We start from the raw sequence: 56,915 nt of genomic DNA on the forward strand, positions 1-56,915 counted from the left end.
CGACGTCAACGCCGCGGTGTCCGCGTTCTGGGCGGCGGAGCGGACGTGTGCGAACAAGATCCGTGCGTTGTACTGTGCGGCGCCGTTGACGGCGGATGACGGTTCGCACGGGGCGAACATGTACGGGTACAAGGGCGAGGACCTGAACAAGGCGCAGGATCTGCCGTGGGGTTCGCAGCTGGAGGAGACGCACCGGGCCTGGGAGATCGGGTACTGGGCGAAGTCGTTCGTGTGGGACGGTCTGATCGTCGACGGGATCTGGGGCACGATCCGTGGCCTGGGCACCCTCGTCGGTGTGGACGGGTGGGACAAGGCGGGTCAGGCGTGGACGGGGCTGGCGAAGCTGGCGACGGGTCTGGTGATCGCGTCGATGCCGGGGATCGGTACGGCGTTCTGGCTGGCCGATGACAAGGACCTGCCGCCGTGGATCCGTGATTCGCGCACCGCGATGAAGGAGACGGGCAAGGCGCTGGTCGCGTGGGACGAGTGGGGCAAGAACCCGGCCCGCGCTGCCGGCGCGGTCACCTTCAACGTGCTGACCACCGTGTTCACCGGTGGTGCGGGTTCGGCGGCGAAGGCGGGCACGGTCGGGAAGGTCCTGAGCGTGGCGGGCAAGGCGGGCCGCCTGATCGACCCGATCACCTACATCGGCAAGGCCGGTTCCTTCGCCAAGCTCAAGATCGGTGACCTCTTCGCGAACCTCGGCAAGGCCGACGGCGCGTTCCCCAAGATCAACGACGTGATCTGGAAGGACCTCCCGAAGGCCGATGCCCCCGGGATCACCTTCCCGCACCCCGAGGACACCGTCCGCCTCCCCGACGACGCCCTGGGCCGTCCCCAGTTCTACGACAAGACCACCAACCAGCTCCTGGACCACAACGGCCTGCCCAAACAGGACCTCACCGCCGTCCCCAAGGGCGCCGACCACCCCCTGGCCGAAGTCCCCAAGCACGAGAACGTCCCGGCCACCGTCGGCGCCCACACCGCCGACGCCACCGCCCACACCCCGGGCGGCACGGCCGGCCACACCCCGGGCGGCGCGGCCGACCACACCCCCGGCGGGGTCGCGGACAACGGCGCCCACAACAGCCACACCGAACCGGGCGGCACCACCCCCGGCCACGGCGGCACCGACACCACCCCGACGGGCGGCGGCCACGGCGACGGCCCTTCGACGGGCGGTCACGGCGACGGCCCCGGCACGGGTGGCGGCGGCCACGACGGCCCCGGCATCCCGCACCAGGGTGACGGCGCGGGCGGCAGCGGCGGTGGCCACGACGGGCCGGGCGGTGGCCACGACGGGCCCAACCCCGACAACCCGCCTGTCCACTTGGAGGGCGACAAGATCGCGCAGCAGCCCTCGGGCAAGATGGCGCCCGAACGGGAAGCCGACGTCGTGGAGTCCCTCACCAAGTCGAAGGTCCAGCCGGGCGATCAGGCACGCATGCTCACGCAGCTGAAGAAGTCGGAATACGGTGCTGCCGTCGCCGACTACATCGCCAGCGGGAAGTTCTCTGATATTCCCAACTACGGTGAGCTGATTTCCCAGGTGAAGCAGCCGGGAATGATGCCCGCTGTGCACCAGGCGCTGGAACACGCGGCGGAGCTCCAGGCCAGGAACATAGGTCACATCGAATTCGAACTGAAGCTACCGGAAAAGGGCCTCGACCTCGACGTCCTGACCCGGGTCGACGGCCGGATCGAATACGGTGCTCAGCTCAAGGACGTCCAGAGCGTCAAGGGCATCAAGTCGGCGGTCAAGGGCATCGTTGAAAAGCAGCTGAAGGGCTCCGGCGTGGACGTCAAGGCCGCCATTCTCGACGTCCATGATCTGAAGGGTGCATTGACGGAACGGGACCTGAGCGCGGTGCAGCGGGCTGCGGACCGTACGAATGCCTCATTCGAGCTACGCTTCGACGACGGCTCCATCACCATCTATCCGACCAACGCCACCAAGCCGTAAGGAAATTCCATGTCGCTTCTGATGCGCTCGCCGAGGGAGAGCGGCTCCTGGTTCTGGGACCTCGACGACGTGACCGAGCCTGGACTGGAGCCGGCGCTCGCGACGGCCGCACGGATGTCTGCTGTGCTCTCCGCGCACGGCCTGCTCGAACCGCAGGGCCTGGAGTGGAGCTGGTTTGAGGTCGGGAAGGGCGGGCTGGGCATTGACAGCGGGCTGAGCCTCATCAGCAGATCTCTGGGCGATGAGAAGCTAGCGGATGAGATCCGCAGCTGTCGGCCCGTGGGCCACCCCGGTGCCGAGATGACGGGATTCGTCGTCGTCGGGTCGGGGACGTGGTTCGATGCCGAGGGCACCGCTCGCAAGGAGGGGCGCCTGGTCGAGCTCTTGGTGTCGCCGGACTCCATCGGACCGTCGGCGGAGCTGTCCGTGCACCACGATGTCTGGGCTACCTGCGACTTCCGCGGCAACCCGCATCCTGCTGTGTACGCTCGTAATGCACCCCGCCTTGCCGCTGTATTGCGTGAACTCGACGCGTTGCTGGGGGTCGAGGCCGAGCCCGGGGAGCCCACGTATTTCGGCATGTCGAAGGCTTACGGGCTTGAGGACGCGGAACTCGTCGACGGCCGCGGCCCCGATCTCACCGACTTGATGTAGCTGGGCTTCGCTGGATGCACCGGACCTAGCGGGGCAGAGGGCTCGTTGCCGTTCTGCGACTTCACGCCGAATATCGCCACGGAGTTCGAGCTCGGCCCGGGGCACGCGGACGGGCCGGCGGAGGTCGGGCCTTCGGCCCACCGGGGGAGTGCGAGCGTGAGTCCGGGTGGATATCGGCGCAGGAGGAGAAGCCGGTGATCACGTCCGAGCCCGTCGGTGAGTGGTTCTGGGAGCCGGCTCCCCTGGTGGATCCCGCCGACGGTGGTGTCTTGAGGGCGGTGGGGCTGCTCTCGGGCCTCGCGGACGTCCTCGTGGCGTGCGGACTCGTCACCGGGGAGGGCTCCGGCTCGGTCGTGCTCAGCGACCGGCGTGCCATGGCCAGTCCTCTGTTCTCGCTTCACAATGTCCGCGTCGAGCCCGGCGCCGGTTTCGGCGCAGGCGTTGCGGCAGCGGCCGAGCAGGCCGCCGCCGTGCAACTGCTGCCGGACCGTCTGCTGACGCTGTCCCTGAAACTGCCTGGCGAGTGGACGGAATACGGCATCGGGCGCCGCGCGGAGAAGTTGTTCACCGCACGGGTCGAGGTGTGGGGTGAGGGCGCGGTGCTGCTGGTGCTGTCGACCTACGCCGACATCTGGCTGACCCAGGACCTCAGAGAGCGTCCACAGCCGGAGGTGGCAGCGGACAACGCGCCGCGGATCGCCGCAGCGTTGAATCAGATCTCCAAGCTGACGGAGTCGGAGATCGACCCAGGAGACGCCACTAAGCACGCCCGCCCCACCCCGGACGGGTTCGCGGACTTGCTGGTGGAAGGGGCGGAGTACGACGACTCTTGGGGCACCTTCGAAGTTCCCGTTCGCTGGAAGCGGCTCATGAGGCTGGTTCCCGGAGGGTCCGCAGCCGAGGACTACGAGAGCAGTACAGAGCATCCCGTCCGCTATGCACGCGTCCGGCTGGGAGAGCAGGTGGTCGGCTATCTCTGGGCCGCCATCGGTGACGAGGCGGCCGGGTACGAGCCGCGTACCGCGGCGGGTGACGCGGCGTTCGAGGCTGGTGTGCCGTGGGTCCTTAGCCTTCGTTCCCTGCGCCTGCGAGGGTTCGATCCGTTGGCGGCGTTGTCCGAGCTGCTCGGCACCCCGGACAGCGGCGGGAGCGGCTCCGCCGTCGAGCGCACGGTGTACGAGGCTGCTTCCCTGGACGCGCTGGAGGAACTGTCGGGGAGGTACTGAGGATGCCGCGACATTGATGGCCGGTTCCGCGCTCCGGACCCTGGACCCGCGCGGAGGGCAGCCTTGCTCGGCTCACGCGGAGCCGCCCAACGATTGGCAGGGGAAACGATGACCGACTTCGTGGCCGGCCACTCGGAGCCGAGGCCCGCCAGCACGGACTGGGTCAAGGGGCTCGGCGATGAGCTCACCGAGGACATCGGCGTTCTCGGATCGTCTTCCCGGAAGCTCGGGTTCGTGTGGAAGGACGCCGCGCTTTACGTCGACGCCCGGTTCAGGGTGGACTCGCAGGGTGCCGAGCTGGGGACCTGGGAGGCCGTGGTCGCGGCCGCGCAGTCGGATTCCGCGCTGTTCCGTACGGCGGGGATGGCCGAGGGGTCGACCGAGGTGCGCATTCACCATGAGATGCGGACGCTGTCGGCCACGGGGCCCACACGGTACGCGCACGCGCAGGCCTGGACCGAGGCGTTCTGGTTCGCGATCATCACGCGTGACCAGCCGCGGATGACGGAGCTGTGTGAGCTTCCGCTCGACGTGCTGCGGGCTTCGGGCGCGGATCACGACGACTACCTGTACCACTGGGTGGCGACGCTGCAGGCGTACTGGCTGAAGCGGCCCGAATCGGTCCGGGAATTGACGCTGACGTTCCAGCGGTCGCATCCGGACGTGGCAGTGATCGCCGGGCGGGAGTACATCCAGCAGGTGGCCTATCCGCCGATCAACCTCTTCTACAAGTTCCTGCGCAAGGACGAGGAGGGCTTCCACGCGACCCTGCTGGAGGCCCTGGAACTCCACAGGCGGTACTGGACGGCCACCCCCGAGCGGGCCGACGACTTCGAGGGTCTCGTGCCGATCGGTATCCTCGCGGTGACCTGCCTCGCCTACGATGGCGGGATTCCTGTCCGGGTGGAGTCCCCGTACGTGCCCGAATACCTGCTGAAGCGCTCCTGGGCCGACGAGTTCGAGGTCTGATGCGCACGCCGAGGCCCTCCGGGCGGCGAGGAATGGATTCCATGACGAGCCCGGTGCGGCGTATCGACACTGACGACCGCGATGTCGATGTGGATATGGGGGGTCGAGTCCTCTACCTGGGCGAGTTGTTCACGGGGGAGGTGGCCGAGTATCAGGATGGGCAAATCGTCTGCCTTGACGTCTATCTTGACGGAGTCCCGAATGGCTTGTCTCAGGCGTGGTACCCGGGTGGTGCACTGAAGCTTCAGGGGACCGTTGTCAACGGGTCCGCGTCGGGTGAATACCTGGAATGGCATCCCGATGGCGTTCTCAAGTCGCGAAAATTCTTCGACGACGACATTTACTCCCTCAAGGAGGAGAGCGTCTGGGACGAGCAGGGCAACCTCGTCCGCGAATGGCGTCGCGAAGACGGGTGAGGGCCTGTGATCACGACCGAACCGGTGGGTGAGGTCCGGCACACCCTGGCTTCCCTCGGGTTTCTCTGGCCATAGGCCGACGGCGCGGCCGGCTACGAGCCCCTCAGCGTGACGGGGACTACGAGAGCACCACCGGGCAACCGGTGCGCTACGCCCGCGTACGGTGCGGGGAGCGGGTCCTGGGCTTCCTCTGGGCGTCCGCCGACGGAGCGGCGGGCTACGAACCCCGCAACGCGGCCGGTGCCGCGGCCTTCGAGGCCGGGGTGCCGTGGCTGTCGCGGCTGCGTTCCGCCCGCCTGCGGGGCGTCCGGGCGCCGGAGGCCCTGGAGGAACTGCTGGGCGCTGCGGCGGAGGGCCGCGGGGGCGGCTCCGTCGTGGAGCCCGTCGTGTACGGGGCGGTGTCGCTGGACGCCCTGGAGGATCTGTCGGGGCGGTCGTGACCGGGGGAAGGGAGACGAAGTGGCCGGTGGGGCGGGGTCGTGCGTGCTGGAGCGGCTGCGGGCGGTGGAGTGGTGCGGGGACTGGGACTTCGCGTTCGGGCACGTGAAGTCCCGGCGGGTCCTGCTGCGCGAGTACATGCGCCGGGCGGCCCTGTGGGCCCGTGCGTACTCGGCAGCGGAGGCGTGGCCCTTCTTCGACGTCACCCCGTACGCCGCCCCGGAGTTCGTGCCCGCGCCGGAGCTCGCCGACGCGCTGAGGGAGTTCCTGGGCGGGATCGGATACGTCGAGGTCGGGAACACGTGCGCAGGAGCGGTGCGGCTGGCGGAACTCCGCTCGCGGGAACCGGGCGTCGGGGCCGGGCTGCCCGACCTCTACGAACCGCTGCTCCTCTTCTACGAGCGGGGCGGCGAGTTCTACCGGGACAACGCGGGGTTCCTCGAACTGACGGGGGTCCGGTACAAGCACGGCCCGCCGGCGGGCTTTCTCGGCGGCGTACCCCTCACCCGGCTCGACGGCCGCGTGCTCGACGCCCTCGACGCCGAGGGGCGCGTCACGTACCACCGGGCTGCCGAGGGCCGTGGCCCGCTGCTGAGACGGCGCGTACTGCGGGACGTACGGACGGACGAGCTGTTCGGCCCCGACCTGCGCTGGCACCCGGCGCGGGGGGAGCCGGGGCCGGTCGTGGTCGACGAGTTGGAGGCGGCCCGGTTCATCGGGGAGGCCGTGGCGGAGGCGGAGGGTCCCGTGTGGAACCTTGGAGCGGGGTATTAGCGTCGGGGCGGAGAGGAAGGGGGGCCGGGATGGCAGCCGAGGATTACGACAGCCAGTTGCTGGAGTCCGTCGCGGTACGGCGGCGCAGGATGCGTGACGCCGTGCTGTTCGGGGCGCAGCGCGGGCGGCGCGTGGCCGACGAGCGGATCGGGAAGGCCGTCGCCGGACTGGTCATCGCGGCCGTGCTGTGCGCGGGATGCGTGGGATGGTCGTTCATCTCGCACCGGCTCATCGGCAAGGTCGGCACCCCGGGACAGGTCAGTACTCGGTGATAGGTTCGGGCGCGTGGTGAGCATGGGGGCGGGAATCGGTACGGCACTGAGCCGGGTCACCCTGGTGGGTGAGCGGCGGAGGATGGACCTCGTACTGCCCTCCCAGGAGCCCGTCGGGCGGCTTTTGCCCGACGTCATACGGATGTTGGACGACCGGGTCGCCGCGCAGCCGACGCTGCGCCACCTGGTGACCGCCGACGGGTCGGTGCTCGAACACGACGTCTGCCTCGAGGACGCCGGGATCGGCGACGGCGCCGTGCTGCGGCTCGTGCGGGTGCAGGACGTGCCGTCCGCGCCCGTCGTGCACGACGTCACGGACGAGGCCGCCGAGGACCTGGACGTCCGCGCCTGGCGCTGGCGGCCGGGCGCGCGGAGGGTCACCGCCGGGGCCGGGCTGATCGGATGGGCGCTGCTCGCCGGGTGGTTCGCCCGGCGGGAGTTCGCGCCGGGCGCGGTGGCCGGGGCGCTGCTCGCGGTGGCCGCGGTCGCCGCGGTGGTCGGGGCGCTCGCCGGGCGGCTGAAGCGGTCCGGGCTCGCGGCGGCGCTGCTGGCGACCGCCGGGGCCGTCGGCGTGCTCGGGGCGTGGACCCTGGGCGACGCGCAGCACTGGGGTCCGATGGGACGGCTCGCCGCGGTGGCGGGCGCGCTCGCGGTGGGGCTCGCGCTGCTGGGGTGGTTCACGCCGCTCGGGCGGGGCGGGTTCGTCGGGGCGGCCGCCGTGGTGGCGCTGACCGGTGGCTGGGAGGCCGTCGCCGTCGCCCAGGGCGGCGCGGGGGCCCGTACCGGAGCGGTGCTGGCCGTGGTCTCGGTGGTCCTGCTGGGGCTGCTGCCGCGGCTCGCCCTGGCGGCGGCCGGCCTGACCGGGCTCGACGACCGCCGTGCGCGGGGGGCTTCGGTCAGCCGGTACAAGGTCGCGACCGCCCTCGGCGCCACCCACCGGGGCATGGCGCTGGCCACCCTCGCCACCGCCGTCTCGGCGGGTGCGGCCGGGGTGCTCGCGCTGCGGGAACCCGATGTCTGGACGGTGTCGCTGGCCGTGGCCGTGGCCGGTGTGCTGTGGCTGCGCGCGCGGGCGTTCCCGCTCGTCGCGGAGGTGGTCGCGCTGCTGCTGGCCGGGGCCGCCGTCACCGTGGCCGCGCTGCTGGTGTGGGCGGAGCGGGCCGGCGCGGCCGGGCCGCTGGCGACGCTGCTGGTGCTGGCGCTGGCGGCGCTCGGGGTACTGGCCGTACAGCCGCCCGAGCACGTACGGGTCCGGCTGCGGCGATTCGGGGACACCGCCGAGTCGCTGTGCGTCATCGTGCTGTTCCCGCTGCTCATCGGGGTGTTCGGCGTGTACGGGCGGCTGCTCGGCACCTTCGCGTAAGGGTTGCGACTCAGACATGTCAGACATGAGCCAGAGCCGGCGTGACGACTGGCAGGCCGGGGTCCTCGGTGAACTGACGGGCGCGCCGAGCGCTGCCGCGCGGGCCGGGGAACCGGGCACGGGCCAGGGCCCTGCCGCCCCGGCGTCCGCCCCCGGCCGGTCCCCGATACCGCCCCACCTCGATCACGACGCCGCCCACGGCAGCCACCCGGGCGGTCCCGGTGTCCCGGCGCAGGCCGACGGCCAGGCCCGGTTCCCCGGTGCGGCCGGCGGCACCGCTGCCACCGGCGGTCCCGGCGCCCGCGTCCCGCAGGGCAGCCCGCAGCCGCAGTCGTACCCCTACCCCGCATCCGCCCCGGCAGGGGGTCCGCAGGGGATCCGCGCCCCCGAGACCGTCCCCGTCCCCGCCACCGAGGCCGCCGGCCGGCCCCGGCACGGGGACCCCGTGGGGCGGCGGGCGTTGCGCGCGCTGCGCGGGGCGCTCGGGTCCTCCGCCGCGCGGGCCGTCGCCACCGAGACGGGGCTGGCCACCCAGGTGCAGCAGCCCGTCACCACCGGCCGCCAGATCGTGGTGACCAGCATCCGCGGCGGCTCCGGCAAGACCACCGTCACCGCGCTCCTCAGTCGCACCTACAACCACTACCGCCACGACCCGGTGCTCACGCTGGAGGCCGACGCCGCCCTCGGCACCCTCCCCGTCCGGCTCGGGGTCGAGTCCCTGCGCTGGACCTGTGGCGACGTCGCCCAGATCGTCCGCCCCTCCATGCAGCTCACCGACATCACGGGCTACCTCGTCCCGCTCGCCGACGGCGGCTGGCTGCTGCCCGGCAGCCAGGGCCGCATCGGCGCCCAGGTCGACGTCGCCACGTACCGGACCGTGATGGTCGCCCTGCGCCGCTACTTCGGCGTCACCGTCGTCGACTGCGAGACCCTCCCCGGCGAGGTGGCCCGTACGGCCCTCGACACCGCGCACGCCCGCGTGCTCACCACCCCCGCCACCGCCGAGGGCCTCGTCTCCACCCACGCCGTCCTCGACTGGCTGGCCTCCCTCCCCGTGCCCGTGCTGCCCCGGACCGTCGTCGTGCTCACCTGCCAGTCCCCGCACCCGGCCGTCGACCTCGCCAAGGCCGTGGAGAAACTGCGCGCCACCGGCGCCGGGGTCGTCGTCCTCCCGTACGACCGCCACCTCGCCTCCGGCGGCGCCGTCCGCACCGAACTCCTCGGCGCCGAGACCCGGCAGGCGGCCGTACGGCTCGCCGCGGACGTACTCCAGCGCGCCCTCGCGCTCCCGGCGGCCGGTGCGGCCCGGTGACCCAGCAGCTCGTCCACCGGCCCGCCCGGGGCACCCTGCCCCCCGCCCCCGCCGAACCGCACACCGTCGAGGCCCCGCCCAACCTTCCCGAAGGCAAGATCGGCAGCCCGGCCACCGCCCTCCTGCCGATGGCCGGCGTGATGGGCTCGGTCGTGATGATGACCGTCATCCGCAACAGCCAGTTCGCCGCCGTCGGCGCGATGGTGCTGGTCGTCGCGCTGATCGGCGCCATCGCCATGTTCTGGTCCCAGCGCGGCAAGGCCCAGCGCACCCGCCGCTCCCAGCGCGAGCGCTACCTGGAGTACCTGGAGGAACAGCGCGAGGAACTCGGCGCCCGCGAGAAGCGCCTCCGCGACGAGGCCCGCCGCCTCAACCCGCCGCCGGAGGCCCTCTACGACCTCGTGCGCGATCCGGCCCGGCTGTGGGAACGCCGCCGCAGCGACCCCGACTTCCTGTGCCCGCGCCTGGGCACCGGCGAGGTCGCCGTCCAGCCGCTCGCGCTCGGAGCGGGCGCCGGGGGCGTCCTCACCCCACCCGACCGGTTCATGCTCAACGAGGCCGGCGCCCTCATGGCCCGCTTCGCCCGCGCCAGCGACTTCCCGCTGACCGTGCCCCTCGACCGGGCCGGCAACATCAGCGTCGTCGGCGACCGCGAAGGCGTCCTGCGCGTCGCCCGCGCCCTGCTCGTCCACACCGCGGTCCTGCACGCCCCCGACGACGTCGCGATCGCCCTCGGCGTCCCCGGCGACCGGCTCGACACGGACTGGGAATGGGCCAAGTGGCTCCCGCACGTCCTGGACCCGCAGGAACAGGACGGGCCGGTCGCCGCCCGGCGGATCGCCCCCAGCCTCCCGCAGCTCGCCGAGGTCCTCGCCCCCGAACTGCGCCGCCGCGCCTCCTACGCGGCCGAGGTGCGCCGCGGCCTCTCCGACCGGCGCGCGCTGGCCCTCGCCGGCCGGCTCCTCGTCGTCAGCGACGAGTACGGGGACAACGCCGTCGAACTGCCCCGCCCCGACACGGCGGTGGGCCTCGCCGACATGAACACCACCGTTCTCCACCTGCTCGCCGAGCAGGTCCACGAGCCCGACGAGGTGACCATACGGATCACCGTGGACGGCCCCCACGTCACCGTCCGGGACCTGCGCACCCCCCAGGCCCCCGCCGCCGAGGGCCTCTGCGACCGGCTCGGCCCCGCCACCGCCGAGGGCCTCGCCCGGATGCTCGCCCCGCTGCGGCTGTCCGCCGAGTCCGTCGCCGAGGGCACCCCCGTCTCCGGACCCGTCGACTTCATGGGCCTGCTCGGCATCGACGACCCCGCCGCCCTCGACGTGACACGCCTGTGGGCGCCGCGCGGCGAGCGGGACTTCCTGCGCGTCCCGATCGGCATCGACGACCGCCACGGCCCCGTCCTGCTGGACCTCAAGGAGTCCTCGCAGCTCGGCATGGGCCCGCACGGGCTGTGCGTCGGCGCGACCGGCTCCGGCAAGAGCGAGCTGCTCCGTACGCTCGTCCTCGCCCTGGTCGCCACGCACGCGCCGGAGGACCTCGCGATGGTCCTCGTCGACTACAAGGGCGGCGCCACCTTCGCCCCCTTCGAGAAGCTCCCGCACGTCGCCGGGGTCATCACCAACCTGGAGAACCAGGCCGGACTCGTCGAACGCGTCCACACCAGCCTCGCGGGCGAGGTCAAGCGCCGCCAGCAGGTCCTCAAGGACGCCGGCCACGTCGCCGACATCGGGCACTACGCCGTCCTGCGCGCCGAGAACCCCGAACTGGAGCCGCTGCCGCACCTGTTCGTCGTCATCGACGAGTTCGGTGAACTCCTCACCGCCAAGCCCGACTTCATCGACCTGTTCCTGTCCATCGGCCGCATCGGCCGCTCCATCGGCGTGCACCTGCTGCTGTCCAGCCAGCGCATCGAGGGCGGCAAGCTCAAGGGCCTGGACACCTACCTGTCCTACCGGCTCGGCCTGCGCACCTTCTCCGCCGACGAGTCGCGCACCGTCCTCGACACCACCGACGCCTTCATGCTGCCGCCGCTGCCCGGCTTCGGCTACCTCAAGGTGGACACCTCCACCTACACCCGCTTCAAGGCCGGTTACGTCTCCGGCCGCTACCGGGGGCCGGCCGGCGACCGCGACCGCACCGCGGAAGGCCCCCTCGCCCTGCCCTACCCGGCCTTCAACACCCTCGGCGCCAGCACCGGTTCCGACGGGCCCGCCGAGGAGAAGCCCACCGCCACCGCCCGCGAGAGCGGCCCCAGCGTGCTCGGCGTCATCGTCGACCAGCTCGCCGGCGCCGCCCCGCCCGTACGCCGCATCTGGCTCCCGCCGCTGCCCGACGCCACCCCGCTCGACGCCGCCGCCGGACCGCTGCGCGTCACCGACCGCGGACTGCGCCTCGGCGACGCCGAACGCCCCCCGCTGCGGGTACCGCTCGGTGTCCTCGACGACCCGGCCCGCCAGTGGCGCGGACCCTGGGAACTGGACCTGAAGGTCGCCGGCGGGCACACCGCCGTCACCGGCGGACCCCAGTCCGGCAAGACCACCCTGCTGCGCACCCTCGCCCTGTCCCTCGCGCTCACCCACACCCCGCAGGAGGTCGCCGTCTACGGCCTCGACCTCGCCGGGGGCGGCCTCGCCGCGCTCGCCGGCCTCCCCCACGTCGGCGGGATCGCCGGCCGGGCCGACCGGGAACGGGCCGCCCGCACCGTCGCCGAGGTGCGGGGCATGCTCGCCGCCCGCGAGGCGCTCTTCCGCGAGCACTCCATCGACTCCGTCGACCAGCTGCGGCGCCTGCGCTCCCGCGGCGGACTGCCCGAGCTGGCCTCCACCGACATCGTCCTGCTCGTCGACGGGTACGGGGCCCTGCGCGAGGAGTTCTCCGAACTCGACGACGCCGTCACCGACCTCCTCAAGCGGGGCGGCGGCTACGGCATCCACGTCGTCGCGGGCATGCTGCGCTGGAACGACGTCCGCATCGCCAACCAGTCCCTCTTCGGCAGCCGCGTCGAACTGCGCCTGGGCGACGCCTCCGACTCGGCCATCGACCGCAAACTGTCCGAGACCATCTCCCCGGACACCCCCGGCCGCGTCCTGACCGACGGCAAGCTCTTCGCGCAGACCGCCCTGCCGCGCATCGACTCCCGGGCCGGGACCACGGACCTGGCCGCCGCCCTGGAGGAGGCCGCCGCCACCGTCCGCGCCACCTGGCACGGCGACATCGCCTCCCCCGTACGGGTCCTGCCCGCCCGGCTGCCCGCCGACCGGCTCCCCTCGGCCGACGAGGAGCCGTACCGCATCCCCATCGGGGTGGACCAGGACGTCCTCGCGCCCGTCCTGCTCGACCTCTTCGAGCAGGACCAGCACCTGCTGATCCTCGGCGACAACGAATGCGGCAAGACCAACCTCCTCACCCTCGTCGCACGCCAGCTCATCGCGCGCTACGGGGAGGAGGAGCTGGTCTTCGCCGTCTACGACCCCCGGCGCGGGCTGCGCGGAGTCGTCCCCGAGCCCTACCGCGGCGGCTACGCCCACAACGCGAAGATCGCCGGCGCGCTGTCGGCCGGCATCGCCAAGGAACTCGACAAGCGGCTCCCCGAGGACGGCATGGACCCCGACGCCGACCCGGGCGAGGGCCCCGGCTTCACCGGCCCCCGCATCGTGGTCCTCGTCGACGACTACGACATCCTCACCACCGCCGGACAGCAGCCGCTCCAGGCCTTCGTGCCCTACCTGCCGTCCGCCCAGGACATCGGGCTGCACTTCGTGATCGCCCGGCGCGTCGCGGGCTCCTCCCGGGCCCTGTACGAACCGCTGCTCACCACCCTGCGGGAGTCCGGCACGACCGCGCTCGTCATGAACGGCGAACGCTCCGAGGGCCAGCTCTTCCCGCAGCTCTACGCGAGCGCGCAGCCACCGGGCCGCGGCACGCTCGTCCGGCGCGGCCGGCCGCACCAGACCGTGCAGACCGCGCTGGCCGCCCCCCTCACCCAGGAAGCACCCTGAGACCGTGACCAAGGACGTCATCGCCCTCACCCCCAAGATGCCCGACACCGCCGCGTTGCTCGTGGCCCTCGCGGGCGGCGGCACCGAGCTCGACGCGGCCTCCGCCGCCGACGGGGCCGTGATCCAGCTGCTGGGCGCGGGCGGCCGGCCCCTGGTCTCGGTGGAAGCACCGGTGCTGGTCCAGGTCCCGGGCGAGACCGAACGGCTCCTCGGCACTCCCGCGCGGGTCCCCGTCTGGTGGACGGAGACCCGCGCCTCCACAGCCGTACCCGAGGCGGCCGACCTCGCCGGCGCCGTCGCCGGGCGGCTCGCCGAGATCCTCGGCGGCGCCGTCTGGCCCCCGGGCGCGGGCCGGGTCACCGCCGTCCCCGTCACCTCCGAAGCCTCCGCGGCGCCCGCGCCCGTGGGGGCCCTGCCGACCGTCGACGTGGTCACCGAGTCCACCGCCGTCGTCCTCGCGGACCGGCCCGTGATCCCGCTGACGGCCTGGCTCTCCGACGTCCTGCGCACCACCGCCGGCTTCGGCGCGGCCCTGCACATCGTCACCCCCGCGCACTGCCGGCTCAGCCTGCCGCTGCGCACCGTGCTGAGCGGCGCACCGAACCGGTGGGTGGTCCAGGACCCGGAGTGCGGCTACTACGACGGCCTCTCCGGGGCGGTGCTGAGCTGGCAGGACGGCACCTTCGCCCCCACCCGCGACGCCGACGGCCGGCCCCGGGCGGCCGCCGCCTTCGTACGGGCCGACGGGGCGGAAGCGGGCGGACACCGGCTGACGGTGCAGTTCCGCACGGAGCACCCGGCCGAGGGGGAGCTGCTGCTCGGCCGCTCCGTGGAGGCCGCCTGGCGGGCCCTGACCGGGGGGCCGCCCGCCGGCTGGGGCACCGCCGAGCCGGTGAACCTGCCCTGGTCGCCCCGGCAGCTGACCGATCTCGCGCGCGGCCGGGCGCCGGAGCCGACCCTGCTCACGGTGGTGGGCGCGGACGCGCTGGCCGTCGTACGGGTGACGCGCACGGCGGCCGGGGTCGAGGAGGACGTCACCCTGACCCTGGGGTACGGCCCCGCCGACCCGGTGCCGCTGGACGCCCTCGCCGGCCTGGCCGGGACGCTGGCCGACGGGTACGGCCTGGTCAGCATGCTCGCCTCCGTCGGGCCGGGCCGCCGGGACCTGAGCGTGACCCCGCGCTTGGGCCGGCCCCCGCTGCCGGTGTCGTTCACCCTGGGCGCGGCGGGCGTCGCCGAGGTCACTCTGACCCATGCCCGGCGCCCGCCGCTGGCCCTGCGCCCGTCCACGATCGGCCCCGCCCGCCGTCCGGGCCTGCACTACCCCCTGGGCGACGGCACCGACCCGGCGGCCTGGGACACCCTGTCCACCCTCATGGCCCACCTGGGCACCACGGTCTGACGGCCGCCGCGCGGGGCGGCCGCCGGACCGGGCACCCGTCGGACCGGGAAGCGCCGGTGCTACAGGCCGCCCGCGCGGACCAGGCCCGTCTCGTAGGCCAGGACCACGACCTGGACCCGGTCGCGCAGGCCCAGCTTCGTCAGGATGCGGCCCACGTGGGTCTTCACGGTGGCCTCCGAGAGGACCAGCCGCCCCGCGATCTCGCCGTTCGACAGGCCCTGGGCCACCAGCAGCATGACCTCGCGCTCACGGTCCGTCAGCCGGTCGATCTCCTTGTTCCGCGGCTCCTGCGTCGTCGTCGGCAGCATCGGCGCGAACCGGTCCAGCAGCCGGCGGGTGGTGGACGGGGCCACCACCGCGTCCCCGCTGTGCACGGAGCGGATCGCCGCGAGCAGCTCCGCCGGCGGGACGTCCTTCAGCATGAAGCCGCTCGCCCCCGCCTTCAGCCCGGAGAACGCGTACTCGTCCAGGTCGAAGGTGGTCAGGATGATCACCTTCGGGTGTTCCTCCGGCTCACAGATCCGCCGCGTCGCCTCGACCCCGTCGAGCCTCGGCATGCGCACGTCCATCAGCACCACGTCCACCTTCGTGGCCCGCAGCACCTCCAGCGCCTCCAGGCCGTCCCCCGCCTCGGCGACGACCTCCATGTCCGGCTGGGCGGCGAGCACCATCCGGAAACCCGTGCGCAGCAGCACCTGGTCGTCGACGAGCATCACGCGAATGGACATCAGTTACCTCGACCTCGTCATCTCTTCTTGAGCGGGAGCAGCGCGCTGATGCGGAAGCCTCCGCCCGGCCGCGGGCCCGCGTCCAGGGTGCCCCCGACCATACCGATGCGTTCCCGCATGCCGATCAGGCCGTGTCCGGCGCCGTCGGCGCCGCCGTCCTCGTACAGTTCGTGCGCCGCGCCCCGTCCGTCGTCCTCGACCAGCAGGCCGAGCCCGTCGTCGAAGTAGACCAGCCGTACGCTCGCCCGTGCGTCCGGGCCGCCGTGCTTGCGCGTGTTCGTCAGCGCCTCCTGCACGATCCGGTACGCGGTCAGCTCCACGCCGGTGGGCAGCCTGCGCGGCGTGCCCTCGACCTCGAACGTCACCGTCAGTCCGGCCGCCCGCACCTGCTCGACCAGCACCTCGATCTGCTCGACGTCCGGCTGCGGCACGTAGTCCTCGGACTCCTGCGGCTCGCCGGTGCGCAGCACGCCCAGCAGCCGCCGCATCTCGGCGAGCGCCTGGCGGCCGGTCCCCGAGATGGTCTGGAGGGCCTCCTTGGCCTGCTCCGGCGCCGCGTCCATGACGTACGCGGCCCCGTCGGCCTGGACGACCATCACCGACACGTTGTGCGCGACGACGTCGTGCAGCTCGCGGGCGATCCGGGCGCGCTCGGCGGCCACCGCCACCTTGGCCTGGGCCTCGCGCTCCTTCTCCAGGCGCTGGTTCCGCTCGACGAGCTGCGCGTAGTAGGCGCGGCGGGTGCGCAGCGAGTCGCCCAGCACCCAGGCGAGGGCGAAGGGGACCATCATGAACAGGGTGAACAGGACGGCCTCGGCGCCGCTGGGGCCCTTGTCCACGCCGAACCGCGCGAAGTAGAGCGGGGAGGCGAGCAGTCCCATGCCCAGCGCGGTGCGCGAGATCCAGCGCGGGACGTCACCGGCGGCCACGGTGAAGAGGATCACCAGCATCGCGAAGTCGAAGAGGTTCGCCGTCGGGCCCAGCACCAGCTGCCACACGCCCGCCCCGACCGTCAGCCAGAACATCGCCACGGTCCACTTGCGGCGCAGCGCGACGGCGGTGCACAGCGCGATGACGCACGGCACGGCCAGCAGCCGGTGCAGGGTGCTCGTGCCCGCCACCCCGGAGTCGTCCGCGACGATCAGCATCGACAGCCCGAAGAGGAGGACGGCCCAGAAGCTGTCGACGCTCGTCGGGTGTCTGCGGATGAAGTCGTAGAGGCGCTGCACGTAACCCAGAGTAGGGACAGGGGATAGGTGCTGGAGTCAACCACAGGTGCGATCCCTGTGAGGGGGGAGTACTCCCCAAGGTGGAGGGTGACCTTACCCTTTGTGGGATGAGCGCTCAGGGCGGAGTCGGGGGACCGGTGCGGTGGCGGGCCGCCATGGAGGCCGCGCTGTACGGTCCGGGCGGGTTCTACGTGCGTCCCGGCGGTCCCGGGCCCGCCGGGCACTTCCGCACCTCCGTGCACGCCTCGCCCCTCTACGCGGGGGCCGTGGCCCGGCTGCTGCGCACGGTGGACGGGGCGCTCGGGCACCCGGAGCGGCTCGACCTGGTCGATGTCGGCGCGGGGCGCGGCGAGCTGCTGACCGGGGTGCTGGCGGCGCTGCCCGACGGGGTGGCCGGGCGGGTGCGGCCGTACGCGGTGGAGCGCGCGGCGGAGCCGGAGGGGCTGGACCCGCGGATCCGCTGGGTGGCCGAGCCCCCCGAAGGGACGACGGGCCTGCTGTTCGCCAACGAGTGGCTGGACAACGTCCCCCTCGACGTCGTGGAGGACGGCCGCTACGTCCTGGTCGGACCCGACGGTACGGAGACCCTCGGCGGCCCCCTCGACGCGGCGGACCGGGCCTGGCTGGAGCGGTGGTGGCCCGGCGCGGCGGCGGGGGAGGAGGGGCGGGCGGAGATCGGCCGGGCCCGCGACGAGGCCTGGGCGGCGGCCGTCGCCACCCTGGAGCGGGGCCTGGCGGTGGCGGTGGACTACGCCCACACCCGCGGGGCGCGGCCCCCGTTCGGCACCCTGACCGGGTTCCGGGAGGGCCGGGAGGTGCCGCCGGTCCCGGACGGCGGCTGCGATGTCACCGCGCACGTGGCGCTCGACGCCTGCGCGGGGCCGGGGGCCGCCCTGCTCACCCAGCGGGAGGCCCTGACCGCCCTCGGCGTCCCGTGCGGCCGCCCGCCGCTGGCCCTGGCCTCCACCGACCCGGCGGCGTACGTCCGGGCCCTGTCGGCGGCGGGCGAGGCGGCGGAGCTCACGGCCCGGGGCGGCCTGGGCGACTTCGGCTGGCTGGTGCAGCCGGTCGGGATCCCGCCGTGGCCGCCCGCGGCCGGGGACCGTTAGAGCCTCTTCACGCTGCGCAGGGTGGTCGCGTAGTAGCCGTTGCCGTCGAGGCGCGAGGCGCCGCCCTTGTCGCCGATGGTGGGGCCGTTGGCCTCTTCGCGGCTGGAGATGAAGATGTTGTGGCCGTCGGAGTCGGTGCCCAAGTAGATGCCCGTGTGGTCGAGGCGGTCCTTGGTGCGGGCGTCGAGCTTGAAGAACACCAGGTCGCCCGGCTGGATCACGTCGATCGACGCGGGCCGGTGCTCGGGGCCGGTCCCCTTGAGCGGGATGACGTCCGCGCCCAGCGCGGAGCGGGCGATGCCGTTCGCGGTGCGCGGCAGGCCGGCGCCGGGGGTGTCGTCGGGCATCAGGGGGTAGCGGGCCCGGTAGCCGAAGACGGTGCGGACGAAGCCCGAGCAGTCGATCGCCCGGTAGCGGGCGGGCTGCGGCTGCTTGGTGACGCCGTTGCGGAAGGTGTACGGCTTGCCGAGGTAGTCGTAGAAGTCGGACTGCTCCAGGCGCAGGTCGTTGCCCTCGGAACCGGTGGGGTTGAGCGGCCCGAAGGAGGCGTCGCCGGCGAAGGGGGTGCCCTGGGCGTCCTTCTTCACCGGGGCCTTGTCGACGTACTGGAAGGCCGTCGCGAAGACGTCGTCCTCGCTGCTCCCGTAGTACTTCTTGAACCAGTCCTTGAACCACTGCTGGTTCTCGGCGCCCTGCTTCCACGCCTCGGGCATCAGCCGGACCCAGTTCTCGGTGACGACCCGGGAGGTGGTGTTGGCGGGCTCGCCGAAGGTGCGGCTGGGGCCGGTGAGGGTGGCGGTGCGGGCGCTGTCGGTGAAGGTGGCGAGGACCTGTCCACTGCCGTCGCGCAGCACCGACCGGGCGGGGCTCTGGAGGCGTTCCCACTTCTGGGCCCCGTTCGAGCCCGCCGTGATCCCGCCCGCGCCGTTCCTGTCGGCGACGACGTGCACGGCGGGGGTCTTGGCCTGCTCCTCGGTGCGCAGCGCGTAGGTGAAGTAGGCGCTGCCGGCCAGCAGCGCGAGCACGGTGACCGTGTGCAGCGCGGGGCGGGTGCCGCCGCTCTTCTTTTTCTTCTTCTTCGACTTCTTCGACGGGGCGGTCATGCGGGAGGCTCCGGGGCGGTGGGTGAGGGGTGGCGTTGCGGGGCGTCAGGCGCTGGGCATGACGCCGAGCAGGATCCCGGCGGTCAGGACGACGTACGTCATGAGCGTGGCGCTGCCGGTGGCGAGCAGGGTGGCGCCCTTGGGCTGGCGGACCAGCTGGTAGGCGATCAGGCCCGGGACGATGAAGCCGAGGGTCTGGTTCGCGTACAGGAGCGGGAACTCCATCTGGAGCACGATCACCACGGTGGCCTGGAGCAGGACGCCGATGAGGACGACGGCGGCGAAGAGGCGCTTGCCGTAGAGGATGACGAACTTCTGCGTGAGCAGGGTCAGGACGTACGTCATCACGGTGATGCCGACCACGAGGGCGGCGCGCTGGAGGTCCTCGATGAGGGTGAGCGCGAGCCAGCCCGGGGTGATCATGCCGCCGGGGGAGAGGTTGGTCGTGAGGTAGCAGAGCAGGGAGAACAGCAGGCCCAGCGCGATGCCGATCGCGGCTATCTCCGGGGTGAGGACGGCGGGGATCAACGGGGCTCTCCTGGGTGGGCGTTCGGGGGGACCTGCGGCGCCTGCTGCGGCCAGGCCGGGACCGGCGTGGCGGCGCCGATGCCGTAGGGGTCGGGCGCGGGCCGCGGCCGTGCTGCCCGCTCTTGTGGGGCTTCCCCGTGCGGGGCCTGCGGGTGGGGCTGCTGCCCGTACGCGGCGCTCGCGTACTGCTGCCCGACGGAGGGCCCCGGGTACGGCTGCTGTCCGTACGGGGCCCCCGCGTGCGGCTGCTGCTGCGGGTACGGGCCCTGGGCGTGCGGAGGCTGCGGGTGGGGCTGCTGCGGGTGTCCGGCACCCGCGTACGGGGGCTGCTGCACGTGCGGGGCGCCCGCGTAGGGGCCCTGGCCGTACGGGTCCTGGCCGTACGGGTCCTCGGCGTACGGGTCGAGCGGGCGCGTGAAGACGGGGGCGGGCTCCTGCTCCCGTTCCCCGGCGTCCCGTTCCGGCTCGGACTCGTCCGGCGGGAGTTCCGCGAGGTGCTCCAGCAGCACTTCGCCCTGCCCGTGGATGTTGCCGATGGCCACCAGCGAGGAGCTCTTCCCGAGGTGTCCCAGCAGCTCGTGCATGAACTCCTCGCCGTCGCGCTGGTCACCGCCGAGGTCGACGGCGCGGTCGCGCCACTCGGCCGGGATCGCGTCGATGGCGCTCTTCGCGGGGTGCCCGATCACGAACACCCTGTCCGGCTGGAGTTCGGGGACGATCGAGCCCATCTGGCCGTTGCGCTCGACCCGGTCGGGCCGGCAGTTGATCACCACGTTCAGCGGGCGGTCCACCGCGCCCAGGTCCAGCAGCTGGTTGATGTTCATCAGCGTGGACTCGGGGTCGTTCGCCGCGAAGACGTTCGCGAAGCGCAGCCGCTTGCCGCCCGGCGCCAGGTACCGCTCGACCGACAGCACGCCCGGGTCCGGCGGGGCCTCGTACATGCCCTTCAGGGCCGTCGCCCGGTCGACGCCGAGGAGTTCGGCGACGGTGAGGGCGATCGCCACGTTCTCCTTGAAGGTGAACCAGCTGAACCCGCGCAGCTCCTCGTCCGAGACCGTGTCCGGGTCGGCGTAGACCAGCTGGCAGTCCCGGGCGTCCGCCTCCTCCTGGAGCACGTCGAACCGTTCCTTCTCGGCGGTGACGCAGATCCCGCCGTGCGGCATCGAGCGCGACAGGGAGCGCGCGATGTCGTCGAGGGTCGGGCCCATCTCGGCGACGTGGTCCTCGCGGACGTTGCACAGGACGCCGATGGTCGACTGGATCAGCTTCGACTGGTTGATCTCCTGGAGCGCCGGCATGACCGCCATGCACTCCATGACCAGCGCGTCCGGCCGGTAGGCGGCGGCGCGCCGCACGATGCCGATCTGCTCGACGACGTTGGCGATGCCGAACTTGCGGTAGACCGGCTCCTCGGTGGCGTCGGGGTGGATGAACCGGGCGGCCGTTCCGGTGGTCTTGGCGACCGTCGTCAGGCCGCCGCCGCGCAGCGCGCCCGCGCACAGCCGGGTGATGGAGCTCTTGCCGCGGATGCCGTTGACCAGCACCCGGTTCGGTATCCGGTCCAGGTTGGAGAAGTGCCGGCGCTGCTCGACGATGCCCGCGATCAGCATGATCAGGCAGCAGACGAGCAGTACGCAGTAGAGGAAGAGCACGGGGGATCAGTTCCTTCCGGCCGGTGCGGACGGCTGTCCGGCGGCCTGCTTGCGCTGCTGCTGTCGCTGCTGGAGCTGCTGCCGGATGATCTCCAGGCTGCGGGTGACGGCGCCGACCTCGTCGTGGTGGCGCGGGTAGAGGACCGTGCGCCGGTCGCCGTCGGCGAGGGCCTCGGCGCGCCGGGCCAGTTCGCGCAGCGGCGCGATCACGATGATCTGGAGCCAGCCCAGGCAGGCCGCGCCGACCGCGAAGCCGAGGAGCCCGGCGAGGACGGTGCGGTTCTGCAGGCTGTACTCCTGGATGGCCAGGCCCTTGGCGGACTGCCAGCTGACCACGGTCCACTTCAGGTCCCCGGCCGCGCCGCCGCCGGAGAACGGCGCGGCGGCGGCGATGACGTGGTCGCCGCCGCTGCGGTAGAGGACGCTGCCGGGCCGGGGGGCCATGCCGACCTTGAGGGCGGAGCCGTCGACGAGGGCGTCGAGGCGTGCGTCGTCGAGCTTGTGGAAGGCGCGGTAGCCGCCGTTGGAGGCGATGATCCGGTGCTTGGCGTCGACGACGCGGATCTCCCCGAGGCCGGGCCGCTTGAGGAGGGAGTTGAGGAAGTCGATGCGCAGCTCGCCGACGACGGCCGTGCCCGCCTTGCCGGGGACCGGTGCCGTCGCGACGATCACGGGGCTCTTGCCGCTGTCGTCGAGGGCCACCGGATCCTTGCGGGGCCCCTTGCCGTCGGCGGCCTTCGGGGTGCCGCCCGCCCGGGCGAGGATCTTGCCGGAGGGGTCCAGGACGTAGAGGGACTGGTAGCGCGCGTGTTCGTCGGCGGTGCGCTCCAGGACCGCGCTCATGTGCTCGGGGGTGGTGTCGCCGTCCATCGACGAGGCCACGGACAGCAGGTCGGCCTGGCCCTCGTTGAGGGCGCGGCGGACCCGGTCGTTGAGGGTGTCGGTGCGTTCGCGCTGGTCGTTGACCAGCTGCTGGGGTACGACGACGGCGTCCCCGGCCCGGTTGACGAGCAGCCCCAGCGGGAGGCACCACGCGAGGAGCAGGACCGCGCACAGGGCGAGGAGCGTACGGGCGCCCGTACGGCGTTTGCGGCGGGCCCGGGCGGGTGATGCGGCGGGCGCGGCCGGGGCGCCGTCGCGCAGCTGGAGGCGCAGCCGTTCCAGGGCGGCGGCGATCCGGGTGGCCTCGGCGCCCCGGGGGACGGCCACGGGGCGGGTGAGGTCGCCCCGGGTGAGGCGGCGGCTGTCGAGGAAGAGGCCGATCAGCGGGCGCTGCACGGTGGCGACGAGCAGGGCCACGACGAGGGCGCCGACCAGGAGCAGGGCGCCGGCCAGGACCATTCCGGCGAAGGCGTCGGAGGTGCGGGCCGGGTTCTGCGGCACGTTGACCATGGCGACGACGGTGAGGTCCAGGCTGGTGGCGGTGGTGCCGACGCCGGCCTCGGAGCCGGCGAGGCCCGCGTAACCGGCGGCGGCGCGGTCCCCGCCGGACTCGCCGCCCAGCAGGCTGCCGCTGACCCCGGGGAAACCGCCGGAGCCGGGCTCCTTGGCGGTGAGGGGGTTGGCGCGGGTCTTCCTGGCGGCTGCCTTGGCGAAGGAGGCCAGCTGTTTGGTGTCGCGTTTGACGTCGGCGCGCTGGGTCTCGGTGACCATCTCGGGCTCGGGGATGCCGTCGCTGCTGAGGACGGCGCCGTCGGAGCCGACGACGGCGATGGAGCGGAACCTGCCGAGGCTGATGCCGGGGAAGCGCAGGCTGCTGGAGGCCACCAGCAGCTGCTGGGGCTGGTCCTTCCAGGTGAGGAGGGAGAGGGTCAGCAGCCGGGTCTCGCCGCCGGGCATCCTGACCATGCGGGGGGCCAGGCCGTCGGCGCCGGAGAGTTTCGTGCGGTCGATGGCGGTCAGCGGGAGGTTCTCGCCGCGGGCGGCGAGCAGCCGGCCGGAGCCGATCTCGACGACGGCGGTGCCGCGCCACTTCTGGTAGACGCTGCCGATGCGGTCGAGGACGGCGTCGGGGGCGACGGGCTTGCCGGTGGAGAAGAGGGCCGAGGCCCGGTCGAGGTCGGTGACGCTCTCGTCCAGGGAGGCGCGCAGGGCGATCGCGCCGTCCTCGGCGAAGTGCTGCTGCGAGGTGAGCACGGCCTCGGGCAGCCGGTCCTCGTGGACGGTGCCGAGGCTGAACGCGGTGAATCCCGCCAGGGCGAGCAGCAGTACCGACAGCACGGTGATCGGGGGCCTGATGCCACCGAGGAGTGACATGTCGGCCCTGCGGCGGGCCTTGCGCCGCCGCGTGGTGCGCGAAGCGGCCACAGCGGGGTCCTTCCTGGAGCGGGGGGAGGTGCGGGAGGGGTGGGGCGGGGGGACGTACGGGGTCAGTCCGGCAGCTCCCGCAGGGCGCGGAGCCCGTCCTTGGCGGCGCCGCGGTTGAGCAGGGTGCCCTGGGTGCGTTCGAAGGCCAGCCGGTAGCGGGCGCGCTGCTGCGGCAGGAGCCGTGCGTCGCCGCGCAGGGCCTCCGCGACGTCGACCAGGCGGTGGTCGCGCACGGGCTGCGCGGCGGCCGGGTCGGCGCCGGGGGCGGCCTGCGGGTCGGGCGGGATGTCGGTGAAGGTGGGTGCGTAGCGGGCCCGCACGTCCCAGGTGCCGCCGCGTTCGGTGAACTCGAACCAGCCGATGGCGCCCTCTTCGGTCAGTCCGCCGGGCACGTCGTGGCGGGCGAGCTGGTTGCCGAGCCCGTAGGCGATCCAGGTGCCGCCGATCTTCTCCATCGGCTGGACGACGTGGCTGTGGTGGCCGATGACCAGGTTGATCCCGGTCTCGCGGGCGATCCGGCGGGCCAGGTCCAGCTGCTGGTTGCTGGGGTCGGGCTGGTGCTCGCGGCCCCAGTGGATGGAGAGGATGACCACGTCGGCGCCGGCCGCGCGGGCCTTCTTCTCGGCGGCGGCGATGGCCTTGAAGCTGGTCAGGTTCGCCAGCCAGGGCTTGTCCGGGGGGAGGTCGCGCCCGTTGAAGCCGAAGGCGAAGGAGATCTGGGCGACCTTGACGCCCTTGACGTCCAGGATCAGGGGGGTGTCCGCCTCGGCCCGGCTGCGGGCGGAGCCGGTGTGGCGCAGGCCTTCGCGGTCGAGGGTGTCGAGGGTGCCGTAGACCCCTTCGGGGCCGTGGTCGAGGGTGTGGTTGGAGGCCGTCGAGCAGGTGTCGTAGCCGATGGCCTTGACCGTCTTGGCGATCTGCGGCGGGACGAGGAAGTCGGGGTAGGCCCGGAAGGGGCCGCCGGGGCTGCCCAGGACCGCCTCCATGTGGCAGATCCCGAGGTCGGCCCGGCTGATGACCGGCTTGACCCCCGCCATGATCCGGTCGAAGTCGTAGCCCTGGTGGCCGGCGGCCCGCGCGTCCCGGGCGGCCTGTTCGGTCAACTGGGGGTGGATGAGGATGTCGCCCGCGGCGGCCACGGTGAAGGAACGGCCCCCGCCCGTGCCGCCCGCGCCGCCGCCCGCCGGGCCGCCCGCCGGGCCGCGCTCCGGGCCGCCGAGGAGCCCGCAGCCCGCGAGCGAGAGGCTCAGCGGGAGGGCCAGCAGCGCGGCGCGCTTCCGGGGGGAGGCCGGGCGGACGGGGGTGAATTTCACTCAGCTATTTTCGGCCAGTGACGACTGCGAGATTCACAAAAAACGTAACGATTGTTGCGATCATGTGCCTGGCGATCATGGCTGGGGTCGCTTATGTCGCTTTCATGCCCTCTTATGTGGCCGAAAAGAGGACTGCGTCCATCCCTTCCCCTGTGGTCCCGGGCACGGGCCTGCTGGAGAGGGTGACCCGATTCACCTCGGAATTCGGAGTGACGGGCGGCTATCGCGTACCGACGAGGGCGGAGCGGGACGCTGTCATGGAAGGGGTATCAGCCCTTTTCGATGGAAATGTCGATAAAGCGCGTGCCCGCCTCGCCGACGTGGACTACCGCCTCGACACCTTCACCGACGGACCGGGCGGCCGCCGCTTCGCCGAGGTCGCCGACGCGGCCGCCCGCCCCGGATCCGCGAACCGCGGCTGGGGCCGCGTCTACGTCGACCTCGGCGCGCCCCCGCGCTGGTCGGTCCAGGTCCCGCACCCCATCGCCGACCAGGACACCGAACGACTCGGCGCGCAGGTGCTGCGCGGCGCCCCCGGCGGGGTCATGGTCCTGGCCGGGGCCCACCGCAAGGCGGGCTCCGGATCCGGCGCCGACGCGGGCGGGGCCGAGGAGGAGGACACCGCCGCCTCCGGGGACGTGGCCGACATGGCCCACCGCACCGACTCCGTCTTCCACGCCGTCGTCACCGAGCTCACCCGCCGCGGCCTGCCCGGCATCCAGCTCCACGGGTTCGCCGACTCCTCCGCCCCCGCCGCCGCAGCCGTCGTCTCCACCGGGTCCGGCGACACGGCCGCCGCCGACGCGGAGCGGCTCGCCGCACGGCTGGAGGGCCGCGGGATCAGGCCGTGCCGGGCCTGGGCCGCGAACTGCCGCCTCTCGGGGCGCAACAACGAGCAGGGCCGGCTGGCCGCCGAGCGGGGGACCCGCTTCCTCCACCTCGAACTGGCCCGCTCGGTGCGGGCCGACGCGGGCCGGCTGGCCGAGGTCGCCGGGGCGGTCGCGGCCGTCACCGAGGGGTGGGCCGGTGAGGCGGCGAGGGCCCCGGACGCGGCGGGGGCCGCCACCCCGACGGGATGACGGCCCCTGCTGCTGCGCTCGTGCGGCTGCGCTGCGCCGCCGCGCCGCCTACTGCGTGGCGTCGTGGTCGTGACCCGGACGCAGACCGCCGCCGTTGCCCGAGCCGGTGCTCGGCTTGGGGGTGACCGGCTGCGTCAGCGGGGCCAGGTCGTAGGCGTAGTGGCCGACCGCGTTCGCGATGACGTCGACGTTGATGTCGAGCGCCTTCTGGTCGATGTTGGTGATGTCGTCGCCCTTGCCGTGGTAGTTCACGTCGTAGGCGACACCCGCCTGACCGCCGAACTTCGCGGCCTGCTCCGGGGTCTTGATGCCCTCGGCGCCCGTGTCCGTACCGCCGGAGGGTATCCCCGCCTCGATGAACGGGCCGTAGTCCGAGCGGCCGGTGAAGTCACTGCCCTCGTGCGGGATCTTCTGCGCGTCGAGGAAGTCGGTGATCTGCTTCTCCAGCTGCGCCGAACCCTCCGGGCCGGGGCCCGAGCCGACCTTGTCGGAGTCGTCGCCGTCGTAGACGAAGTAGGCGGCGTTCGGCGAGGCGATCATGTCGAAGTTCAGGTACAGCTTGATCTGCTTCTTCTGCTCCGGCGTCAGCGAGGCGACGTACGCCTCCGAGCCGAGCAGGCCGAACTCCTCCGCCGACCACCAGGCGAACTTGACCTTGTTCTTGATCTTCTTCTGCTCGCTCGCGAGGCGCTGTGCGACCTGGAGGATGCCCGCCGAGCCGGAGCCGTTGTCGTTGATGCCGGGACCGGCCGCCACCGAGTCCAGGTGCGCGCCGAGGAAGACGGTGTTGTTCTCGTCGCCGCCCTGCGTCTCCGCGACCACGTTGAAGGTCTTGCGGTTCTCGCGCAGCTCGCGGATGTCCAGGGTGAGCGAGACCGGGCCGGCCGCCGCCTCGGCCGCCAGCTTCTCGCCCTCCTCCTGGGAGACGCCGCCGGTGGGGACCTTGCCCGCGTTGGCGTCGCCGAGGGTGCCGTTCAGGGCGCCCGCCGTGTTGTTGTAGATGACCGTGCCCACCGCGCCGGCCGCCGCCGCGTTCGCCTGCTTCACCGCGAAGGTGCAGCCGCCGCGCTTGACCAGCGCGATCCTGCCGGTGAAGGTGCCGGGCGCGAAGTCGCCGGGCTCGCAGCCGTTGCTGCCGTCGGCGTCGACCGGGGCGACCGCGAGCTGCGCGGTGACGCCCTCGGCCGGACCGCTGGCCGTGTACGTCATCAGCTTGATCGGGACGTCCCGGCCGGCCGCGCCGTTGACCTTCAGCTTCTCGGAGATCGTCTCGACGTACACGAAGTCGAACTCGTTGCGCGTGACCTTGTACCCGGCCGCCTTGAGCACGGCCTCGACGTACTGGGCGGACTGGACGTGCCCCTTCGAGCCGGCGACGCGGGTGCCCTTGTTGTAGTCGGCGATCGACTGGAGGACCTTCAGGTGGTTGTTGGCGCCCTTGCCGGTCGCCTCCTTGACCAGCTTCCTGGCCAGCGCGTCACCCCTGGCGGCATCGCTCTGCGGGCTCGCGGTGGCACCGGCCGGGCCGGCGAGGAGGAGCGGCGAGACGAGGGCCGCGGCCGCCAGGGCGGCGGTTGCTGCGGCTATAGGGCGAGAGGGCATGAAGGTCCTTTCACGGCACGCGGGGCAATGGGGTGGGTGGTGGACGCACGTTAGGCACCAACAGGCCGCTCTCGCCAGGGTTTTCACTGCTTCCGGTTTGTGAAATCCGCATATCGGTGACTCTGCGCCGTCGAAATCCGGCCACCGTCCGAAGAGTGGTCAGCGGAGAATGCCCTCGATGAAATCGGAACCTATTCGAGCGACCGCGGACAGATCCAACTGATGCTGTACATAACGGCCTTGGCGGCGGGCGTGCAGCAGCCCGGCCTTCTTCAGCACCGCCAGGTGCCGGGACACCTCCGGCGGGGTGATCCCGTAGACCCGCGCCAGCTCGCTCGTCGTGTACGGGGCCCGCGCCAGGCTGCGGCACAGCATCATCCGCACCGGGTGCGCCAGCGCCTCCATCCGGCGCGCGAGCAGCTCCACCGAGCCGGGCTCGGGGGCCAGTTCGGGCGAGTTCAGCGGATAGTGCACCACCGGGCGCCAGCCGGGCGCGTGCAGCACCAGCAGGTGCGGCCAGCCGAAGTTCGTCGGCACGAACAGCAGTCCGGGACCGACCCGCGGATCGGTGGCCGTGGCCTGGCCGTTGACCATCTTGTCGGCGGTGATCGTGGTCAGCCCCCCGTCCACGCTCAGCGCCGCCGACACCTCCCGCAGTGCCGCCGGCAGCCCCTTGTGGCGCAGCACCTCCGTCTTGTGCCGGGCGTCCGCCGCCTGCCGCGGCTCGATCCGCCGCCAGGTCTCGGCGAAGAAGGCCTCGTCGCAGTCCTCCAGGAGCCGGCGCAGCCAGACCCGGACGGAGTGGGTGTCGTCCAGCAGCCGCACCGAGAAATCCAGCTGACGGGGCCCGCGTGCGGCCGCCGCCTCCAGCGCCTCGGCCCGCGCGCCCGGGTCCTTCAGCGGGGAGGGCCCGCCGCCCTCGTTGTAGAGCGCGAGCCAGCAGTGCTCCAGGGCGGCCATCACGAACCGCTCGTCGTCCATCCGGTCGAGGATGTCCAGGTCCTCGGCCAGGGTGGCTCCGGGGCGGCCCGAACCGCCGGGGATCCCGGCGAAGGCCATGAAGATGTCGGAGAACGAACTGCGCCACATGAACTCGGCTTCGAGCAGCCGCTCCGCCAAGCAGGGGTCGAGCGAGGCTCTGGTGGAGTTCGTCCAGGAGTGGAGCTCGGGATGGTGCGCGGGCTGCGACAGCGCGTGCAGGGCCATGCAGAGCTCGGCGAGCGGAGCCGGCGCGAAACCGATCCGCTCCGCGGGGAGCCCGGCTATGTCGATCGTGACGCTCATCGCCCCATTCTGGCCCCGGACGGGCCCGCGCGGGAGCCGGGAGCACGCACCCCGACCCGTCCGTCCCGGTGACGGGCGGGGGAGCTCCGGCGCAGGTGGGAGGCCTCGATTGACGGTCGGCGTCAATCGTCGTGCGGGTTGCCGCCGACGGGGTGAGGGTGGATGCATGACCGCCACCGAGCAGTACCTCTTCGACAGCTACCGGGCCGCCCAGCACGGCACCCCCCAGCCCCCGCCACCGGGCCAGGGCGACTGGGCCGTCCTGCGGTCCGTCCGCACCGAGGCCCGCTTCCGCGCCGTCCTCGACGGCCGCCCGGCCACCCACCCCTGGCGCGCGGCCCTCCACCGCCTCCTCCACCCGGCGAGGCCCTGCTGAGGCCCGGGGCGGGGCGCGGCGGCACGCTGCCGGGGCCCGGCCCCCCACCCCCGCGGGGCGCCGCCGGGGAGCTACAGCCGGTCCACGAACCCCCGTACCGCCGCCCGGACGTCGTCCGCCGTCCAGGACAGCCCCGGCTGCGTGACCTCGACCTCCGTCATCGCCATCCCCGGGGGGCCCTGCGCCGACCAGCGCCGGAACAGGAGCGTGCCCGTCTCCTCCGCGAGGCGCAGGCCCGCCTCCGTCAGCCCGTCCGCCCCGTACGGCAGCCACACCTGGAACTGGTGCGTGTGCGGCACCTCCGGGTGGACCCGGAACCACGGCACGCCCGCCTCCTCGAAGCCCTCCCGCAAGGCCCCGGCGACGACCTTCGCCTGCGCCACGTAGGACGGCAGCAGCGGCAGCTGCCGCTCCAGCCCGGCCAGCGCCGACAGGGCCTGCGGGAACTGGCGGAACACCTGCCCCCCGTACCGGTGGCGCCAGACGCGGGCCTCCTCCACGAAGCCCCGGGGTCCGGCCAGGCAGGCCCCGCTCAGCCCGCCGAGGGACTTGTAGAAGGAGACGTAGACGGAGTCCGCGAGCCCCGCGACCTCCGCCAGCGGCCGCCCGAAATGGGTCGCGCACTCCCACAGCCGGGCCCCGTCGAAGTGGACGACCGCGTCCCGCTCCCGGGCCGCGTCGACCAGCTCCTCCAGCTCCTCCCAGGTCGGCAGCAGGAAGCCGGGGTCGCGCAGCGGCAGCTCCACCATCAGCGTGCCGAAGGGCTCCGCCAGGTCGGTGACCTCCTGCGCGGTCGGCTGCCGCGGCTCCCCCGTCGGGTGGACCGTGCGCAGCCCGGAGACCACCGGCAGCGCGCCGCCCTCCCACCGCTCCGGATGGCTCATCGGGTGCAGCGCCACGACCGGGTTCCCGGTCCGCCCCGCCCAGCAGCGCAGCGCGACCTGCTGCGCCATCGTCCCCGTCGGGAAGAACGCCGCCTCTTCGGTCCCCAGCAGCTCCGCGACCCGGGTCTCCAGCTCGGCGACGATCCCGTCGCCGTACACGTCGGCGGGCTGTCCCAGGTCGTACGGGGCCTGCGCCAGCGCGGCGAGCAGCTCCCCGGCCGTCGCGTCCCGGCCGCCCCCCGAGAGGGACCGGTCCGCCGCCCGCCCCGCCGCCACCAGCCGCTTCGTACGTTCCTCGTCATCGGTCATGGGCCCGATCATGCCCCCGGTCGGCGCGGCCCCGCCACGGCCCCAGGGGCTAGCATGGCGGCGTATCGTCCGGTACCCCCCGCGGACTGGAACGGAAGGCATTGCCCGCGTGAACGCACCCCATCAGACGGAGTCCCGGGATCCGTCCGGCCGTCCCGCCCGGCTGACCGTCGGCGTCGTCGGAGCCGGCCGGGTCGGCCCCGCGCTGGCCCGCGCGCTCCAGCAGGCCGGACACCGTCCCGTCGCCGTCTCCGGAGTCTCCGACGCCTCCCGGCGCCGCGCCGCGCGGATGCTGCCCGACGTACCGGTCGTCCCGCCCGCGCAGGTGCTGGAGCGGGCCGAGCTGGTGCTGCTGACCGTCCCCGACGACGCCCTGCCCGGCCTGGTCGAGGGCCTCGCCGAGACGGGCGCCGTCCGCCCCGGACAGCTCCTCGTCCACACATCCGGGCGCTACGGGACCTCCGTGCTCGACCCCGCGCGCCGCGCCGGGGCGCTCCCGCTGGCCCTGCACCCCGCGATGACCTTCACCGGCACCGAGGTCGACGTGCAGCGCCTGGGCGGCTGCTCCTTCGGCGTGACCGCCCCCGAGGAGCTGCGGCTGGCCGCGGAGGCCCTGGTCATCGAGATGGGCGGGGAGCCCGAGTGGATCGCGGAGGACAGCCGCCCGCTCTACCACGCAGCCCTCGCCCTGGGCGCCAACCACCTGGTCACCCTGGTCGCCCAGTCGATGGAGCTGCTCCGCACCGCCGGTGTCGAACACCCCGACCGGATGCTCGGCCCCCTCCTCGGCGCGGCCCTCGACAACGCCCTGCGCTCCGGGGACGCGGCGCTGACCGGCCCGGTCGCCCGCGGTGACGCCGGTACGGTCGCCGCGCACGTCTCCGAGCTGCGCAAGCACGCCCCCGCCACCGTCGCCGGGTACCTCGCCATGGCCCGGACCACCGCCGACCGCGCCCTCGCGCACGGACTGCTCAAGCCCGAACTGGCCGAGGACCTGCTCGGTGTCCTCGCCGACACCGCCGAACCGGAGGGTGGCGCCCGATGACCGGCCCGCTGCTGTTGCTGAACACCGCGGAAGAACTCCACAAGCTCCCGCGCACCGGCCGCCGCGCCGTCGTGATGACGATGGGCGCCCTCCACGAGGGCCACGCCACCCTCGTCCGCACCGCCCGCGAGCAGGCCGGCCCGGACGGGCAGGTCGTGGTCACCGTCTTCGTCAACCCCCTCCAGTTCGGGGCGAACGAGGACCTCGACCGCTATCCCCGCACCCTCGACGCCGACCTGCGGATCGCCGACGAGGCGGGCGCCGACGCCGTGTTCGCCCCCGCCGTCGAGGAGGTCTACCCCGGCGGCGCCCCCCAGGTGCGGATCACCGCCGGTCCCATGGGCGAGCGCCTCGAAGGCGCCACCCGCCCCGGCCACTTCGACGGGATGCTCACCGTCGTCGCCAAGCTGCTCCACCTCACCCGCCCCGACCTGGCCCTCTTCGGCCAGAAGGACGCCCAGCAACTGGCCCTGATCCGGCGCATGGTGACCGATCTCAACTTCCCCGTGGACGTGGCCGGCGTGCCGACCGTCCGGGAGGAGGACGGGCTCGCCCTGTCCTCCCGCAACCGTTACCTCTCGGCCCTCGAACGGCGCACCGCCCTCGCCCTGTCCCGCGCCCTGTTCGCGGGCCGCGACCGGCTCGCCGCCCAGGCGGCGCTGCGCGCCCGCGCCGAGGCCGCCCCCGCCAGCGACGAGCGCGCCGCGGGCCTGGCCCGGCTCGGCGAGATCCGGGCCTCCGCGGACGCGCACGCCGTCTCCGCGGCGTGTTCGGGCCTGCCGGACGCCGTACGGGCCGCGGCCCGCCACGTCCTGGAGGAGGCGGGCCGGCACGATCCGCCGCTGGTCCTGGACTACCTGGCCCTGGTGGACCCGCAGGACTTCACCGACGTCGGCCCCGACTTCACCGGTCAGGCCGTGCTGGCCGTCGCGGCGAAGGTCGGCGCGACCCGGCTGATCGACAACATCCCATTGGAGTTCGGAGCACACGCGTGAGCACCACAGGCAGAGGCATCCCGGCGGACGGCACCGGCGGCACCGGCATACGGCTGCACGCCCCCGCCCCCGGCTGGGCCGTCGAGGCGGACGTCGTGGTCGTCGGCTCGGGCGTCGCGGGCCTGACCGCCGCGCTGCGCTGCGCCGCCGCGGGCCGCCGTACGGTCGTGGTCACCAAGGCGCGCCTGGACGACGGCTCCACCCGCTGGGCCCAGGGCGGCATCGCCGCGGCCCTCGGCGAGGGCGACACCCCCGAACAGCACCTCGACGACACCCTCGTCGCCGGTGCGGGCCTGTGCGACGAGGCGGCCGTACGGCTCCTGGTCACCGAGGGCCCGGACGCGGTGCGCCGGCTCATCGCGACCGGCGCCGTCTTCGACACCGCCGCCGACACCGGCGAGATAGAGCTGACCCGTGAGGGCGGCCACCACCGCCGCCGCATCGCGCACGCCGGCGGCGACGCCACCGGCGCCGAGATCTCCCGCGCCCTGGTCGAGGCGGTCCACGCGGCGGGCATCGAGACCGTCGAGAACGCCCTGGTCCTGGACCTCCTCCAGGATGCCGAGGGCCGCACCGCCGGCGTCACCCTGCACGTCATGGGCGAGGGCCAGCACGACGGCGTCGGCGCCGTCCACGCGCCCGCCGTGATCCTCGCGACCGGCGGCATGGGCCAGGTGTTCTCCGCCACCACCAACCCGTCCGTCTCCACCGGCGACGGCGTGGCACTGGCACTGCGCGCCGGGGCCGAGGTGTCCGACCTCGAATTCGTCCAGTTCCACCCCACCGTCCTCTTCCTGGGGCCCGACGCCGAGGGCCAGCAGCCCCTGGTCTCCGAGGCCGTCCGTGGCGAGGGCGCCCACCTGGTCGACGCCGACGGCGTCCGCTTCATGGTGGGGCAGCACGAGCTCGCCGAACTGGCCCCGCGCGACATCGTCGCCAAGGGCATCACGCGACGCATGCTGGAGCACGGCGCGCAGCACATGTACCTGGACGCCCGGCACTTCGGCGCCGAGATGTGGGAACACCGCTTCCCGACGATCCTGGCCGCCTGCCGCGCCCACGGCATCGACCCGGTGACCGAGCCGATCCCGGTCGCGCCCGCCGCGCACTACGCCTCCGGCGGCGTACGCACCGACCTGCACGGCCGCACCACCGTCCCCGGCCTGTACGCGTGCGGCGAGGTCGCCTGCACCGGCGTGCACGGGGCGAACCGGCTGGCCTCCAACTCCCTGCTGGAGGGCCTGGTCTTCGCCGAGCGGATCGCCGACGACATCCTGGACCGCGCCCCCGCCGGCAACGGACCGGGCATCCCGGTCCCCGCGACCGGCCCGCTCCAGCCCGCCGAGGCGCGCCACGAGATCCAGCGCATCATGACGCGGGGCGCGGGCGTACTGCGCTCCGCCGAGTCCCTGAGCGCGGCGGCCGCCGCGCTGGAGACCCTCTACACGACCGCCCTGGGCGAGCTGGAGGCCCACGGCAAGACCGCCGTCCCGGGCGTGGAGACCTGGGAGGCGACCAACCTGCTGTGCGTGGCCCGCGTCCTGGTCGCCGCCGCCCAGCGGCGCGCCGAGACGCGCGGCTGCCACTGGCGCGAGGACCACCCCGACCGGGACGACGCCGCCTGGCGCCGTCACCTCGTCGTCCGGCTGTCGGCGACCGAGCGGCGGGCCCTGGTCGTCGTCCCCACCGACTCCGCGGACTTCCCGTCCGTGGACGTCCCCCTCACCCCCCAGAGCCTGGAGCAGTGACCGTGAGCACCCCCGAACTCCCCCTGATCGACCAGAACGAAGGCGGCTGCGGCGACGACTGCGGCTGCGGCGAGGGCGAGGAGACCGGCCTCGACCCGGCGCTGGCCCAGCTGCTGGTGGACGCGGGCCTGGACCCGATCGAGGTCGAGGACATCGCGCACATGGCGCTGTCCGAGGACCTGGACGGCGGGGTCGACGTCACCACCGTCGCCACCGTTCCCGAGGACGCCGAGGCCATTGCGGACTTCGTGGCCCGCGAGGCCGGTGTCGTGGCCGGGCTGCGCATCGCCGAGGCCGTGTTCTCCGTGGTGTGCACCGAGGCCTTCGAGGTCGAGCGGCACGCCGAGGACGGCGACAAGGTCGAGGCCGGGCAGCTGCTGCTGTCCGTCCGCGCCCGCACCCGCGACCTGCTGACCGCCGAGCGCAGCGCCCTGAACATCCTGTGCCGCCTCTCCGGCATCGCGACCGCCACCCGCCGCTGGGCCGACGTCCTGGAGGGTACGAAGGCGAAGGTCCGCGACACCCGCAAGACCACGCCGGGCCTGCGCTCCCTGGAGAAGTACGCGGTCCGTTGCGGCGGCGGCGTCAACCACCGCATGTCCCTGTCGGACGCGGCCCTGGTCAAGGACAACCACGTCGTCGCCGCGGGCGGCGTCGCCCAGGCCTTCAAGGCCGTCCGCGAGGCCTTCCCGGACGTCCCCGTCGAGGTCGAGGTCGACACCATGCACCAGGTCCGCGAGGTCGTGGACGCGGGCGCCGACCTGATCCTGCTCGACAACTTCACCGTCCCGGAGACCGAGGAGGCCGTCACCATCGTGGCCGGCCGCGCCACCCTGGAGTCCTCGGGCCGCCTCACCCTGGACACCGCCCGCGCCTACGCCGAGACCGGCGTGGACTACCTGGCGGTCGGCGCCCTGACGCACTCCTCGCCGGTCCTCGACATCGGTCTCGACCTGCGCGAGGCGGTGTAAGCGGTGCTGCTCACCATCGACGTGGGCAACACCCACACGGTCCTGGGCCTGTTCGACGGCGACGAGATCGTCGAGCACTGGCGCGTCTCGACCGACCCGCGAAGGACGGCCGACGAGCTGGCCGTCCTGATGCAGGGCCTGATGGGAATGCACCCGATGCTCGGCAACGAGCTCGGCGACGGGATCCACGGCATCGCGATCTGCGCCACGGTGCCGTCGGTCCTGCACGAGCTGCGCGAGGTCACCCGCCGTTACTACGGCGACGTCCCGGCGGTGCTGGTCGAGCCCGGCGTCAAGACGGGCGTGCCGATCCTGATGGACAACCCGAAGGAGGTCGGCGCGGACCGCATCATCAACGCGGTGGCCGCCGTCGAGCTGTACGGGGGACCGGCCATCGTCGTCGACTTCGGCACGGCGACCACCTTCGACGCGGTCTCCGCGAAGGGCGAGTACGTCGGCGGGGTGATCTCCCCGGGCATCGAGATCTCGATGGAGGCGCTCGGCGTGCGCGGCGCCCAGCTCCGCAAGATCGAGCTGGCCCGGCCGCGCAACGTCATCGGCAAGTCCACGGTCGAGGCGATGCAGTCGGGCGTGGTCTACGGTTTCGCGGGTCAGGTCGACGGGATCGTCACGCGCATGGCCAAGGAGCTCGCCGGCCCCGCGGGAGACCCGGCGGACGTACGTGTCATCGCCACCGGCGGACTGGCGCCGATCGTCCTCGGCGAGGCGTCGGTGATCGACGACCACGAGCCGTGGCTGACGCTGATCGGCCTGCGGCTGGTCTACGAGCGCAACGCGCCGAACTTCGAGTGACGGCTGCGGCCTCCGCCCGCACGGGCGGAGGCACGCACCGTCAGGCCGAATCCTCAGCTTCAACCTGATCGGTTAGCTTGTCGGCGTCGGACGCACTCCCTCCGCAGGCGGCACCGCCGAGACGGCACAGGACGGCCCAAATGCCCCGTGTTTCACCGTACTTGCAGGTGGTCGACTCGCTCCGGGCCCGCATAGAGGCGGGCGAGTGGGCGGTCGGTGACAAACTCCCCTCCCGCGCCCGCTTCGCGGACGAATACGCGGTCGGGCAGAGCGTCACCCAGCGGGCGATGGAGCAGCTGATCATCGAGGGCTTCCTCGAAGGCCGGGCGGGCTCCGGCACCTACGTGCGCACCCCGCGCCGGCGCATGCGGATGCTCCGCACCCGCCGCCGCGTGCCCGGCGCCGGCAACACCTTCCGCTCCGAGGCCGCCGCACACGGCATCGCCGCCTCCTGGGACTCCCGGACCGTCCCGCAGGCCCCGGCGCCCGAACGCATCGCCGCCCGCCTGGCCATCGCCCCCGGCGCCCCCTGCGTGATGACCCGCTACGAGTTCATGGCCGACGGCAGCCCCGCCGAACTCTCCGAGTCCTGGGAGCCGTTGGAGATCACCTCGGGTACCCCGATCGTGCTGCCCGAGGAGGGCGAGATGCGCGGCGCCGGGGTCGTGGCGCGGATGCGGTCCATCGGCATCACCGTGGCCTCCGTGGTGGAGGTCCCGCGGCCCTCCCGCGCCGACCAGAACCAGGCCAACCTCCTCGGGATCAGCCTCGGTTCGCTGATCACCCAGGTCGAGCGCACGTACATCGACATCGACGGCCGCCCGGTGGAGACCGCCGACCTCGTCATCCCCGACTCCCGCTACGAGATCGCGTACGCCTTCCCCGTGGACTGAGATCCGCCCGTGATTTCCGCGCGATTTTTCACGGAAATGGCTGGAGTACGCCTCCGGCGGAGATAGCGTCGCGCTGGAGAGACCGCGGTCCACAAGGCCGCGACCCCGTTCACGGCGGAGGAGACACCATGACCGCTAACGCCCGGCCCGACTGGCGGAAGTCGTCCTACTGCGGCGAGGGAGACGCCTGCGTCTACGTGGCGGCCGCCCCCGGCACGCTCGTCCGGGTGGCCGACCGGGCCGACCCCGCGCACCTGGTGATGGCGACCACCCACGCCGCCTGGGCCGATTTCGTCCGCTCGGTGAAGCGGACCGGCTGAACGGGGCGGCGCGGTCCCCGCCGCGCCGCGATCCCGCACCATCAGGGGATTTTGTCCGATTAGCGCGTATCTTCGGCCCATGCCCACGCCCTACGGATCCCGCGGCGGCATGGCGTTCAGCGCCGCCGAGCTGCACGTGCTCAGGCGCCTCCTCGCCCACGCCCTCCAGCCCTCCACGGCCCCCCTGACGCCCTCCGCGGTCCAGGACTGCCTGCGCCTCGCCGCGTCGGTGGACGAAGCGGTCCTGGAGGCGGGCCGGCTCAGAGCGTTCCTGCTCGACGATCTCGCCCGCTACCGGGACGCCCTGCCCGGCAGCCTCTGCGGCTATCTGGAGCTGCTCCAGGACGCCCTGGCCGCCGGGTACGAGCCCGGGCCCGACGACCTCGCCGCCCTGCGCGCCCTGCGGGCCAACCCGGTCGCCGCCGCCGTCCTGGAGCGCGCCCAGGGCGTCGCCGAGCGCTCCGTGCGCCGCAGGCTCCGCACCGCCCCCGCGCCCCGCACCCGCCTGCTGGCCCTGGCCGGAGGCCGCGGGGAGCCCCGCGCGGCGGACTCCGGCGCGAAGCCGGAGCCGGAGCGACCGCGGCCCGCCCCCTCGCCCTCGCCCGAGGAGCCCCCGGGGCCCGAGCACCCCGAGCGCCCGGCAAGGCCCGTCCCGACCCCGGGCGAGGTCTTCCCGCCACGCCGCAAGCCCACCCCGCCCCCGGCGGCCGGCCTCGCCGTGGGGTAGCTACGCTGGGGGGCATGGACTACGTCTCCGCGCTCGTGCCCCCCATCGTGATGGCCACGTTCTTCATCCTGCTCGTGAAGACGATCGTGAAGAGCCAGGGCGGCGCCAACAAGGCCAAGGAGGACGCGGCCGTCGACGCCGTGCTCGCCCGCGCCGAAGCCACCCGCCAGCCGCGGAAGTAGCCACCGCGCCGATGCCGTCGCCCGGGTGGACCCGCCCGGGTATTGGCCGCGCGTTGCCGCCCGAATAGTCGGGCAATTCATCCCAAGCCGCACTATCGTGCTGTTGTGCCTCGCCCCTTGGGAGAACTCGAAGACGCTGTGATGACACGGGTGTGGCAGTGGAACCGCCCGGTCACCGTTCGGGAAGTCCTGGAAGACCTCCAGCAGGAACGGTCCATCGCGTACACCACGGTCATGACCGTTATGGACAATCTCCATCAGAAGGGCTGGGTCCGCCGGGAAGCCGAAGGCCGCGCCTATCGATATACGGCGGTCTCCACCCGCGCCGCCTACTCGGCCGCACTGATGAACGAAGCGTGGTCGACCAGTGACAGCCCCGCGGCCGCCCTCGTGGCCTTCTTCGGGATGATGTCCCAGGAACAGCGGGAAGCCCTCCGCGACGCCATCCGGATCGTCCAGCACGACGAAGCCGAGGCCGCTCCCGCCCCCGACGCCGGCCCCGCCGAAGCCGAAGGGGACTCCGGCGAGCAGCCGACCGCCCCGGGGCGATAGCGTCCGGGTATGGGAGAGCTTTCCACCGCAGACGCGAAAACAGTGACCATCCGCCGCGCGCGCACCCGTGATGTTCCGGCGCTGCGCCGCCTGCTCGACCAGTACGTGCAGCAGCGGATCCTCCTCGACAAAGCGCCCGTCGTCCTTTACGAGGACATCCAGGAGTTCTGGGTCGCGGAACGCGACCGGGACGGCCAGGTCGTCGGCTGCGGGGCTCTCCACGTCATGTGGGAAGACCTCGCCGAAGTCCGCACTCTCGCCGTCGACCGGGACCTCTTGGGCGCCGGCGTCGGACATCGGGTGCTCGCCAAGTTGTTGGAGACCGCCCGCCTGGTCGGGGTCAGCCGGGTATTCTGCCTGACCTTCGAAGTGGACTTCTTCGCGAAGCACGGCTTCGTCGAGATCGGCGAGACCCCGGTGGAGACCGATGTCTACATGGAGCTCCTGCGTTCCTATGACGAGGGAGTCGCGGAGTTCCTCGGTCTCGAACGAGTGAAGCCGAACACCTTGGGCAACAGCCGGATGCTTCTGCACCTCTGATCGATCGAGGCCGCTTTTCCGGGCCGCAGCAGGCCTGAGGCCTATGTCCGAATCGCGTACGTTTCCCGCCTTGTTGCGGCCCTGAACCTCTCGCCGGGGGTTTGTGTTTTCCAGGCAAAAGCGGTTTCCTTTCCGCGTACTGCATTTTCGATGAAAGGAAATCCGGTGGCACAGAAGGTTCAGGTCCTTCTTGTCGACGACCTCGACGGTGGCGAGGCGGACGAGACCGTGACGTTCGCTCTGGATGGCAAGACCTACGAGATCGACCTCACCACCGCCAACGCTGAAAAGCTCCGCGGGCTGCTCGACCCGTACACCAAGGGCGGCCGCCGTACCGGCGGACGCGTCTCCGCGGGCCGTGCCAAGGGTGGTCGCGCCGCTGCGTCGGCCGGCAATCCCGACACCGCCGAGATTCGCGCGTGGGCCAAGGTGAACGGCTACAACGTGAACGACCGCGGCCGTGTTCCCGCCGACATCCGCGAGGCCTACGAAAAGGCCAAGGGCTGAGGCGTACGCCTTCGCAGCCGTGCCCGGTGACATTCCGTCGCCGCGGCGGCCACCAGGCGTACGAGGTCGGGCCCGCAGGCCCGCTGTCCGGGACGGTGGCCCTGCCCCGGACCGGGCAGGGCAGGCAGTGACGCCTCGCACCCCAGCTCGGGGGGCCGCAGCCAGACGGCGGCCCCCCGAGGGCTTTCCCTCCCGTTCCGCCCCGGCGGCACGGGGGCGGCGATCCCGTCCCCGGCGCCCAGGGCGGTGAGCTCCAGCGCCACCCCGCCCCACTCCAGCCAGTCGAGGAGCCCGTCGAGCTCCTCCGCGGCCCCCGGGGCCACCAGGAAGCCCATCCGGCCCCCGGCCAGCGCCACCGGGCCGGTGGCGACCGGCCGGCGCAGCAGGGCGGCACCGGCGTCGGCCGGCACCTCCAACACGTCGAACCGGGTCCCGGTGACCAGCCGGCCGGGCGGCCCGCCGACGACGGCCCAGCCGAGCACCCGCTCGTACCAGGAGCGGATGCCCTCCTCGGGCGGGACGCGGGGCGAGGGGACGGCGCTCGCGGCGGTGAGGGGCATGACCGGAGCAACTCCGCCCCGCGCCGCGGGGTTACGGACTGCATGCGATCCGGTGCGGAGCGTAAAGGTCTGCCGGGCGGAGTCCCACATTCGGGACACAAGCGTGTTCGCCCGTAGCGGAGGGAAGTGTGCCCGGGGGCATGGAGTGTCAGTCCTTACGGGTAAGACATTCCTAGTGGATCGGGGCGACACGCTGATTTGAGCGGCTCCCGTTCGCCATCGGCGTACACGTGTGACGGGTATCTGCCTGGCCTGCGGGAACATCGTCTCGCACCATCGGGTTGGAGCAGTAGTCGGCTCTTACAGCCGGTTTTCCTCACCGACGTGGGGGTGAGCCGTGGACGGATGTCGGCAGTTGGAATGAGCTGTCCCGTCCCGCGGGACTAGCATGCGGAAGGACAGGGCGGGGACCGACCCCGAACTGCCCGACCGCTCTGAGGAGCGATAAACGATGTTCGAGAGGTTCACCGACCGCGCGCGGCGGGTTGTCGTCCTGGCTCAGGAAGAAGCCCGGATGCTCAACCACAACTACATCGGCACCGAGCACATCCTCCTGGGCTTGATCCACGAGGGTGAGGGTGTCGCCGCTAAGGCCCTGGAGAGCCTCGGGATTTCGCTCGAGGCTGTTCGCCAGCAGGTTGAGGAGATCATCGGTCAGGGGCAGCAGGCCCCGTCCGGCCACATCCCCTTCACCCCGCGGGCGAAGAAGGTCCTGGAGCTTTCGCTCCGAGAGGCCCTCCAGCTCGGCCACAACTACATCGGCACCGAGCACATCCTGCTCGGCCTGATCCGCGAGGGCGAGGGCGTCGCCGCCCAGGTCCTCGTGAAGCTGGGCGCCGATCTGAACAGGGTCCGGCAGCAGGTCATCCAGCTGCTCTCCGGCTACACCGGGGGCGGCAAGGAGTCGGCCACCGCGGGTGGCCCGGCCGAGGGCACCCCCTCGACCTCGCTGGTCCTCGACCAGTTCGGCCGCAACCTCACCCAGGCTGCCCGCGAATCCAAGCTCGACCCGGTCATCGGGCGCGAGAAGGAGATCGAGCGGGTCATGCAGGTGCTGTCCCGCCGGACCAAGAACAACCCGGTCCTCATCGGCGAGCCCGGCGTCGGCAAGACCGCCGTCGTCGAGGGCCTGGCCCAGGCGATCGTCAAGGGCGAGGTGCCCGAGACCCTCAAGGACAAGCACCTCTACACCCTGGACCTGGGTGCCCTGGTCGCCGGTTCCCGCTACCGCGGTGACTTCGAGGAGCGCCTGAAGAAGGTCCTCAAGGAGATCCGCACCCGCGGCGACATCATCCTGTTCATCGACGAGCTCCACACCCTCGTGGGTGCGGGTGCCGCCGAGGGCGCGATCGACGCCGCGAGCATCCTGAAGCCCATGCTGGCCCGTGGTGAGCTCCAGACCATCGGTGCCACGACGCTGGACGAGTACCGCAAGCACCTTGAGAAGGACGCGGCCCTGGAGCGCCGCTTCCAGCCGATCCAGGTGGCGGAGCCTTCCCTCCCCCACACGATCGAGATCCTCAAGGGCCTGCGCGACCGCTACGAGGCCCACCACCGCGTCTCCATCACGGACGAGGCCCTCGTCCAGGCGGCGACGCTGGCGGACCGGTACATCTCGGACCGCTTCCTGCCGGACAAGGCGATCGACCTGATCGACGAGGCCGGCTCCCGAATGCGCATCCGCCGGATGACCGCGCCGCCGGACCTCCGCGAGTTCGACGAGAAGATCGCGGCCGTGCGCCGCGACAAGGAGTCGGCCATCGACTCCCAGGACTTCGAGAAGGCGGCTTCCCTCCGTGATTCGGAGAAGCAGCTGCTCGCCGCGAAGGCCAAGCGCGAGAAGGAATGGAAGGCCGGCGACATGGACGTCGTCGCCGAGGTCGACGGCGAGCTCATCGCCGAGGTCCTCGCGACCGCGACCGGCATTCCCGTCTTCAAGCTCACGGAGGAGGAGTCCTCCCGCCTCCTGCGCATGGAAGACGAGCTCCACAAGCGCGTCATCGGCCAGAAGGACGCCATCAGGGCGCTCTCCCAGGCCATCCGCCGCACCCGTGCGGGTCTGAAGGACCCGAAGCGTCCCGGTGGCTCGTTCATCTTCGCCGGTCCGTCCGGTGTCGGTAAGACCGAGCTGTCCAAGACGCTCGCCGAATTCCTCTTCGGTGACGAGGACGCGCTGATCTCCCTCGACATGTCGGAGTTCAGCGAGAAGCACACGGTTTCCCGCCTCTTCGGTTCGCCCCCCGGCTACGTGGGCTACGAAGAGGGCGGCCAGCTGACCGAGAAGGTCCGCCGGAAGCCGTTCTCCGTCGTCCTCTTCGACGAGGTCGAGAAGGCGCACCCGGATATCTTCAATTCCCTTCTCCAGATCCTGGAGGACGGTCGCCTGACCGACTCCCAGGGCCGGGTCGTGGACTTCAAGAACACGGTCATCATCATGACGACCAACCTGGGTACGCGGGACATCTCCAAGGGCTTCAACCTGGGCTTCGCCGCCCAGGGCGACGTCAAGACCGGTTACGACCGGATGAAGGCGAAGGTCAACGAAGAGCTCAAGCAGCACTTCCGGCCCGAGTTCCTGAACCGCGTCGACGACACGGTCGTCTTCCACCAGCTCAGCGAGGAAGACATCATCCAGATCGTCGACCTGATGATCGCCAAGGTGGACGAGCGTCTCCGCGACCGCGACATGGGCATCGAGCTCAGCGGTGAGGCGAAGCTGCTGCTGGCCAAGCGCGGCTACGACCCGATCATGGGTGCGCGCCCGCTGCGCCGGACCATCCAGCGCGAGATCGAGGACCTGCTGTCGGAGAAGATCCTCTTCGGCGAGCTGCGCCCCGGTCACATCGTGGTCGTCGGCGTGGAGGGTGAGGGCGAGGAAGCCAAGTTCACCTTCCGCGGCGAGGAGAAGTCGGCGCTGCCCGACCTCCCCCCGATCGAGGCCACGGGCTCCGGCCCGGACCTGTCCAAGGGCGCGTAAGCGCCGACGGCGGGCAGTAGTACGCAGGGGCGCCCCCGGGATCACCTCCCGGGGGCGCCCCTTCGCCGTGCCCGGCCCGCCGGGGCTGCCGCGGGGCGACTACGGGCCGGGCCCCGCTCCGGCCCCGGGCCCTGCCCGGACGGGCCCGGGGGTGGTCCCGTCAGGCCGGCGGCCCCCGCGAGGCCGCCCGCGGCTCCGTGACCGCGTACCCGGTGTTCCGGATCCGGCTCCCGGGCCTGTTCGGGCCCGCGCCGCCTGTTCCTGTGCCGCCCGGCCGGGCCCCTCGGCCCCCGCACGGGCCGTTCGGGCCCCTTGGGCCGCCGTGAGGCCCCGTGGGGCGGGCCAAGGGCCCCGCACCCCGCACGGCCCGTGCGGGCCCGGCACGCGCGAGCGGGACGCCGACGATCCCGTCTTCGGCGGCGTGCAGGGGTGGCGGCCGGACTCCTGGGTCCGTCCGGGGCCGGACCCGTGTGCTCCGGGCCGGGGGCGGCCCGCGCCCCCTGCCCGGGGTGGGCCCTCGGGGCCGCCGATACGGCGGTGATGCAGGCCACTTGGGGCCTCCGCCGTCGGTGACAAGCCGCACAGGGCAAATCGGACCTACTAGAACGACTCGTAGATTTCGCCGCCCGTTTTGTCCCTACTCCGCCGCAGTAGGGAGCCCGTCAACAGGTCCGGAAGACCGGCCGCTCCTACGAGCCCGGGTAGTAAAAGCGGTGTTTGGGGAAGCCGGGAGGCCCGGGTTACCAAGGTTGGGCAAGCCCGGCAGCCACGGCCCACGGTCGCAGCGCCGGGTCCTTTCTTGCCCGATACACGCCCTGTCCCCGGCCCCGGAGGTCTCCACATGTTCGCGAAGCGCGTCAGCACCCGTCGTACCCGTATCGCCCTCGCCGCCACCGGTCTCGGTGCGGCCCTGGCCATCGGGGCCGGCACGACCGCCGCCTTCGCAGCAGAGGCCCCCGCCGCCCTCCCCGCCGTCGCCGAGCAGATCTCCGTCCAGGCGCAGGCGCAGGCCCAGGCCGCCGCCGCGAAGGGCCTGTGGGACAAGCCCGTGAAGAGCTACACGCTGTCCGCGACCTTCGGCAAGGGCGGCACCATGTGGTCGCACAAGCACTCCGGCCAGGACTTCGCCGTCCCCGTCGGCACCCCGGTCAAGGCCGCGGCCGCCGGCACCGTCGTGAAGGCCGGCCCGAACGGCGGCGGCGACGGCCCCGCGTACGGCAACGCCATCGTGATCAAGCACGCGAACAACACGTACTCGCAGTACGCGCACCTCTCGAAGATCCAGGTCAAGATCGGCCAGAAGGTCTCCGTGAAGCAGCAGATCGCGCTGTCCGGCAACACCGGCAACTCCAGCGGCCCGCACCTCCACTTCGAGATCCGCACCACCCCGAACTACGGCTCGGCCGTCAACCCGGTCGCCTTCCTGCGTACCGTCGGCGTCAGCGTCTGAGACGCCTCCGGGCCCCGCGGGGTCCCCGCGGGCCCCGGCGGGATCAGATCAGCCACGAGTGCGTCGGCTTGGTCTTCTTGTCGAGCTTGTTGTTCTTCAGGCCCGTGATCTGTTCCTGCCCCAGCGCCCGGTCGAAGATCCGGATGTGGTCCAGCGGGCCGTCCCAGGCGGCGCTCCAGATCCCGTGGTGGCGGGCCCGGCCCAGCTGCAGCGGGCCGGGACCGGCCCAGATGCCGGACACCTGGGCCTGACCGGCCTGCTTGTCGTCGACCCACAGCGCGATGGTCTTCTTCTCCGCGTCGTACGTCCCCGTCAGCAGGGCCCAGTTCCGCGTCGTGTCGACGTTGTCCACGACCACCTGCTGGGCCGTCGCCGCCTGGCCCTTGTCCCCGGTCTGCACCCGGAACACCCAGGCCTTCTTGCCGTTGACGACCTCGAAGCCCAGCTCGAAGGCGTACGAGTCCCCGTCGCCCTGGCTGACCGCCATCCGCGAACCGGTCTCGGCCACGTTGTAGGCGCGCGTGGAGACGGTGAAGCTCTTCGAGACGTCCACGGCCGCCTCGGCGCCCTGCGCGTACGAGTCCGCCGCCCCCTTGAACCTGACCTCGGTCCGCTTGGCCAGCTCGCCCAGCGAGGCGCCCGGGCCGAGGGCGATGCCCATCCTGCCGCTGCGGTCGCGCAGCAGGTTCGGCTCGCCAGGAACGGTCGGGGAGTCGTCCTCGGGGGTCTTGGGGTCGGCGGACTCCGCCGGGCCCGAGGCGCTGGGGGAGCCGGAGGAGGCCGTCACGGGCTCCTTGCCCGGGTCGTCCGATCCGTCCAGTACGAAGAAGGCCGCGCCGCCGGCCACCAGGGCTACCACCAGGGTGCCGATGCCGATGGTCAGCAGCCTGCGCTTGCGCCGCTGCGCCTCCGTGCGGTCGGCCATCGCCTGCCAGTCCGGCTGTGCGGCTGCACTGAAGGGCTCGGGCGCGGGCGGTTCGGCGGCGAGCGGGGGCTGCGCCTGCGGCGGGCCGAAGCCGCCCTGGCCGCCGGCCGGCCCGCCCGGTACGGGCTCGGGCAGGTAGGGGTTCGAGGCGGCGCCGGGGGCGGGCTCCGGGGGCTGCGGATAGCCGTACCCGCCGGATATCCGTCCCGGCGGGTATCCGTAGCCGCCGCCGCTCCCGGGGGCGGGGTCGGGCTGGGGGCCGTGCGGGCGATCCGTACCGTCAGTCATGGCACGGATGCTAAAACATCGCGGTGCGCGGGCGAACGGCCGCGTCAGCCCGGCAGCTGGATGATCGGGAAGCTCCCCGTCGCCGTCGGCGCGTGCTCCGGCAGCCACAGCACCGCCACCGCCCCCGCCGCGGAGCCCTCGCCCGTCGCCTCGCCGGGGCCCGCCACGTTGCGGAACGTCAGCCGGGCCCCCAGTACCCGGGCCTGGCCCTCGGCGATGGTCAGCCCCAGCCCGTGCCCGACACCCGCCCGGTCCGTCGACCCGGTCCGGAAGCGGCTCGGCCCCTCCAGCAGCAGCGCCTCGGGGAATCCGGGCCCGTGGTCGCGTACGCGCACGACCCGGCCCTCGATGTCGACCTGGATCGGCGGCCTCCCGTAGCGCGCGGCGTTGGCCAGCAGGTTCCCGAGGATCCGCTCCAGACGCCGCGGGTCGGTGCTGACGATCTCGTCCGCCACGACCCGTACCGAGGCCTCCGGCATCAGCGTGGACACCCGCCGGCTGACGAACTCGCCCAGCGCCACGTCCTGGAGCTCGGCCCGCTCGGACGCGCTGTCCAGCCGGGCCACCTCCAGCACGTCCTCGACCAGGGCCCGCATCGCCCGCGCCCGGTCGAGCACCAGCTCCGTCGGGCGGCCCGGGGGCAGCAGCTCCGCGGCCGTGAGCAGGCCCGTCACCGGGGTCCGCAGCTCGTGCGCGATGTCCGCGGTCACCCGCCGTTCGGCCTCCAGACGCTGCTGGAGGGCGTCCGCCATGGCGTCCACGGCCCGTGCGAGATCGTCCGTCTCGTCCCGTACGACACCGCCCACCGCGTCCCGCACCCGTACGTCCGGATCGCCGTGCGCCACCCGCTGCGCGGCGGCCGCGGCCTTGCGCAGCCGGCTGGAGATCTGGCCGCCGATGAGCACGCCGAGGGCCGATCCGCCGATCACCACGGCGAGGGAGCCGACGACCAGGGCCCGGTCCAGGTCGCGCACCATGTTGGCGCTCTCCTGGAACCGGTGGCTCAGGGAGAGCACCTGCCCGTTGCCGAGCGGTACGGCCGCCCACACCACGGGCCCCTTGCGGGACTCCTGGACGTAGGTGCCGCGGCGCCCCGACCGGGCCTTCTCGCGCAGTTCCGCGGGCAGCTCGGGATCGTTGAGCTTGGCGCCCCAGATGGGCTTGCGGCCGGCGTCGGTGCGGGCGATGAACTGCACCCGCTCCAGCTCGGCCTCGCGGGCGCTCTCCAGCATCGACACGCGGGCAGCGCTGTGCACCACCAGGCTGAGCGCCAGCGCGGTGAGCGCGCCGACGGCGGCGATGGCGAGCGTGATCTTCCAGCGGATCCCCGTGCGCAGGGTGAAGCGCCTCATGCGGTCGCGGTCCTCATGGTCCTCATGCGGTCGCGTCCCTCATGACCCTCGTGTTCCTCATGCCTTGAGCTTGTATCCGAAGCCCCGGACCGTCTCGATCCGGTCCTGCCCGATCTTGGTGCGCAGCCGCTGGACGTGGACGTCCACGACGCGGGTGTCCCCGCCCCAGTCGTAGTCCCAGACCCGTTCCAGGAGCCGGTCGCGCGACAGGACGGTACCGGGCGCGGAGGAGAATTCCAGCAGCAGCCGCATCTCGGTCGGCGTCAGCGCCACGGAGGCGCCCGCCCTGCGGACCTCCATGCCCTCGGTGTCGACCTCCAGGTCGCCGAAGGACAGCACCCCGCGCTCACCGGAGCCGTCGGCCCCGTCGCCGTTCGAGGCGCCGTTCTGCGGGCCGCCGGCGTGGCCGAAGCGGCGCAGCACGGCGCGGATCCGGGCGACGAGGACGGAGCCGTCGAAGGGCTTGGTGACGTAGTCGTCCGCGCCCGCCTCCAGGCCCAGGACCACGTCGATGGAGTCGGCGCGGGCCGACAGCATGATCACGGGGACGGTGGACTCGTCGCGGATGCGGCGGCACAGGCTCACGCCGTCCATCCCGGGCACCATCACGTCGAGGAGGGCGATGTCCGGGCGGTGGGCGCGGAAGGACTCCAGTCCGGACAGTCCGTCGGGCATGGCGGTGACCACGAAGCCGTCGCGTTCCAGTGCCAGCGTCGTGGCCTCGCGGATGACGTCGTCGTCCTCCACGAACAGCACATGGGTCTCGGCCATGCCCACCCTCACCTCATCAGCTCTTCGGCGATACGGCCGGGGCGGGAGGGCTCCCGCCGTCGACCACATTGCTGTAGTCCGTGTGCACCCGGTCCTGTTCGGTGAACCGTTCCCCGTTCCAGCGGTACGTGATCACGTCCTCGCCCGACGGGTAGGCGAGCGTGTCGTTCTTCCCGTAGACCGGTTTGTTGAGCACCAGCTCACCGCGGTCGATCTCCGCGTAGACGGGCGGCTGCTCGTCCGAGAAGACATTCTCGTACTTCCCCCCGTCGGCCCGGTACACGTACGAGCCGCGGCCCATCGCATCGGCGCAGGACAGCACGTTGACGACGATGTCGACGACGGTGTTCCCGGTGACCTTCCCGTAGCTGACGTCGATCGGGTACTGCTGGCCCGTGCAGGGCTTGAGGTCGCGCTTGACCGCGGCGCTCACCTTCGGGTCCGCCTTGAGCAGGGCCACCGGGTCGACCCGCTTGGCCGTTCCGGTGGAGGCGGCGGGGGAGTGGTCCGCGGAGGCCGGTTCGCTGGCCCCGTCGCTCGTCGGCTGGTTGCTCCGGGACACGGTCTCGGTGTGGGCGGGGCCGCCGTCCCTGAGGCCCGTGCCGCCGGTGGAGCAGCCGGCCGCGAACAGCACTGTGCCGACGAGGACGACCGTCCCCGCCGACATCAGTACCAGAGAGCCTCTACCGCTCGGGTCTTGGCCAGTCAGGCCGCGCACCGCTCCCGCCCCTCGTCACGGATGGTGTGGTCACCGCGTTCGAGCGCACGCATGTCCAGGTCCCGGCTCTCCAGCTCCTGACGGAGCCGGGCCAGTGCGCGGTGCAGGGTGCTCTTCACGGTTCCCGCCGACATACCGAGCGCCGCGGCCGTTTCCTCGGTGCTCATCTGCTCCCAGTGTCGCAGCACCACCACACTGCGCTGCTTGGGCGCGAGCACCTTGAGGATGTCCATCAGCAGGGCGCGGTCGGCGCGCTGGTCGGAGCCGTCCTCGACGGAGGCGTCCGGGAGCTGCTCGGTGGGGACCTCGTCGAGCTTGCGGGCCCGCCACCACTCGGTACGGGTGTTGATCATGACGCGGCGGAGGTAGGCGTCGGCCAGCGACTTGTCGGCGATGCCCTCCCAGCGGCCGTAGGTGCGCACGAGGGCGGTCTGGAGGAGGTCCTGGGCGTCGGTCGGGTCCGGGACCAGGCGCCGGGCACTGCGCAGCAGGGCGTCCTGCCGGGTGCGGACGTACTCCTCGAATTCGAGTACCTCGCCGTGCGCCATCTCAGACCGCCTCCGTTCCGACCAACCGCTCATGCGCTGGCTTGTGGATCCGAAGTTACGGACGGGTTGTCACGGCACTGTGCGGGTCAGCCTTCGGTGGGCGCACGGACACCCGTAGGTTGTGTAACAGCGCCCGTGAGCTGGGGTTTCGCGGCCCGAAGCGGAATCGTCGAGTCAACTTCGAGCCGCGCTCCGGCCGGCTGCCAGGGGCGTTCGGATTTCGTCGGTCAGCTCTGCGGCAGCCGGTACATGCGGTGCGCGAGCGGTTCCACCAGCCCGTCGGACACCAGCCCGTCCAGCGCGCGCGCCCGCTGCACCGGTTCGTTCCAGACGGTGTCGAGCACCGACTGCGGAACCGGACCGACCGCTTCGCGCAGTACGGCCAGCAGCTTCCCGCGCACCTGCCGGTCGGTCCCGGCGTACGTCTGCCCGCGCCGCGGCGGTCCCTCGTGCGCGGGCTTCCCGGCCAGGCGCCACGCGCACAGGCCCGCCACCGGGCAGCGCGCGCAGTCCGGGCTCTTGGCCGTGCACACCAGTGCGCCCAGCTCCATCGACGCCGCGGCCCAGCGGGCCGCCGTGGCCTCGTCGTCCGGCAGCAGTTCCCGGGCCAGGCGCCGCTCGGCGGCCGTCGTGGCGTTCGGCGGGTACTCGACCCCGCTCGACGTGCGGGCGAAGACCCGGCGCACGTTGGTGTCCAGCACCGCGTGCCGCTGCCCGTACGCGAAGGAGGCCACGGCGGCGGCCGTGTACTCGCCGATCCCCGGCAGCGACAGCAGCTGGGCGTGGTCGCTCGGTACGTCGCCGCCGTGGCGTTCCGTTATCGCGACGGCCGCGCCGTGCAGGCGCAGGGCCCGGCGCGGGTAGCCGAGCCGCCCCCAGGCCCGTACGGCCTCGCCCGGCGCCTCGGCGGCCAGGGCGGCGGGCCGGGGCCATCGGGCGAGCCACTGCTCGTAGACCGGCAGGACCCGGACGACGGGGGTCTGCTGCAGCATGAACTCGCTGACCATGACCCCCCAGGGGCCGGCCTCGGGGCGGCGCCAGGGCAGGTCGCGGGCGTGTTCGTCGAACCACGCGATGACGGGGGAGTGCAGCGCGTGGGCGCGCGGAGGACCGGCGGGGGACGCGGGGGATGAGGCAGATGCAGTCATGGCAGACCGCATCCTGGCACGTTTCGGTCCTACCCCGCCCGGCCCGGCCCGGTGAACCAGACGGCGACGGGGGTGCCGCTCGCGCGGACCGCGGCCGTCACCCGGGCCAGCGGGTTCGTGAACGCCAGCACGGCGAGGGTGGCCAGCGAGGCCCCCAGCAGCAGGCCCATCGCCACGTCGTGCGGGTAGTGCACCCCGACGAAGACCCGGGAGAACGCCATCAGCAGCGCGACGGGCACGGTCAGCAGGGCGAGGCGGGGCACGGCCAGCGCGAGGGCGACGGCGGCCGCGCCCGCGATGGCGGAGTGGTTGCTGGGGAAGGACCAGTCCCCGTACGGCGGGCACGGGACGAGCGAGGCGGCCGCCCCGGCCACCGCCCGGCAGGGCCGTTCCTCGTTCACGGTGGACTTCACCAGCTCGGAGGCGACGTAGACGAGCGCGGTGGCCAGCGGGGCGAGGACGGCGAGCGCCACCGCCCGGGGATCGCCGTGCCCGCGCGCACGCCACCAGACGGCTATGAAGAGCAGACCGAAGAGCAGCAGTCCGAATTCGGTCCAGACTTCGAACGCCCACCGCACCCAGGAGGGCGTGGAGTGGGCGAAGTCGGTGATGTCGCGGTAGAGGGCAGAGCTGTCCATGGTCACCGACGGTACTCAAACTCTTGTTCCGGTCGTGTCAGTACCTTGGCCGGTTCCGGTCGGTCCGGTGTACGCCCGCAGGATGATCATCGGCAAAACCTGCCGGATGTGCGGCATGGGGGACGCTGATCGCGGGACGAGTTCTCGTAAGGTTCGGTCCGTGGGATCTCTGCGCAATCCGGTCGGGCCGCTCCCCTCCTCCATTTACTGGCGACGGAGGGCTGTGCTGGCGTCCGTCGCGGCGCTCTTGGCGCTGCTCGCCGTATGGACCGTCAGTTCCGGCGGGGGTACGTCGAGTACGAACGGCAAGGGCGGTGGCGACGGCTCCGGACCCGTGCGCACGATCACCCCCGGCCCCTCGGGCTCCGGGCCGGCGATCAGTCAGGCGCCGGGCGGACGCGGCGGCTCGGGCGCCGGCTCGGGTTCGGCTTCGGGCGGCGGCGGCAAGAACGGTGAGCCCGGCGGCGGTTCGGGCTCCGGCTCCGGTTCCGCTTCGGGTTCCGGCGGCTCCGGCTCCGGCTCCGCGGCCGGCGGCTCCCCGGCGCAGGTGCCGGCGGACTCCCCGCTCCCGACGTGCCCGGCGAGCGCGCTGCAGTGGGAGGTCAAGAGCGTGAAGAACGAGTACGAGACGAACGAGAAGCCGCGCCTCGAACTCCTCGTCCGCAACATCTCCGGCAGCACCTGCAAGTTCGGACTCGGTCCGAAGCAGGCCGTCGTGACGATCTTCCAGACGCAGGGCGCCAAGGCCGTCTGGTCCTCCGCGGACTGCCCGGCGAACGCGGCGAACGCGTTCTTCCGGCTGCCGGCGCAGGGTGAGACGAAGCAGGCGGTGGAGTGGGACCGCAAGCCGAGCGCGCCGGACCAGTGCCAGACGCCTCCGGCGGGCAGCCCGGCGCCCGACACGTACGTGGTCGAGGTGAAGTCCCCGGGCCTCCCGGTGGCCCGCACCTCCTTCGTCCTGAAGCAGGACTGACCCTTCTTGACGCGGCCCTCCCCTTCTTGACGCGGCCCTCGCGCCGGTCGGCGCCGGGGCGCCTTCCGGGCTTCGGCCCGCTGCGCCGGACTCCGTCCGTCGGCCGCCGGGCGGGGCCGCTGCCCGCCGGCGGCCTGCGGGTGGGCGCCGCTGCGCGGAGCGGTCCCCTACCCGCCCTTCCACCGTTCCCCGGGCTGCGCCCGCACGGCGCTCCGCAGCCCGCGTCCGTTTCCCGGGCTGCGCCCGGACGGCGCTCGGCGTCCGCGCCTCGCACGCCGGCGGGGCGGAACCCCAGGGGTGGGTCAGACGTAGCGTTCCAGGATCGACGACTCCGCCAGGCGGGACAGGCCCTCGCGGACGCTGCGCGCACGGGCCTCGCCGACGCCGTCCACCGTCTGGAGGTCGTCCACCGACGCCGCCAGCAGCTTCTGCAGCCCGCCGAAGTGTTCGACCAGCCGCTCGATGATCGCCCCCGGCAGCCTCGGCACCTTCGCCAGCAGCCGGTACCCGCGCGGCGACACCGCCGAGTCGAGGGTCTCCGGCGAGCCGGTGTACCCCAGGGCCTTGGCCACGATCGCCAGTTCCAGCAGTTCCGGATGCGTCAGCGCGTCCAGCGCCGGCAGCGCCTCCTCCACCGTGCGGGAACGCTTCGCCGTCGGCTCCGGAACGTAGTCCCGGATCACCAGCTCCCGCTCCTGCTCGATGCCGACGGTCAGTTCGTCCAGCTGGAGCGACAGCAGTCGTCCGTCCGTGCCCAGTTCGAGCACGTACTCGGCGATTTCCGTCGCGATCCGGCGGACCATTTCCAGCCGCTGGGCGACCGCCGTCACGTCGCGGACGGTGACCAGGTCCTCGATCTCCAGCGCCGACAGCGTCCCCGCGACCTCGTCGAGCCGCAGCTTGTACCGCTCCAGGGTGGCCAGCGCCTGGTTCGCCCGGGACAGGATCGCCCCTGACTCCTCCAGGACCCGCCGCTCCCCGTCCACGTACAGGGCGATCAGCCGCATCGACTGGGACACGGAGACCACCGGGAAGCCGCACTGCTTCGAGACCCGGTCCGCGGTGCGGTGCCGGGTGCCGGTCTCCTCCGTCGGGATCGACGCGTCGGGCACCAGCTGTACGCCGGCCCGCAGGATCTTGGTGATGTCCTTGTCGAGGATGAGCGCGCCGTCGAGCTTGCACAGCTCGCGCAGCCGGGTCGCGGTGAACTCCACGTCCAGGACGAAGCCGCCCGTGCACATCGCCTCGACGTTCTTGTCCATGCCGAGGACGATGAGCCCGCCCGTGTTGCCGCGGACGATCCGCTCCAGGCCGTCGCGCAGGGGCTGACCAGGCGCGACGGCGCTCAGCGAGGCGCGCATCAGCGCGTCGTGCTTGGAGCTCGCGCCGGACTTCCCGGGTGCTGATGCCCCGTCCTTGGCTGCCACTGCACTCCTCCGGTCGCGGGTTGCGCCGCCTGCGTACAGCCGGGCGGACCAGCACAAAGTCTACCGGCGCGGGCTGTGCGCCCGCCGTGCCTTGGCGAGCATCGCTGCGACGGGGGTCCGCACGGAGGCCCGCGGGGGTCCCCTGACCTGGCCCGGGACGGCCCGCGGGAGGTCCGGGCCGGCCCGCGTGCGGAGGCTGTTATTCCGCTGCGCGCTCCTTCGCCGGGGTACGGGAGCGGCCGCGCGGCAGGACCCGCAGCGCGTCGCCCACGTCCGCGACCTCGGTCACCTTCATTCCCGCCGGAACCTTCCCCGGATCCGCCGGTACCAACGCGTGCGTGAAGCCCAGCCGGTGCGCCTCGGACAGCCGCCGCTGCACACCCGTCACCCGCCTCACCTCACCGGCGAGTCCGACCTCCCCGATGGCGACGAGGTTCTTCGGCAGCGGCACGTCACTGGCGGCCGAGGCCAGCGCGAGCGCGATCGCGAGGTCGGCGGCCGGTTCGGTGAGCTTCACGCCGCCCACGGTCGCGCTGTAGATGTCCCGCTTGCCGAGCGCGGTGATCCGCCCGCGCTGCTCCAGCACCGCCAGCATCATCGAGACGCGCGAGGTCTCCAGGCCGGAGGTGGTCCGGCGCGGGGAGGGGATCTGCGAGTCGACGGTGAGCGCCTGCACCTCGGCGACCAGCGGGCGCTTGCCCTCCAGGGTCACGGTCAGGCAGGTGCCCGGCACCGCCTCCGCCCGCCGGGTCAGGAACAGCCCGCTGGGGTCGGCGAGCCCGGTGATGCCCTCGTCGTGGAGCTCGAAGCAGCCGACCTCGTCGGTGGCGCCGTAGCGGTTCTTCACGCCGCGTACGAGGCGCAGCCGCGCGTGCCGGTCGCCCTCGAAGCTGAGGACCACGTCCACGAGGTGCTCCAGCAGGCGGGGACCGGCGATCGCCCCGTCCTTGGTGACGTGGCCGACCAGGAGGGTGGCCATGCCCCGGTCCTTGGACGCGCGGATCAGCGCGCCGGCCACCTCCCGGACCTGGGCCATGCCGCCGGGCGCGCCGTCGATCTCGGGGGAGGCGATGGTCTGTACGGAGTCCAGGACCAGCAGGGAGGGCTTCACCGCGTCGAGGTGGCCCAGCACGGCGGACAGGTCGGTCTCGGCGGCGAGGAAGAGGTGGTCGTTGAGGGCGTTGATCCGGTCGGCGCGCAGCCGGACCTGGCTCGCGGACTCCTCGCCCGTGACGTAGAGGGTGCGGTGGTCGCCGGTGGCCGCCTTCGCCGCGACGTCGAGCAGCAGGGTCGACTTGCCGACGCCGGGCTCGCCGGCGAGGAGGACGACGGCGCCCGGGACCAGCCCGCCGCCCAGGACGCGGTCCAGTTCGTCGACGCCGGTGCTGCGCGCGGTCGCGGTGCGGCCGTCGACCTGGGCGATGGGCAGGGCGGGTGCGGAGACGCGGCCGGCCGCGGTGGTCCGTACGGCGGGCGCCCCGCCCATCTCCTCGACGGTGCCCCACGCCTGGCATTCGGGGCAGCGGCCGAGCCATTTCGCGGTCGTCCAGCCGCACTCGGAGCAACGGTAGGACGGCCGGTCCTTGGCGGACGAGCGGGAGGTACGGGCAGCAGCCATGCGGCCCACGGTAACCGCAGCCACCGACAGCCCCGGCCGTGCGGGCGTCAGGGGCGCTGTCAGCGGGGTACCGATCTGTTCACCCGTAAGGGCTAAAACTGCTGAAGGCTTCCGGGGCGTCACCGGCGCGCCGCCTACGGTCGCCGAGTGAACAGCAGCCACCAGGGAGACCCCGCATCGCGCACCGGCGCACACCGGGCGCACGGGCGCACGCGCTCGGCGGCCCCGGCGGACCCGGTGGACCCCGTCCGCCCGGCGCCCCCGGACGAACAGCCCCCGTCCTCCCGGCACGAGCCCTACCTGGACGGACTGTTCACCTACTGCCTCTCCGTCCTCTGTGACCACGACACCGCCACCGAGGTGCTCGGTGACGTCCTCGCCGTCGCCGAACGCCATCCCGGCCGGTGTCCCGACGAGGGCGGCCGCCGCGCCTGGCTGTACGCCCTGGCCCGCTGGGGCTGCCTGAGCCGGCTGGCCGAGCGGCGGAGCGCACGACAGGGGGCGCATTCCGCCCGGCGTGCGCCGGAGCACACGAACGCCGGGCATGCTCCGGGGGAGCGCCCCGGGGTCGACGTCAGCGCCCACCGCCGTACCGAGCTGGCCCGGCTCGCCTGGCCCGAGGCGGCCGGCACCACCCCCGAGCAGCGCGAGGCCCTCGAACTCGCCGTCCGCCACCGCCTCGGCGTCGGTGAACTCGCCGCCGTCCTCGGCACCCCCGCCGCCGCCGCGCGCGAGCTGCTGTCCGCCGCCGCGTGCGAGGTGGAGCGCACCCGCGCCGCGCTCGCCGTCGTGGAGAGCGGCAACTGCCCGGCCGTGGCACGCCTCACCGGCGACCAGGGCGACGGCGTCCTCGGCGACGTCCTGCTGTCCAGCACCCTGCGCGGCGAACTCGTCCGCCACGTCGACGACTGCCCGCGCTGCCGCCGCGCCGCCGAACGCGTGGGCGCCGGCGCGCCCTGGCCCGGCACCGGCGGCGTCCACGCCGCGCTCCCGCTGGTCCCGGCCCCCCGCCCCGCCGTGCACGCCGCGATGCTCCGCTCGGGCCGGCGCCGCGGTGGGCGCCCCGGACCGCGCTTCGACCGGACCGGTTTCCCCATGGACCCCAAGGACCGCGCCGCCCGCCGTGACCGGCTCCGGGCGCGGGCCGTGACCACCACCGTCGTCGCCACCGTCGTCGCCGCTCCCGTACTCGCCCTGTGGGCGGCGTACCGGGGCGCCCCCGTCACCGGCGAACCCGTCGGCGCCGACGGCACCCGCATCGCCGCCGGCGAATCGCAGATCCCGCCCCCGTACGCGGCCGAGGGGCGCCCCCTGACCGCCTACGAGAACGCCGGCAACACCGCGCACACCACCGGCGAGCCCGGCTTCGCCCCCGGCGCCGCCGGCCCCGACGTCTCCGTCGAGGTGATCAGCACCGGCGCGCCGGCCACCCCCGGAGCGGACGGCCCCGGCGCCCCCGGCCGGCTCACGGTCGCCGCCACCACCCGCGGCTCCACCACCCTGCTCACCCTCACGGCCTCCGGCGGCGGCCCCGTCGACTGGCGGCTCTGGTCGGACGCGCCCTGGCTGCGCGCGAGCCGGACGGCGGGCACGCTCGCCCCCGGAGAATCGGTCATCCTGCGGATCACCGTGGACGCCGGGGCCCAGCCCGTCGGCGCCTGGAGCGCCCGCGTCGGGGTCGACCCGGCCGGCGCGATGATCGTCGTCCAGGGCCGGGGCCGCCCGGCCCCCACCCCGGACCCGCCGGAGCCCACACCGACCCCGACCCCGACGCCCACCCCCACGCCGACGCCCACGCCGACCCCCACACCGACCCCGACGCCCACGCCGACGGACCCCCCGGCCCCGGAGCCGTCCTCAGGAGGAACGGTTTCCCCCGGACCGGCCCCCTCCGGGTCCTGACACCGTCAGGCGCGGTCCACCGGGGGCA

52 protein-coding genes (1 of these 52 running past the window's edge) are annotated in these 56,915 nt (G+C 73.0%); 31 read left to right on the forward strand and 21 right to left on the reverse strand.

The genetic code is table 11. The features are described 5' to 3' along the window. The 12 genes from ACEPPI_RS15655 to ACEPPI_RS15710 form a co-directional block, all read left to right on the forward strand. Positions 1 to 1,963, forward strand: a 1,963-nt coding sequence (locus tag ACEPPI_RS15655) for a hypothetical protein (RefSeq protein WP_373915831.1), incomplete at its 5' end; no start/stop codon positions are given. Between the two features lie 9 nt (positions 1,964 to 1,972). Continuing rightward, positions 1,973 to 2,617: a hypothetical protein gene (locus tag ACEPPI_RS15660; RefSeq protein WP_373915832.1), complete on the forward strand. Its 645-nt coding sequence runs from the start codon at positions 1,973 to 1,975 to the stop codon at positions 2,615 to 2,617. Between the two features lie 194 nt (positions 2,618 to 2,811). Beyond that, a complete protein-coding gene (locus ACEPPI_RS15665) occupies positions 2,812 to 3,843 on the forward strand; it encodes a hypothetical protein (RefSeq protein WP_373915833.1) in 1,032 nt (343 codons plus the stop codon). Between the two features lie 108 nt (positions 3,844 to 3,951). Further along, complete coding sequence (locus tag ACEPPI_RS15670) at positions 3,952 to 4,812, forward strand: immunity 49 family protein (protein ID WP_373915834.1); 861 nt, start codon at positions 3,952 to 3,954, stop codon at positions 4,810 to 4,812. 41 nt (positions 4,813 to 4,853) lie between these two features. Next, on the forward strand, positions 4,854 to 5,228 hold the full coding sequence (locus ACEPPI_RS15675) for a toxin-antitoxin system YwqK family antitoxin (protein ID WP_373915835.1): 375 nt from the start codon (positions 4,854 to 4,856) through the stop codon (positions 5,226 to 5,228). 143 nt (positions 5,229 to 5,371) lie between these two features. After that, entirely contained in the window at positions 5,372 to 5,668 is a 297-nt protein-coding gene (locus tag ACEPPI_RS15680) for a hypothetical protein (RefSeq protein WP_373915836.1), read from the forward strand. Between the two features lie 19 nt (positions 5,669 to 5,687). Next, positions 5,688 to 6,440 (forward strand): hypothetical protein, encoded by a 753-nt coding sequence (locus ACEPPI_RS15685; RefSeq protein ID WP_373915837.1) that lies wholly within the window; start codon positions 5,688 to 5,690, stop codon positions 6,438 to 6,440. Positions 6,441 to 6,469: 29 nt separating this feature from the next. Continuing rightward, positions 6,470 to 6,712 carry a hypothetical protein gene (locus ACEPPI_RS15690; protein ID WP_007264842.1) on the forward strand — a complete coding sequence of 81 codons (243 nt, stop codon included), beginning with the start codon at positions 6,470 to 6,472 and terminating at the stop codon, positions 6,710 to 6,712. A 22-nt stretch (positions 6,713 to 6,734) separates the two neighbouring features. After that, the gene (eccD, locus tag ACEPPI_RS15695) at positions 6,735 to 8,075 is read left to right on the forward strand and encodes a type VII secretion integral membrane protein EccD (protein ID WP_373915877.1); all 1,341 of its coding nucleotides are present in this window, start codon (positions 6,735 to 6,737) and stop codon (positions 8,073 to 8,075) included. A 16-nt stretch (positions 8,076 to 8,091) separates the two neighbouring features. After that, positions 8,092 to 9,387, forward strand: a complete 1,296-nt coding sequence (locus tag ACEPPI_RS15700) for a hypothetical protein (protein ID WP_373915838.1) — start codon at positions 8,092 to 8,094, stop codon at positions 9,385 to 9,387. Then, the gene (eccCa, locus tag ACEPPI_RS15705; protein ID WP_373915839.1) at positions 9,384 to 13,394 is read left to right on the forward strand and encodes a type VII secretion protein EccCa; all 4,011 of its coding nucleotides are present in this window, start codon (positions 9,384 to 9,386) and stop codon (positions 13,392 to 13,394) included. The genes ACEPPI_RS15700 and eccCa overlap by 4 nt, the downstream gene beginning before the upstream one ends. A gap of 4 nt (positions 13,395 to 13,398) precedes the next feature. Further along, entirely contained in the window at positions 13,399 to 14,796 is a 1,398-nt protein-coding gene (locus ACEPPI_RS15710; protein WP_373915840.1) for a DUF6177 family protein, read from the forward strand. Positions 14,797 to 14,855: 59 nt separating this feature from the next. Here the strand turns inward: ACEPPI_RS15710 and ACEPPI_RS15715 are convergent, their stop codons facing one another. Further along, on the reverse strand, positions 14,856 to 15,524 hold the full coding sequence (locus ACEPPI_RS15715) for a response regulator transcription factor (protein ID WP_030236908.1): 669 nt from the start codon (positions 15,522 to 15,524) through the stop codon (positions 14,856 to 14,858). 17 nt (positions 15,525 to 15,541) lie between these two features. After that, on the reverse strand, positions 15,542 to 16,753 hold the full coding sequence (locus tag ACEPPI_RS15720; RefSeq protein WP_373915841.1) for a sensor histidine kinase: 1,212 nt from the start codon (positions 16,751 to 16,753) through the stop codon (positions 15,542 to 15,544). Between the two features lie 107 nt (positions 16,754 to 16,860). Here ACEPPI_RS15720 and ACEPPI_RS15725 point away from each other — a divergent pair, with 107 nt between their 5' ends. Further along, positions 16,861 to 17,862, forward strand: a complete 1,002-nt coding sequence (locus ACEPPI_RS15725) for an SAM-dependent methyltransferase (protein ID WP_373915842.1) — start codon at positions 16,861 to 16,863, stop codon at positions 17,860 to 17,862. On the opposite strand, the gene ACEPPI_RS15730 is transcribed toward ACEPPI_RS15725, so the two are convergent. The 5 genes from ACEPPI_RS15730 to ACEPPI_RS15750 form a co-directional block, all read right to left on the reverse strand. Continuing rightward, positions 17,859 to 18,965 carry an NlpC/P60 family protein gene (locus tag ACEPPI_RS15730; protein WP_373915843.1) on the reverse strand — a complete coding sequence of 369 codons (1,107 nt, stop codon included), beginning with the start codon at positions 18,963 to 18,965 and terminating at the stop codon, positions 17,859 to 17,861. The two genes, ACEPPI_RS15725 and ACEPPI_RS15730, sit on opposite strands and share 4 nt — an antisense overlap. A gap of 45 nt (positions 18,966 to 19,010) precedes the next feature. Further along, complete coding sequence (locus ACEPPI_RS15735; protein WP_030236898.1) at positions 19,011 to 19,493, reverse strand: poly-gamma-glutamate biosynthesis protein PgsC/CapC; 483 nt, start codon at positions 19,491 to 19,493, stop codon at positions 19,011 to 19,013. Then, positions 19,490 to 21,145, reverse strand: coding sequence for a poly-gamma-glutamate synthase PgsB (gene pgsB, locus ACEPPI_RS15740; RefSeq protein ID WP_373915844.1), 1,656 nt, complete (start codon positions 21,143 to 21,145; stop codon positions 19,490 to 19,492). The genes ACEPPI_RS15735 and pgsB overlap by 4 nt, the downstream gene beginning before the upstream one ends. Before the next feature lie 6 nt (positions 21,146 to 21,151). Next, positions 21,152 to 23,401 carry a HAMP domain-containing protein gene (locus ACEPPI_RS15745; protein ID WP_373915878.1) on the reverse strand — a complete coding sequence of 750 codons (2,250 nt, stop codon included), beginning with the start codon at positions 23,399 to 23,401 and terminating at the stop codon, positions 21,152 to 21,154. A 113-nt stretch (positions 23,402 to 23,514) separates the two neighbouring features. Next, positions 23,515 to 24,702, reverse strand: a complete 1,188-nt coding sequence (locus ACEPPI_RS15750) for a CapA family protein (protein WP_373915879.1) — start codon at positions 24,700 to 24,702, stop codon at positions 23,515 to 23,517. Positions 24,703 to 25,085: 383 nt separating this feature from the next. Here ACEPPI_RS15750 and ACEPPI_RS15755 point away from each other — a divergent pair, with 383 nt between their 5' ends. Continuing rightward, positions 25,086 to 25,844, forward strand: coding sequence for a hypothetical protein (locus ACEPPI_RS15755; protein ID WP_373915845.1), 759 nt, complete (start codon positions 25,086 to 25,088; stop codon positions 25,842 to 25,844). 48 nt (positions 25,845 to 25,892) lie between these two features. Here the strand turns inward: ACEPPI_RS15755 and ACEPPI_RS15760 are convergent, their stop codons facing one another. Then, positions 25,893 to 27,446 (reverse strand): M28 family metallopeptidase, encoded by a 1,554-nt coding sequence (locus ACEPPI_RS15760; RefSeq protein WP_373915846.1) that lies wholly within the window; start codon positions 27,444 to 27,446, stop codon positions 25,893 to 25,895. A 159-nt stretch (positions 27,447 to 27,605) separates the two neighbouring features. Further along, positions 27,606 to 28,730, reverse strand: a complete 1,125-nt coding sequence (locus ACEPPI_RS15765; protein WP_373915847.1) for a DUF5937 family protein — start codon at positions 28,728 to 28,730, stop codon at positions 27,606 to 27,608. A gap of 166 nt (positions 28,731 to 28,896) precedes the next feature. Between ACEPPI_RS15765 and ACEPPI_RS15770 the strand changes: the two genes are divergently transcribed. Further along, positions 28,897 to 29,106, forward strand: a complete 210-nt coding sequence (locus ACEPPI_RS15770; protein WP_373915848.1) for a hypothetical protein — start codon at positions 28,897 to 28,899, stop codon at positions 29,104 to 29,106. A gap of 71 nt (positions 29,107 to 29,177) precedes the next feature. Here ACEPPI_RS15770 and ACEPPI_RS15775 read toward each other — a convergent pair whose 3' ends face one another. Beyond that, entirely contained in the window at positions 29,178 to 30,299 is a 1,122-nt protein-coding gene (locus ACEPPI_RS15775; protein WP_373915849.1) for a low specificity L-threonine aldolase, read from the reverse strand. Between the two features lie 109 nt (positions 30,300 to 30,408). Here ACEPPI_RS15775 and ACEPPI_RS15780 point away from each other — a divergent pair, with 109 nt between their 5' ends. From ACEPPI_RS15780 to ACEPPI_RS15835, 12 genes are all read left to right on the forward strand, one after another. Continuing rightward, positions 30,409 to 31,344, forward strand: coding sequence for a Rossmann-like and DUF2520 domain-containing protein (locus ACEPPI_RS15780; RefSeq protein ID WP_371677996.1), 936 nt, complete (start codon positions 30,409 to 30,411; stop codon positions 31,342 to 31,344). Continuing rightward, positions 31,341 to 32,339: a pantoate--beta-alanine ligase gene (panC, locus tag ACEPPI_RS15785; RefSeq protein WP_373915850.1), complete on the forward strand. Its 999-nt coding sequence runs from the start codon at positions 31,341 to 31,343 to the stop codon at positions 32,337 to 32,339. Before ACEPPI_RS15780 ends, panC begins: the two co-directional genes overlap by 4 nt. Next, on the forward strand, positions 32,336 to 34,087 hold the full coding sequence (locus tag ACEPPI_RS15790; protein ID WP_373915851.1) for an L-aspartate oxidase: 1,752 nt from the start codon (positions 32,336 to 32,338) through the stop codon (positions 34,085 to 34,087). The genes panC and ACEPPI_RS15790 overlap by 4 nt, the downstream gene beginning before the upstream one ends. Before the next feature lie 2 nt (positions 34,088 to 34,089). Continuing rightward, a complete protein-coding gene (gene nadC / locus ACEPPI_RS15795; protein ID WP_373915852.1) occupies positions 34,090 to 35,058 on the forward strand; it encodes a carboxylating nicotinate-nucleotide diphosphorylase in 969 nt (322 codons plus the stop codon). A gap of 3 nt (positions 35,059 to 35,061) precedes the next feature. After that, on the forward strand, positions 35,062 to 35,871 hold the full coding sequence (locus ACEPPI_RS15800; protein WP_266839828.1) for a type III pantothenate kinase: 810 nt from the start codon (positions 35,062 to 35,064) through the stop codon (positions 35,869 to 35,871). A 140-nt stretch (positions 35,872 to 36,011) separates the two neighbouring features. After that, on the forward strand, positions 36,012 to 36,764 hold the full coding sequence (locus ACEPPI_RS15805; RefSeq protein WP_373915853.1) for a GntR family transcriptional regulator: 753 nt from the start codon (positions 36,012 to 36,014) through the stop codon (positions 36,762 to 36,764). A gap of 128 nt (positions 36,765 to 36,892) precedes the next feature. Continuing rightward, the gene (locus ACEPPI_RS15810; protein ID WP_030236862.1) at positions 36,893 to 37,084 is read left to right on the forward strand and encodes a DUF397 domain-containing protein; all 192 of its coding nucleotides are present in this window, start codon (positions 36,893 to 36,895) and stop codon (positions 37,082 to 37,084) included. A gap of 79 nt (positions 37,085 to 37,163) precedes the next feature. Further along, positions 37,164 to 37,811: a hypothetical protein gene (locus ACEPPI_RS15815; RefSeq protein ID WP_373915854.1), complete on the forward strand. Its 648-nt coding sequence runs from the start codon at positions 37,164 to 37,166 to the stop codon at positions 37,809 to 37,811. Between the two features lie 14 nt (positions 37,812 to 37,825). Next, a complete protein-coding gene (locus ACEPPI_RS15820; protein WP_356218486.1) occupies positions 37,826 to 37,993 on the forward strand; it encodes a hypothetical protein in 168 nt (55 codons plus the stop codon). A gap of 105 nt (positions 37,994 to 38,098) precedes the next feature. Continuing rightward, the gene (locus ACEPPI_RS15825; RefSeq protein WP_373915855.1) at positions 38,099 to 38,545 is read left to right on the forward strand and encodes a BlaI/MecI/CopY family transcriptional regulator; all 447 of its coding nucleotides are present in this window, start codon (positions 38,099 to 38,101) and stop codon (positions 38,543 to 38,545) included. 9 nt (positions 38,546 to 38,554) lie between these two features. Then, a complete protein-coding gene (locus tag ACEPPI_RS15830; RefSeq protein ID WP_373915856.1) occupies positions 38,555 to 39,085 on the forward strand; it encodes an amino-acid N-acetyltransferase in 531 nt (176 codons plus the stop codon). Positions 39,086 to 39,250: 165 nt separating this feature from the next. Then, complete coding sequence (locus ACEPPI_RS15835; RefSeq protein ID WP_373915857.1) at positions 39,251 to 39,592, forward strand: Lsr2 family protein; 342 nt, start codon at positions 39,251 to 39,253, stop codon at positions 39,590 to 39,592. Here ACEPPI_RS15835 and ACEPPI_RS15840 read toward each other — a convergent pair. Further along, entirely contained in the window at positions 39,571 to 40,152 is a 582-nt protein-coding gene (locus tag ACEPPI_RS15840; protein ID WP_373915858.1) for an SCO3374 family protein, read from the reverse strand. The two genes, ACEPPI_RS15835 and ACEPPI_RS15840, sit on opposite strands and share 22 nt — an antisense overlap. Positions 40,153 to 40,603: 451 nt before the next feature. Between ACEPPI_RS15840 and ACEPPI_RS15845 the strand changes: the two genes are divergently transcribed. Both ACEPPI_RS15845 and ACEPPI_RS15850 read left to right on the forward strand, forming a co-directional pair. Beyond that, entirely contained in the window at positions 40,604 to 43,129 is a 2,526-nt protein-coding gene (locus ACEPPI_RS15845) for an ATP-dependent Clp protease ATP-binding subunit (protein WP_373915859.1), read from the forward strand. 841 nt (positions 43,130 to 43,970) lie between these two features. Next, a complete protein-coding gene (locus tag ACEPPI_RS15850) occupies positions 43,971 to 44,579 on the forward strand; it encodes a M23 family metallopeptidase (RefSeq protein WP_373915861.1) in 609 nt (202 codons plus the stop codon). A 43-nt stretch (positions 44,580 to 44,622) separates the two neighbouring features. On the opposite strand, the gene ACEPPI_RS15855 is transcribed toward ACEPPI_RS15850, so the two are convergent. From ACEPPI_RS15855 to ACEPPI_RS15885, 7 genes are all read right to left on the reverse strand, one after another. Next, positions 44,623 to 45,792 (reverse strand): LamG-like jellyroll fold domain-containing protein, encoded by a 1,170-nt coding sequence (locus ACEPPI_RS15855; RefSeq protein WP_373915862.1) that lies wholly within the window; start codon positions 45,790 to 45,792, stop codon positions 44,623 to 44,625. Between the two features lie 44 nt (positions 45,793 to 45,836). Beyond that, positions 45,837 to 47,144, reverse strand: a complete 1,308-nt coding sequence (gene cseC, locus ACEPPI_RS15860) for a two-component system sensor histidine kinase CseC (protein WP_373915863.1) — start codon at positions 47,142 to 47,144, stop codon at positions 45,837 to 45,839. Positions 47,145 to 47,201: 57 nt separating this feature from the next. Next, entirely contained in the window at positions 47,202 to 47,915 is a 714-nt protein-coding gene (gene cseB, locus ACEPPI_RS15865) for a two-component system response regulator CseB (RefSeq protein ID WP_373915864.1), read from the reverse strand. 16 nt (positions 47,916 to 47,931) lie between these two features. Continuing rightward, a complete protein-coding gene (locus tag ACEPPI_RS15870; protein WP_373915865.1) occupies positions 47,932 to 48,582 on the reverse strand; it encodes a hypothetical protein in 651 nt (216 codons plus the stop codon). A gap of 38 nt (positions 48,583 to 48,620) precedes the next feature. Further along, a complete protein-coding gene (locus ACEPPI_RS15875) occupies positions 48,621 to 49,181 on the reverse strand; it encodes a SigE family RNA polymerase sigma factor (RefSeq protein ID WP_030236813.1) in 561 nt (186 codons plus the stop codon). A 227-nt stretch (positions 49,182 to 49,408) separates the two neighbouring features. After that, complete coding sequence (locus tag ACEPPI_RS15880) at positions 49,409 to 50,329, reverse strand: A/G-specific adenine glycosylase (protein ID WP_373915866.1); 921 nt, start codon at positions 50,327 to 50,329, stop codon at positions 49,409 to 49,411. Positions 50,330 to 50,358: 29 nt separating this feature from the next. Continuing rightward, a complete protein-coding gene (locus tag ACEPPI_RS15885) occupies positions 50,359 to 50,967 on the reverse strand; it encodes a phosphatase PAP2 family protein (protein WP_373915867.1) in 609 nt (202 codons plus the stop codon). 223 nt (positions 50,968 to 51,190) lie between these two features. Here ACEPPI_RS15885 and ACEPPI_RS15890 point away from each other — a divergent pair, with 223 nt between their 5' ends. Then, positions 51,191 to 51,940 (forward strand): hypothetical protein, encoded by a 750-nt coding sequence (locus ACEPPI_RS15890; RefSeq protein ID WP_373915868.1) that lies wholly within the window; start codon positions 51,191 to 51,193, stop codon positions 51,938 to 51,940. Positions 51,941 to 52,242: 302 nt separating this feature from the next. Here ACEPPI_RS15890 and disA read toward each other — a convergent pair whose 3' ends face one another. Together disA and radA are read right to left on the reverse strand one after the other, a co-directional pair. Then, positions 52,243 to 53,367 carry a DNA integrity scanning diadenylate cyclase DisA gene (gene disA / locus ACEPPI_RS15895; protein ID WP_373915869.1) on the reverse strand — a complete coding sequence of 375 codons (1,125 nt, stop codon included), beginning with the start codon at positions 53,365 to 53,367 and terminating at the stop codon, positions 52,243 to 52,245. A gap of 199 nt (positions 53,368 to 53,566) precedes the next feature. Next, positions 53,567 to 54,985, reverse strand: a complete 1,419-nt coding sequence (radA, locus tag ACEPPI_RS15900; RefSeq protein ID WP_373915870.1) for a DNA repair protein RadA — start codon at positions 54,983 to 54,985, stop codon at positions 53,567 to 53,569. A gap of 147 nt (positions 54,986 to 55,132) precedes the next feature. Here radA and ACEPPI_RS15905 point away from each other — a divergent pair, with 147 nt between their 5' ends. After that, positions 55,133 to 56,887, forward strand: a complete 1,755-nt coding sequence (locus ACEPPI_RS15905) for a hypothetical protein (protein ID WP_373915871.1) — start codon at positions 55,133 to 55,135, stop codon at positions 56,885 to 56,887. A gap of 5 nt (positions 56,888 to 56,892) precedes the next feature. Here the strand turns inward: ACEPPI_RS15905 and ACEPPI_RS15910 are convergent, their stop codons facing one another. Then, positions 56,893 to 56,915 carry the 3' end of a hypothetical protein gene (locus ACEPPI_RS15910; protein WP_373915872.1) on the reverse strand. 796 nt of this gene lie beyond the right edge of the window, so only the last 23 of its 819 coding nucleotides appear in the window; the start codon falls outside the window, past its right edge — the gene reads right to left on this strand; the stop codon is at positions 56,893 to 56,895.

It is taken from the genome of Streptomyces sp. AB3(2024) (assembly GCF_041862025.1).
GTDB lineage: Bacteria > Actinomycetota > Actinomycetes > Streptomycetales > Streptomycetaceae > Streptomyces.

Bases quoted from the DNA above. Each gene is read 5' to 3' on its own strand.
- ACEPPI_RS15850 (WP_373915861.1), top strand. From the start codon at position 43,971: ATGTTCGCGAAGCGCGTCAGCACCCGTCGTACCCGTATCGCCCTCGCC.
- cseC (WP_373915863.1), bottom strand. From the start codon at position 47,144: ATGAGGCGCTTCACCCTGCGCACGGGGATCCGCTGGAAGATCACGCTC.
- ACEPPI_RS15840 (WP_373915858.1), bottom strand. From the start codon at position 40,152: ATGCCCCTCACCGCCGCGAGCGCCGTCCCCTCGCCCCGCGTCCCGCCC.
- ACEPPI_RS15815 (WP_373915854.1), top strand. From the start codon at position 37,164: ATGCCCACGCCCTACGGATCCCGCGGCGGCATGGCGTTCAGCGCCGCC.
- ACEPPI_RS15805 (WP_373915853.1), top strand. From the start codon at position 36,012: ATGCCCCGTGTTTCACCGTACTTGCAGGTGGTCGACTCGCTCCGGGCC.
- ACEPPI_RS15870 (WP_373915865.1), bottom strand. From the start codon at position 48,582: ATGTCGGCGGGGACGGTCGTCCTCGTCGGCACAGTGCTGTTCGCGGCC.
- cseB (WP_373915864.1), bottom strand. From the start codon at position 47,915: ATGGCCGAGACCCATGTGCTGTTCGTGGAGGACGACGACGTCATCCGC.
- radA (WP_373915870.1), bottom strand. From the start codon at position 54,985: ATGGCTGCTGCCCGTACCTCCCGCTCGTCCGCCAAGGACCGGCCGTCC.
- ACEPPI_RS15670 (WP_373915834.1), top strand. From the start codon at position 3,952: ATGACCGACTTCGTGGCCGGCCACTCGGAGCCGAGGCCCGCCAGCACG.
- ACEPPI_RS15855 (WP_373915862.1), bottom strand. From the start codon at position 45,792: ATGACTGACGGTACGGATCGCCCGCACGGCCCCCAGCCCGACCCCGCC.
- ACEPPI_RS15875 (WP_030236813.1), bottom strand. From the start codon at position 49,181: ATGGCGCACGGCGAGGTACTCGAATTCGAGGAGTACGTCCGCACCCGG.
- ACEPPI_RS15810 (WP_030236862.1), top strand. From the start codon at position 36,893: ATGACCGCTAACGCCCGGCCCGACTGGCGGAAGTCGTCCTACTGCGGC.
- ACEPPI_RS15675 (WP_373915835.1), top strand. From the start codon at position 4,854: ATGACGAGCCCGGTGCGGCGTATCGACACTGACGACCGCGATGTCGAT.
- ACEPPI_RS15745 (WP_373915878.1), bottom strand. From the start codon at position 23,401: ATGTCACTCCTCGGTGGCATCAGGCCCCCGATCACCGTGCTGTCGGTA.
- ACEPPI_RS15885 (WP_373915867.1), bottom strand. From the start codon at position 50,967: ATGGACAGCTCTGCCCTCTACCGCGACATCACCGACTTCGCCCACTCC.
- ACEPPI_RS15845 (WP_373915859.1), top strand. From the start codon at position 40,604: ATGTTCGAGAGGTTCACCGACCGCGCGCGGCGGGTTGTCGTCCTGGCT.
- ACEPPI_RS15725 (WP_373915842.1), top strand. From the start codon at position 16,861: ATGAGCGCTCAGGGCGGAGTCGGGGGACCGGTGCGGTGGCGGGCCGCC.
- ACEPPI_RS15730 (WP_373915843.1), bottom strand. From the start codon at position 18,965: ATGACCGCCCCGTCGAAGAAGTCGAAGAAGAAGAAAAAGAAGAGCGGC.
- ACEPPI_RS15775 (WP_373915849.1), bottom strand. From the start codon at position 30,299: ATGACCGATGACGAGGAACGTACGAAGCGGCTGGTGGCGGCGGGGCGG.
- ACEPPI_RS15830 (WP_373915856.1), top strand. From the start codon at position 38,555: ATGGGAGAGCTTTCCACCGCAGACGCGAAAACAGTGACCATCCGCCGC.
- ACEPPI_RS15715 (WP_030236908.1), bottom strand. From the start codon at position 15,524: ATGTCCATTCGCGTGATGCTCGTCGACGACCAGGTGCTGCTGCGCACG.
- ACEPPI_RS15700 (WP_373915838.1), top strand. From the start codon at position 8,092: ATGTCAGACATGAGCCAGAGCCGGCGTGACGACTGGCAGGCCGGGGTC.
- eccD (WP_373915877.1), top strand. From the start codon at position 6,735: ATGGGGGCGGGAATCGGTACGGCACTGAGCCGGGTCACCCTGGTGGGT.
- ACEPPI_RS15690 (WP_007264842.1), top strand. From the start codon at position 6,470: ATGGCAGCCGAGGATTACGACAGCCAGTTGCTGGAGTCCGTCGCGGTA.
- ACEPPI_RS15770 (WP_373915848.1), top strand. From the start codon at position 28,897: ATGACCGCCACCGAGCAGTACCTCTTCGACAGCTACCGGGCCGCCCAG.
- ACEPPI_RS15820 (WP_356218486.1), top strand. From the start codon at position 37,826: ATGGACTACGTCTCCGCGCTCGTGCCCCCCATCGTGATGGCCACGTTC.
- panC (WP_373915850.1), top strand. From the start codon at position 31,341: ATGACCGGCCCGCTGCTGTTGCTGAACACCGCGGAAGAACTCCACAAG.
- ACEPPI_RS15880 (WP_373915866.1), bottom strand. From the start codon at position 50,329: ATGACTGCATCTGCCTCATCCCCCGCGTCCCCCGCCGGTCCTCCGCGC.
- ACEPPI_RS15660 (WP_373915832.1), top strand. From the start codon at position 1,973: ATGTCGCTTCTGATGCGCTCGCCGAGGGAGAGCGGCTCCTGGTTCTGG.
- ACEPPI_RS15760 (WP_373915846.1), bottom strand. From the start codon at position 27,446: ATGCCCTCTCGCCCTATAGCCGCAGCAACCGCCGCCCTGGCGGCCGCG.
- ACEPPI_RS15765 (WP_373915847.1), bottom strand. From the start codon at position 28,730: ATGAGCGTCACGATCGACATAGCCGGGCTCCCCGCGGAGCGGATCGGT.